This window comes from Micromonospora sp. B9E7, from assembly GCF_039871815.1.
Classification (GTDB): domain Bacteria; phylum Actinomycetota; class Actinomycetes; order Mycobacteriales; family Micromonosporaceae; genus Micromonospora.
This window is the reverse complement of record NZ_JBDPLX010000027.1, coordinates 57,672-98,616: the sequence shown is the minus strand read 5'-3', so window position 1 is coordinate 98,616 and position 40,945 is coordinate 57,672. Positions and strand designations below refer to the sequence as shown.

General features: G+C 72.6%; 37 protein-coding genes (1 of these 37 running past the window's edge). 17 read left to right on the top strand and 20 right to left on the bottom strand.

Annotation, left to right across the window (positions count from 1 at the left end):
• Positions 1-366 precede the first annotated feature (366 nt).
• From ABGB10_RS30080 to ABGB10_RS30035, 10 genes are all read left to right on the top strand, one after another.
• Positions 367-561: a hypothetical protein gene (locus tag ABGB10_RS30080; protein ID WP_347664365.1), complete on the top strand. Its 195-nt coding sequence runs from the start codon at positions 367-369 to the stop codon at positions 559-561.
• Complete coding sequence (locus tag ABGB10_RS30075; protein WP_347664364.1) at positions 561-1,448, top strand: hypothetical protein; 888 nt, start codon at positions 561-563, stop codon at positions 1,446-1,448. The genes ABGB10_RS30080 and ABGB10_RS30075 overlap by 1 nt, the downstream gene beginning before the upstream one ends.
• The gene (locus ABGB10_RS30070; protein WP_347664363.1) at positions 1,445-3,037 is read left to right on the top strand and encodes a contractile injection system protein, VgrG/Pvc8 family; all 1,593 of its coding nucleotides are present in this window, start codon (positions 1,445-1,447) and stop codon (positions 3,035-3,037) included. Before ABGB10_RS30075 ends, ABGB10_RS30070 begins: the two co-directional genes overlap by 4 nt.
• The gene (locus ABGB10_RS30065) at positions 3,037-3,375 is read left to right on the top strand and encodes a hypothetical protein (RefSeq protein WP_347664362.1); all 339 of its coding nucleotides are present in this window, start codon (positions 3,037-3,039) and stop codon (positions 3,373-3,375) included. Before ABGB10_RS30070 ends, ABGB10_RS30065 begins: the two co-directional genes overlap by 1 nt.
• On the top strand, positions 3,372-3,806 hold the full coding sequence (locus ABGB10_RS30060) for a GPW/gp25 family protein (RefSeq protein ID WP_347664361.1): 435 nt from the start codon (positions 3,372-3,374) through the stop codon (positions 3,804-3,806). Before ABGB10_RS30065 ends, ABGB10_RS30060 begins: the two co-directional genes overlap by 4 nt.
• Positions 3,803-6,454 carry a putative baseplate assembly protein gene (locus tag ABGB10_RS30055; protein ID WP_347664360.1) on the top strand — a complete coding sequence of 884 codons (2,652 nt, stop codon included), beginning with the start codon at positions 3,803-3,805 and terminating at the stop codon, positions 6,452-6,454. Before ABGB10_RS30060 ends, ABGB10_RS30055 begins: the two co-directional genes overlap by 4 nt.
• Positions 6,435-6,950 (top strand): phage tail protein, encoded by a 516-nt coding sequence (locus tag ABGB10_RS30050; protein WP_347664359.1) that lies wholly within the window; start codon positions 6,435-6,437, stop codon positions 6,948-6,950. The genes ABGB10_RS30055 and ABGB10_RS30050 overlap by 20 nt, the downstream gene beginning before the upstream one ends.
• Positions 6,947-7,870 carry a hypothetical protein gene (locus ABGB10_RS30045; RefSeq protein ID WP_347664358.1) on the top strand — a complete coding sequence of 308 codons (924 nt, stop codon included), beginning with the start codon at positions 6,947-6,949 and terminating at the stop codon, positions 7,868-7,870. Before ABGB10_RS30050 ends, ABGB10_RS30045 begins: the two co-directional genes overlap by 4 nt.
• The gene (locus tag ABGB10_RS30040) at positions 7,867-8,328 is read left to right on the top strand and encodes a hypothetical protein (RefSeq protein ID WP_347664357.1); all 462 of its coding nucleotides are present in this window, start codon (positions 7,867-7,869) and stop codon (positions 8,326-8,328) included. The genes ABGB10_RS30045 and ABGB10_RS30040 overlap by 4 nt, the downstream gene beginning before the upstream one ends.
• Before the next feature lie 99 nt (positions 8,329-8,427).
• Positions 8,428-9,195, top strand: coding sequence for a hypothetical protein (locus tag ABGB10_RS30035; RefSeq protein ID WP_347664356.1), 768 nt, complete (start codon positions 8,428-8,430; stop codon positions 9,193-9,195).
• A 51-nt stretch (positions 9,196-9,246) separates the two neighbouring features.
• Here ABGB10_RS30035 and ABGB10_RS30030 read toward each other — a convergent pair whose 3' ends face one another.
• From ABGB10_RS30030 to ABGB10_RS30005, 6 genes are read right to left on the bottom strand one after another with little or no spacing between them, the layout of a single operon-like run.
• Entirely contained in the window at positions 9,247-10,095 is an 849-nt protein-coding gene (locus tag ABGB10_RS30030; protein ID WP_347664355.1) for a PmoA family protein, read from the bottom strand.
• Positions 10,092-10,811, bottom strand: coding sequence for a hypothetical protein (locus ABGB10_RS30025; protein WP_347664354.1), 720 nt, complete (start codon positions 10,809-10,811; stop codon positions 10,092-10,094). Before ABGB10_RS30025 ends, ABGB10_RS30030 begins: the two co-directional genes overlap by 4 nt.
• On the bottom strand, positions 10,795-11,694 hold the full coding sequence (locus ABGB10_RS30020; protein WP_347664353.1) for a carbohydrate ABC transporter permease: 900 nt from the start codon (positions 11,692-11,694) through the stop codon (positions 10,795-10,797). Before ABGB10_RS30020 ends, ABGB10_RS30025 begins: the two co-directional genes overlap by 17 nt.
• Positions 11,694-12,677 carry a sugar ABC transporter permease gene (locus ABGB10_RS30015; RefSeq protein WP_347664352.1) on the bottom strand — a complete coding sequence of 328 codons (984 nt, stop codon included), beginning with the start codon at positions 12,675-12,677 and terminating at the stop codon, positions 11,694-11,696. Before ABGB10_RS30015 ends, ABGB10_RS30020 begins: the two co-directional genes overlap by 1 nt.
• 31 nt (positions 12,678-12,708) lie before the next feature.
• Positions 12,709-14,058, bottom strand: coding sequence for an extracellular solute-binding protein (locus tag ABGB10_RS30010; protein WP_347664351.1), 1,350 nt, complete (start codon positions 14,056-14,058; stop codon positions 12,709-12,711).
• A gap of 19 nt (positions 14,059-14,077) precedes the next feature.
• On the bottom strand, positions 14,078-15,208 hold the full coding sequence (locus ABGB10_RS30005; protein WP_347664350.1) for a LacI family DNA-binding transcriptional regulator: 1,131 nt from the start codon (positions 15,206-15,208) through the stop codon (positions 14,078-14,080).
• Positions 15,209-15,446: 238 nt separating this feature from the next.
• Between ABGB10_RS30005 and ABGB10_RS30000 the strand changes: the two genes are divergently transcribed.
• The 7 genes from ABGB10_RS30000 to ABGB10_RS29970 all read left to right on the top strand — a co-directional run bounded on the left by ABGB10_RS30000 (position 15,447) and on the right by ABGB10_RS29970 (position 24,746).
• A complete protein-coding gene (locus ABGB10_RS30000; RefSeq protein ID WP_347664349.1) occupies positions 15,447-16,775 on the top strand; it encodes a Gfo/Idh/MocA family oxidoreductase in 1,329 nt (442 codons plus the stop codon).
• A gap of 24 nt (positions 16,776-16,799) precedes the next feature.
• A complete protein-coding gene (gene uxaC, locus ABGB10_RS29995) occupies positions 16,800-18,236 on the top strand; it encodes a glucuronate isomerase (RefSeq protein WP_347664348.1) in 1,437 nt (478 codons plus the stop codon).
• A gap of 55 nt (positions 18,237-18,291) precedes the next feature.
• Positions 18,292-19,596, top strand: a complete 1,305-nt coding sequence (locus tag ABGB10_RS29990; RefSeq protein WP_347664347.1) for an enolase C-terminal domain-like protein — start codon at positions 18,292-18,294, stop codon at positions 19,594-19,596.
• Positions 19,587-21,080: a mannitol dehydrogenase family protein gene (locus ABGB10_RS29985; RefSeq protein ID WP_347664346.1), complete on the top strand. Its 1,494-nt coding sequence runs from the start codon at positions 19,587-19,589 to the stop codon at positions 21,078-21,080. Before ABGB10_RS29990 ends, ABGB10_RS29985 begins: the two co-directional genes overlap by 10 nt.
• Positions 21,070-22,284 carry a Gfo/Idh/MocA family oxidoreductase gene (locus ABGB10_RS29980; protein ID WP_347664345.1) on the top strand — a complete coding sequence of 405 codons (1,215 nt, stop codon included), beginning with the start codon at positions 21,070-21,072 and terminating at the stop codon, positions 22,282-22,284. The genes ABGB10_RS29985 and ABGB10_RS29980 overlap by 11 nt, the downstream gene beginning before the upstream one ends.
• Before the next feature lie 92 nt (positions 22,285-22,376).
• Positions 22,377-23,102, top strand: a complete 726-nt coding sequence (locus ABGB10_RS29975; protein ID WP_347664344.1) for an HD domain-containing protein — start codon at positions 22,377-22,379, stop codon at positions 23,100-23,102.
• A 150-nt stretch (positions 23,103-23,252) separates the two neighbouring features.
• Positions 23,253-24,746 carry an FAD-binding oxidoreductase gene (locus tag ABGB10_RS29970; RefSeq protein WP_347664343.1) on the top strand — a complete coding sequence of 498 codons (1,494 nt, stop codon included), beginning with the start codon at positions 23,253-23,255 and terminating at the stop codon, positions 24,744-24,746.
• 248 nt (positions 24,747-24,994) lie between these two features.
• On the opposite strand, the gene ABGB10_RS29965 is transcribed toward ABGB10_RS29970, so the two are convergent.
• The 14 genes from ABGB10_RS29965 to ABGB10_RS29900 all read right to left on the bottom strand — a co-directional run.
• On the bottom strand, positions 24,995-25,774 hold the full coding sequence (locus tag ABGB10_RS29965; RefSeq protein WP_347664342.1) for a BTAD domain-containing putative transcriptional regulator: 780 nt from the start codon (positions 25,772-25,774) through the stop codon (positions 24,995-24,997).
• A gap of 137 nt (positions 25,775-25,911) precedes the next feature.
• Positions 25,912-27,039, bottom strand: a complete 1,128-nt coding sequence (locus ABGB10_RS29960) for a hypothetical protein (protein ID WP_347664341.1) — start codon at positions 27,037-27,039, stop codon at positions 25,912-25,914.
• A 13-nt stretch (positions 27,040-27,052) separates the two neighbouring features.
• The gene (locus tag ABGB10_RS29955; protein ID WP_347664340.1) at positions 27,053-29,398 is read right to left on the bottom strand and encodes a hypothetical protein; all 2,346 of its coding nucleotides are present in this window, start codon (positions 29,396-29,398) and stop codon (positions 27,053-27,055) included.
• Positions 29,399-29,410: 12 nt separating this feature from the next.
• Complete coding sequence (locus ABGB10_RS29950) at positions 29,411-30,847, bottom strand: baseplate J/gp47 family protein (protein WP_347664339.1); 1,437 nt, start codon at positions 30,845-30,847, stop codon at positions 29,411-29,413.
• Entirely contained in the window at positions 30,840-31,343 is a 504-nt protein-coding gene (locus ABGB10_RS29945; RefSeq protein ID WP_347664338.1) for a hypothetical protein, read from the bottom strand. The genes ABGB10_RS29950 and ABGB10_RS29945 overlap by 8 nt, the downstream gene beginning before the upstream one ends.
• A 1-nt stretch (position 31,344) precedes the next feature.
• Complete coding sequence (locus ABGB10_RS29940) at positions 31,345-31,668, bottom strand: hypothetical protein (RefSeq protein WP_347664337.1); 324 nt, start codon at positions 31,666-31,668, stop codon at positions 31,345-31,347.
• A 10-nt stretch (positions 31,669-31,678) separates the two neighbouring features.
• Entirely contained in the window at positions 31,679-33,706 is a 2,028-nt protein-coding gene (locus tag ABGB10_RS29935) for a hypothetical protein (protein WP_347664336.1), read from the bottom strand.
• On the bottom strand, positions 33,703-34,353 hold the full coding sequence (locus ABGB10_RS29930; protein WP_347664335.1) for a hypothetical protein: 651 nt from the start codon (positions 34,351-34,353) through the stop codon (positions 33,703-33,705). The genes ABGB10_RS29935 and ABGB10_RS29930 overlap by 4 nt, the downstream gene beginning before the upstream one ends.
• Entirely contained in the window at positions 34,353-34,853 is a 501-nt protein-coding gene (locus tag ABGB10_RS29925) for a hypothetical protein (RefSeq protein ID WP_053659787.1), read from the bottom strand. The genes ABGB10_RS29930 and ABGB10_RS29925 overlap by 1 nt, the downstream gene beginning before the upstream one ends.
• A 2-nt stretch (positions 34,854-34,855) precedes the next feature.
• Complete coding sequence (locus ABGB10_RS29920) at positions 34,856-36,334, bottom strand: hypothetical protein (RefSeq protein ID WP_347664334.1); 1,479 nt, start codon at positions 36,332-36,334, stop codon at positions 34,856-34,858.
• Complete coding sequence (locus tag ABGB10_RS29915; protein WP_347664333.1) at positions 36,331-39,567, bottom strand: hypothetical protein; 3,237 nt, start codon at positions 39,565-39,567, stop codon at positions 36,331-36,333. The genes ABGB10_RS29920 and ABGB10_RS29915 overlap by 4 nt, the downstream gene beginning before the upstream one ends.
• A 2-nt stretch (positions 39,568-39,569) precedes the next feature.
• Complete coding sequence (locus ABGB10_RS29910; protein WP_347664332.1) at positions 39,570-39,824, bottom strand: hypothetical protein; 255 nt, start codon at positions 39,822-39,824, stop codon at positions 39,570-39,572.
• Between the two features lie 27 nt (positions 39,825-39,851).
• Positions 39,852-40,280: a hypothetical protein gene (locus ABGB10_RS29905; protein WP_088948444.1), complete on the bottom strand. Its 429-nt coding sequence runs from the start codon at positions 40,278-40,280 to the stop codon at positions 39,852-39,854.
• Between the two features lie 17 nt (positions 40,281-40,297).
• Positions 40,298-40,945, bottom strand: the 3' portion of a protein-coding gene (locus tag ABGB10_RS29900; RefSeq protein WP_347664331.1) for a hypothetical protein. It continues 522 nt past the right edge of the window; 648 of the gene's 1,170 nt are visible here — the last part of the coding sequence; the start codon falls outside the window, past its right edge — the gene reads right to left on this strand; its stop codon occupies positions 40,298-40,300.

The following is a 40,945-nucleotide window of genomic DNA, read 5'->3' as shown; positions in this document are numbered from 1 at the left end:
ACCCCCACCACCCCCACCCCGGCCGCCCCGGCCGCCCCGACCGAGATCTTGGAAGATTTCGGCCCCTCCAGGGGCACTTACCTTCCAAGGTCCATGACTCGCTCCGCCGACGGCGGCGGGGCGGGGCCGGACCGGACGGCGGGTCGGGACGGGCGGTCAACTGTTCGCGGGGCTGGCACGGGCTGGGGGTCAACCGACGGCTGGGGGTCAACCGAGGGCCGGGGGCCAACCGAAGGCGGGGTGGCGGCTGGCGGCGGCCGGTGGCCGGCCCTTCCGGACGAGCGGGCACGGTCGGGGCACCCGGTTGGCGAGCGAGTTGGACGGCCCACCGAGCACCGGAACGGTCCGGCCGCGAGGGCCGCAGGTGTGGCCTGGATCGGCTCGGCGCACCACGATCCGGGCGGCGGACGAGGGCCGGATCGCACAGCGACCCAGGCCGACGCGACGGCGTTCGACCCGTGGCCGGCGCTACCGGACGACGGCGCGCTGTGGACGGTGCCGGGTGACGTGCTGGACGCCGCCCACCTGGGTCGACTGGACCGGGAACAGGCGGGCGACTGATGGAACGTGTCGCCTTCCTCATCGACTCCTCCGGGGAACGGGTGGACTGCCTGCTCAACCCGGAGACCGTGCAGGTGACCCGGCTGGCTGGCGTACGCCATCGGGGTGCCGCCGGCGGGCAGCTCACCGGGTCCGGGCTGGCGGACGACCCACTGGTCTTCACCGGCGGCGGCCGGACCGAGCTTGTGCTCGACCTGCTCTTCGACGTCGACTTCGTGGAGGCGCAGGTCCGTCCGGCCGACGTCCGGGTGCTCACCCGTCCGCTGTGGATGCTGGCGGAGAACTCCGCCGTCGAGCATGGTTGGCTGCGACCTCCGCTGGTGCGGTTGGTCTGGGGCAAGACCTGGAACGTGCCCGGTGTGATCGTCGCGGTGGCGGAGCGGTTCGACGCGTTCACCGGCACCGGGTCGCCCCGACGATCCTGGCTCCGCCTGAAGTTGGTCCGGGCCGCCGAGACGGCCGACCAGGCGGAGGCCGGCTTCGAAGAGGAGTTGGCCGCGGCGAGCACCCCGACCGCCGCACCGGGCAGCGCGGTGATCGCCGCCGGCGACGGCGCGGCCGAGCCCGGCCGTTCCGGGGTGCGCTTCGACCTGCTGGCCAACGACGCGCTCGGCTCACCGTTGCGCTGGCGTCTGCTGGCCGAACACAACCGGATCACCGACCCCCTCGCCGTGCCGGCCGGCACCACCCTCGCGGTCCCACCACCCGCCCCGACCGGCGGCACGGCGACGGGTGCGGTGACCGCAGCCGCGCGGGCGCTGGCCGGCGCGGTGGGTGCCGGCGCGGCGTTCGTCGGAGCGTCGATCGCCACGGCGCCCGCCGCCTGGGGCACGGCGACCGGCCCCGCGCCGACCAGCACCCCCACCGGCCCCGGAGGTACGCCGTGACGAGCGTCGCGCCCCGGGCGATGACCGTCCTGCTCGACGGCGTCGAGTTGGCCGGCGCGGCCCGTCAACGGATCCGCTCACTGCGCGTGGCGGCACGCCTCGACCAGCCCACCCAGGCCGAATTGGTGCTCGCCACCACCGCCGGGGTCGGCGCGTTCGACCCGGCGGTCCGCCCCGGCACGACCCTCGACGTACGGCTGGCCGATCATGCCGACGCCCTGTTCGCTGGTGAGGTCACCGCGGTGGAGGTTGACTACGCCGCCGACGGTGCCGCGCTGCTGCGGCTGCGCGCGTACGACCCGTTGCACCGGCTGCGTAAGCGGCAGGGGTTGCGGGTGTTCACCTCGGTGACCGCGGTGGAGCTGGCCCGGGAGCTGTGCGGCGAGGTCGGGTTGACGGTGACCGCCGACGTCGACGGGCCACGGGTGGAACGGTTGTCGCAGCACCGGCACACCGACCTGGAGTTGCTGCGGGAGGTGGCCGGGCGGGCCGGGCTGCACCTGGCTGCCGACGGTGACGGGGTCCGGTTGGTCACCCTCGCCGGCTACGGGGAGCCGGTCGCGTTGGCCCTCGGCGCGGGTGTGCACACCCTGCGACTGTCCACCAACGCCGACCAGGCCAGCGATGCGAGCGTGGCCCTGGGCTGGCATCCGCAGCGGGCCGAGGTGATCAGCCAACAGGCCGACGAGGCGCGCTGCGGCCGACCCTCCGGCGACCGCCCTGATCCGGCCGACGTGGGTGCCGGTGGGGTACGTACCGCCGTGGACCAGCCCGGCCGCAGCGACGACGAGTTGGCGGCGTTGGCCCAGGCCCGACTGGACACCCGGGCGGCGACGCTGGTCACCGCCGAGGGGGTCACCGAGGGCGATCCGGCGCTGCGGCCGGGCCGGCGGATCGACCTGGGTGGTGTGCCCGACCCGGTGGCCGGGGCGTACGTGCTGACCGAGGTGGTGCACACAGTGGACGGCAACGGGCACCTGACGCGGTTCTCCACGGTGCCGCCGGTAACCCCACCTCCCCCCACCGGCGGCGCGGTGGTCACCCTGGGATCGGTCACCGACGTCGCCGACCCGGACGGGCTGGGCCGGGTCCGGCTGACCCTGCCGGCGTACGGGGACCTGGACGCCGGCTGGCTGGCCGTGCTCTGCCCGGGCGCGGGTCGGGGCAAGGGGCTGGTGGCGCTCCCCGACCCGGACGACACCGTGCTGGTGGTGCTGCCCGGCGGGGAGCCGGCGTCGGGCATCGTGCTCGGTTCGCTGTTCGGCACCGTCGAGCCGTACGACGCGGGCATCGACGACGGGCGGGCACGGCGCTGGACGATGCGTACCGCCGGCGGGCAGTCGATCGTCGTCGACGACGTGACCCGCAGCCTGCGACTGGCCACCGAGGGCGGCAGCTTCCTGGAACTGACCCCCGATCTGGCCACCCTGCACGCGGCGTCCGACCTGGTGATCTCCGCACCCGGCCGGGCGATGGTGGTACGCGCCCGCAGCGTGGACTTCCTGCACGCCGAGTCGACCGAGGACCCGACGACAGCGGCGGAGCAGGCACGTTCCCTCGCCCGAGCCCACCACGAAGGAGGCGGCTGATGCGCTGGATCCACCGTGACTCCGTGATCACCTGTGACCACGACGGCCGGGTCGAGAACCGGCCGTCGCGGGAGTGGGTGACCGTCACCGGCGTGCCCGTGCTGGTGGACGACGACCCGGAAGGGCGCTCCATCGTCGCCTGCCCGAACTACGGCCCGACCATCAAGCCGTGCACGACGACCCTGACCGTCCGGGTCGGCTACAGCGACTGGGTCCGCGTCGACGGGCACCGGGTGGTGCTCTCCCACCTGTCGGGGTTCACCAACGGCACACCGCCGGGGCTGGTCAAGCACACTATGCGGGACCCGCGCCAGCGGTTCCTGGGAGCGGACCGGTGAGGGCCTTCCGCTTCGTCGGCGCCGGCTTCGACGCCGGCCGCACCGGCGGCCTGGCGCTCACCGCCGCCGGCGGCCTGGCGATGACCGAAGGCGACGAGAGCGTACGGCAGGCGCTGTTCCTGCTCCTGTCGACCACGCCTGGCGAACGGCTGATGCGGCCCGGGTACGGGTCCCGGCTGCACCGGTTGGTCTTCGCACCCAACGACGACACCACGGCCGGCCTGGCCATCCACTACGTCCGGCAGGCCATCGCCCGGTGGGAGCCCCGGGTCGAGGTGATCGACGTGGACGCCGGGCCGGACCCGGACGACGCGTGGCAGCTGGTGATCCGGTTGGACTACCGGGTGCGGGCCAGCCTGACACCCGGGCAGTTGGTCTTCTCCGTGGACCTGCTCCCGGCCGACGAGCCCGTGCAGGGAGGACCCTCATGACACTGCCCGTGCCGCACCTGGACGATCGCGGCTTCCTCGACCTGGTCACCGAGGCCCGGGAACGGATCCGGCAGTCCTGCCCGGCGTGGACCGACCTGTCGGCGCACGACCCCGGCATGGCGCTGGTGGAGGCGTTCGCGCACCTGACCGAGGTGATGATCTACCGGCTGAACCAGTTGCCGGACAAGGCGTACGTCTCGTTCCTGAACCTGCTCGGGGTCGCCCGGCACGCACCCACCGCCGCCTGGGCGGACGTCCGGTTCACCCGTACCGGCACGGACCGCGCGGCGGTCCGGATCCCGGCCGGCCTGCGGGTCGCGGCGGCTCGCGGCGCGGACCCCCGGCCGGTCGTGTTCGTCACCACCGAACCGGCGTCGCTGCCCGCCGACGAGACGTCGGTGACGGTACGGATGCACCACTGCGAGACGGTCGAGGCGGAGCTGCTCGGTGTGGGCACCGGCCAGCCGGGTCAGGTGCTGCGAGCCGCCCACGCGCCGCTGGCGCACACCGCCGAAACGCTCGACCTGCTGCTCGGCGTGGAGGTGCCGGCCGGCACTGTGGAGTTGGGCGCGGCGGCCCGCGAGCACGACGGCCGCACGTTCGAGATCTGGCAACCGGTGGCCAGCTTCGCCGGGCTCGGCCCGCAGTCGAAGGCGTACCTGGTCGACCGTTGCTCAGGCACCGTCACCTTCGCCCCGGCCCTGGACCTTCGACCTCCCGCCGCGCCGCCCGCCGCCGCGCCGGCACCGGCGGGCGCCGCGACGCCGGTGACCGTGGCGGCCGTGCCGCCGGCCGGGCGGCAGGTCCGGCTCTGGTACCGCTGCGGTGGCGGTCCCGCCGGCAACGTGGCGGCAGGCGCCCTGACCAGCCTGCGCGACCCCCTGCCCGGGGTGAAGGTGGACAACCCCGCGCCGGCCGCAGGTGGCCGCGAGATGGAGGCGCTGGAGTCGGTGCTGCTGCGCGGCCCGTACGAGTTCTTCGCGCAGCAACGGGCGGTGACCGCCCGCGACTTCGAGGTGCTCGCCACCAGCTCAGGCGCGGTGGCGAGGGCCCGGGCGTTCACCCGCGCGGCGGTGTACAGCTTCGCCCGGCCGGGCGAGGTCGAGGTGGTGCTGGTCCCGTACGTGCCGCCGACGGCGCGCCCTAACGGCCGGCTTCCGGTGGCGGTGCTCCGCGAGCACGAGGTGCCCGAGGCGCGGCACCGGGTCGAGGCGGACCTGGAGGAACGCCGGATGCTGGGCATCCGGTCCCGGGCGACCTGGGCCCGGTTCAAGGCGGTGTCGGTGCGGGCCCGGGTGGTGGTCCGCCGGGAGGAGGACGTGGACGCCGTCCGGAGCCGTATCCACAACCGGCTGCACCAGACGTTGAGTCCGCTGCCGACCGCGCTCAACCCGACCGGTTGGCCGTTCGGGGAGCCACTGCGGGCGTCCAACGTGTATCGGTTGCTGGAGCACGCCGAGCCGGGTGTGCGTTACGTCGAGTCGGTCCGGTTCGTGGTCGACGAGGCGCCCGACGCGGAGGTCCGCGCCCTGGCCGTGGACCAGTACCAGCCGCGCACCTGGTACGCCGGGCGCGGCCCGGTGGTGTTCCGCTCCAGCAACGCCGGCGCGGGGTGGGAGCCGGCCGGCCGCTTCGAGGGCGAGACGGTGCTGCGGGTGGCGCCCGCTCCCGCGCCGGTGCGGCCGGGCATCGTGGCGCGTCCCGGCTCGGTGGCCGTGGTGACCCTGCGCGCCTCCGGCGGCTCCCGGGTGCACCTGAGCACCGACCTGGGCGAGACCTGGTCGCTGCTCACCGACCTGGACTCGCGGATCTCCGACGTGGCCTGGCTGGACCGCGACGGCGCGGGCGCGCTGCTGGTGGCCACCGACACCGGCCTGTACGAGGTGTCGCTGCTGCCCGGCGCGGTGCCGTTGCAGATCCTGGTCGACCCGTCCGACGCCGACCGGGGGTTCTACGCGGTGCGCGCGTTCGTCTCGGAGCGGGGCGCGCCCGGCGTCGCGGTGGCCGCGCAGGCGAGCTTCGGGGTGTATCTGTCGACCGCCGGTGGTCGGCCCGGCAGCTTCACCCACGTCGGGTTGTCGAACGTGGACAACCGGGTCCTCGCCGTGCAGTACGACGGTCCCGCCACGTTGCTGTGGAGCGGGGCCGGTGAGCCGGACCCGAAGAAGCCCGGCCAGGGCTGTCATCGCACCCGGCTGTTCGAGTCCGACGTGAAGTGGCAGTCGACGCAGTCCGGGTGGATCGGTGGCACCTGCCGGGACCTGGCGTTCGCCGGGTCGCTGGCGGTGGCGGCCACGCAGAGCGGCGGGGTGCTGCGGCTGGACACCCTGGCCACGCAGCCGCAGTGGCAGTCGGTGTCGGTCAACTGCGGATTGCCGCTGCGGGACCGGACCCGGTTCGTGCCGGTCGACGCCATCGCCGTGAGCGGCCCGACGACCGGCGGGAACGCCGGTGGTTCCGGTGCGGCGGAGCGGCTGATCCTGGCCGGCGGCGACCGCGGCGTCCACCGCAGCGCCACCGCGGTCGACTGGACGCCCAGCGCCAACCAGGCCACCGCCGACGTGGTGACCGTCCCGGATACCTGGCTGCTCTGCTCCGGCGAGCACGACATCGAGGTGGTGCGCCAGGATGCGACGCTCGGCGATTGAACGGCTGCTGCCCGCCGCCTACCAGCGGGCCTGCGTGCCCGGCAGCGTGCTCTGGACGCTGCTGGACGTCATGGAGGCGCTGCACGCCCCGGACGAGGCGATCCTCGCGGAGGTGGACGCCCTGTTCGACCCGTACCGGGCGCCGGACGGGCTGGTCGTGCGCTTGACCCGCTGGGTGGCGATGGACCACGTGGTGGCGTCGCCCCGGCCGGACACCCCGCTGCCGCTGCCGGTGGGCCGGCTACGTGACCTTGTCGCCAACGCCGCGCTGCTAGCCCGGTGGCGCGGCACCCCGTACGGGATTCGCCGGGCTCTTGAACTGGCCACCGGAATGCCCGGCTTCACGATCGACGAACCCGCCGAGCAGCCGTTCCACGTGGTGGTGCGGGTGCCGGTGGCCGCCGCCGCCCAGCTCGCCGTGATCACCCGCATCGTCGAGGCGGAGAAGCCCGCCTCGACCACCGTCGAGATCGTCCTGGAAGAGGAGTCGTCATGACCACCGAGTGGGCGGTCGTCGCCGCCGCCGAACAGTTCACCCTCGACCCCCGCAACAGCGGCGAGCTGACGTTCACCGTCTCCAACCCGGGCAACGCGCCGGACACCGTCGTGTTCGACGTGGCCCCCGGTGACGGCTCCCAGCGAGCGTGGTTCACCGTCGCCGAGCCGCAACGGGTGGTACCCGGGCAGGGCTCGGTGTCGTTCCTGGTCAAACTCGCCGTGCCGGCCGGCACCGCACCCCGGCGCTACGACATGACCGGGTTCGCGTACTCGGCGAACACCGCCCCGGAGGAGAGTTCCCGTTCCAGCGGTCGGGTCACCTACGAGGTGCGGGCGGTCGCGCCGCCCCGGCGTACCCCCTGGTTGTGGATCGCCGCCGCGGCGGCGTTGGTGTTGGTGGTGGTGACCGTGGGGGTCGTCCTGCTGACCCGCGACTCGGGCCCGGGCGAGCCGCGCGTGGTCACCGTCGAAGCGGAGAGCCTGGTCGACGGCGCGACCGTGGAGTCGCCGAAGAAGAGCAAAGCGACAGTGGAGGCGCAGCCGAACTGCTGTGAGGTGACCTGGTCCGGTGACGAGCAACTGTTCTTCCAGGGCCTGGCCATCGGCGACAAGGTGACGATGACGGTGCAGATCCCGGCCGACGGCACCTGGCGGTTCGCCACGGTGCGCACCACCTCCTTCGACTACGCCAACACGGTCTTCGCCATCGACGGCAACCAGGTCGGCGGCACGTTCCTCGGCTTCACGCCGACGGTGCAGAAGACGGAGTTCCTGGACGTCGGCACGGTCCAGCTCACCAGGGGCGCGCACCAGGTCACCCTGCTGGTGGTCGGTAAGACGCAGGGCACCAACCGCTACTTCGCCGGTGTCGACGTGCTCCGGTTCAGCGAGGTCGTGTCACCGGCCGCCGCGCGATGAGCGGCCGGCAGAAGGCGCTGCTGGGCGTGCTGGTCGTCCTGCTGGTGGCGCTGTTCGTGGTCGCGATCGGGGCGGGGCGCGACGACCGGGGTGACCCGGGCGCGCGGCACGGCCTGGTCGACCGGTTGGGGGCGCTTGGCGGCGAGCAAGCCGCGGTGGACCCGGCCACGGTCAGCGCCGACTGCTTCGAGGATCCCGGCCGGCTGGTCTTCTCGGGCAGTTGTGAGCTGCGGGTCGCCGATCCCGGTGGGTTACGCACCCTGGTGCTGCGCAGCGCGGCGCGGTTCACGGTCACCGCGCCAGCGCCGGGCGACGCCGACCTGACCATCCGCGACGAGGTCGAACCGGCGGCGGACGGCACCGGGGCGGTGGCGAAGATCGCCGTCGACGAGGCCACCGAGGTCGGCGTGCGCTGTCCCGGCCTCGGTTCCTGCACGGTCGTCGTGGTGACGTCCTGACCTGCCGTCGTGCGTGCTGACCTGCCGTCGTGCGTGCTGACCTGCCGTCGTGCGTGCTGACCTGCCGTCGTGCGTGCTGAATTGAGAGGAGGCGCTGCCGTGGGTGAGCTGCGTAAACCGTTCCTGCTGCTGGCCATGCTCGCCATCGTCCTGGCGATCGGGGTGGAGCTGGGCGCCGGGCTGCTGATCGGCGGCGGCGACGCCGGGGCGGCGCTCGCGGACAGCGCCGGAGCGTTGGACGTGGAGATCGACGACGTGTCCGGGGTCAGCGAGCCGTCCGGCCGGGGCACCGGCTACCTGGCGTTGATCGACGCGGTGGCGGTCTGGAGCACCGGGCTGTTCTGCCTGGGTCTGCTGCTGCCCGAACGGGTCCAGGGTCGGGTGCAGGGCGTCGCCAGCCTGATCTTCTCGATCATCCTGATCATCGTGGGGCTGATCGCGCTGCTCATCGCGTTCGTGGAACTAATGATCATGGTGTCGCTGTTCCTGGCCGTCCCGTTCGGCACCCTGGCGTACCTGGCCCTGTGGGGGTTCTTCCCGGTCGGCGACGCGGCGGTGCTGCTCGGGCTGGTGCTGCTGCTCAAGCTGGTGTGGGCCGGGCTGCTGGTGCTGGCCCAGCCCCGGTTCCTGCAGAACAAGGGTCTCGTCCTGCTGATCCTCACCACCCTGCTGTGCACTGTCGTGCTGGAGTTCCTGCACAACCTGGTGCCGGTGATCCTGGTCAGCATCGTCGACGACGTGGCGGCGCTGGTCTTCGCGATCATCGCGATCATCTGGGGGTTGGTGCTGCTGATCGGCTCGATCCCGGCGATCGTCAAGGCCGTCCGGGTCACCGCCGCGCTACCCACCCGCTCCCCGCCCCGTTGATCATGAAGTTGTCGCCACCTCGGTCGGCGCGTCGTGGCGACAACTTCATGGTCAACCCGAGCGAGCCAGGGCGGCGACGGCGGCCCGGTCGAGAGTTCCGTCGGCCACCCACACCTGGTACCGGCCGTGCCGGCTCCCACCGACCGGCAGCACCGCCGGACGGTCGAACGCGAACGCCACACAGACCCCCGGATACATCCCGGTCCGCACGAACCACCTGTCGCCCCGGCCAAGACCCGCAAAGACCAGGGTGTACGCCCCACCGCCCGACCCGACGCCGGTCAGCGCGAGCCACGGTGCCGCGCTGCCGTTGACGGTCTCCTCCCCGGCGGCGTCGGCGGTGAACACCTCCGGTTCGCCGTCGGCGACGGCCCGCCAGAAGAATCCGCCGTAGCCGGCCCCGCCCGGGCGTCCGTTGGTGGCCGGGCTGCCCAGACGCACCTCCCGGTCGTCCGGTGCGACGAGGACGGACTCCAGGTCGAGCCGCCAGACGTCCGGCGCGAGCACCGAAGCGGCGAGCCAGCGACGCTCGGTCAGCAGGACCTCCCCGGCCCGGTCGCGCCACTGGAGATCGTGGACGTACCGGCCCGGGGACCGCTCGACCTCGCCGGTGTGCGTGATGACGCCGTGGTCGTCGCGCCAGGTGTAGCCGACGTCGCGCACGTAGGTGCGCCCGCCCCAGAGGTTGCTGCCGTTGACGTCCTGCACCGCCAGGGAGGCGCCGAGGTGCCAGACGTGGTCGGCGGGCAGCGCGTCGGTGACCACCGTGCCGCCGAGGGTGCGTACCGGGTGCAGGTACGGCCGGGGACCGTGCCGCGCGTCAAGCGCCGGGTCGATGACGTACCGGGCCACCTCGGTGCCGCCGACCAGCAGCCGCGCCGGCTCCTGCGCCCCACTCACGGCAACTCCGGGTGGGCGGAGACCGACCGGTGGCCGGCGAGGCCGGCCGAGACCGACCGGTGGCCGGTGAGGTCGGTCGTCTCCCGCCGACCGGGGGTGACGGCAGCGGCGACCGGCCGGCGGTTGGTGACGGCGTGCAGGGCGGCCAGGGTGTATCCGGCGAGGATCGGCACCGCGACCGGGGTGACCAGGACGGCGAGCAGTCCGGCCAGCGCGACGACCCCGGTGAGCGCGGCCCACCGGGTGGGTGCGTCGAGGCAGGCGCAGGCGGCGGACCGGGCCGAAGCCCGCCACCGCCCGCCCCCGTTGCCGCCCACCTCGACGACGACCAGCCCGGCGTACCCGGCCAGGCCGGCCACGACCAGTGCCGTCACCAGCAGCGCCACCGTGCCACCCGGCACCCGACCGGTGGCCAGGGCCGCCAGGTCCGCGGCGAGCAGCCCGGCCACGGCGAGCGCGAGCAGGCTGACCGGCGCACCGGGCAGCACCGAGCGGCCGAAGCGGCGCACTGTGGTCCGCGCGGACGGCCAACTGCCGGTACGCGTCCAGTCGTGCAGGGCCGCGCTGGCCGTACCCGCCGCAGAAGCGGCGGTGAGCACTGGCATGGCGGCGAGGGTCAGCAGGATGCCGAGCAACGCGAGGTCGGCGGCGTCGCGGACGACGTCGCGCCAGTCCCGCCGCCCGCCACCGTCGGCAGGTTCAGCCCTTGATGCCACTGGTGTTGATCCCCTCGACGAGCATCCGCTGGAACGCGACGAAGAACAGGAAGACCGGCAGCAACGACAGCACCGACATGGCGAACATCGGCCCGACCGCGCTCTGGCTGGTCGAGTCGATGAAGAGGGTCAGCGCGACAGGCACGGTGTAGTCCTCCAGTTGGGACAGGAAGACCAGTTGGCGGAAGAAGTCGTTCCAGGTCCAGATGAACGAGAAGATCGCCGTGGTGACCAGCGCCGGGCGGCTCAGCGGCAGGATGATGTGTCGGAAGATGCCGAACGGGCCGGCGCCGTCGATCCGGGCCGCCTCGTCCAGCTCACGCGGAACACCCCGCATGAACTGCACCATCAGGAAGACGAAGAACGCCTCGGTGGCCAGGAACTGCGGGATGAGCAGCGGCATGTACGGCCACTCGCCGCCGACCAGCCCCAGCGTCCGGAACAGGATGTACTGCGGCACGATCAGGACGTGCTGGGGCAGCAGCAGCGTGCCGATCATCACGGCGAACCACATGCCGCGCAGCCGGAACCGCAGCCGGGCGAAGGCGTACGCGGCCAGCAGGCAGGAGAGCCCGTTGCCGACGACGGTGAGCAGGCTGACCATGGCGCTGTTGAGGAAGAACCGACCGAAGCTGACGTCGAAGTTGGACCATCCGGCGGTGTAGTTGCCCGGGGTGAACCGCTCGGGCAGCAGCCCGAGGTTGTTGACGATCTCCTCCTGGGACTTCACCGAGGTCCCGATCATCCAGATCAGTGGGTAGAGCACCACGGCGACGATCGCCACCAGGATCAGCAGCCGCAGCACCGGCCGGCCGCCGGGCCGTCGGCGCGCGTTCGGGGGCGCTGTGGTCGGCGCTGCGTTCGTCGGGGCCACCGCCACCATCACCGGTCCTCCCCGTCGGAGTAGTGCACCCAGAACCGTCCGGTGCTGAAGAAGATCGCGGTGATCAGCGCGATGGCGAGCAGGAAGACCCAGGCCATCGCCGAGGCGTAGCCCATGTCGAGTTCGGTGAAGCCGGTGATGTAGAGGTTCAGCGTGTACATCAGGGTGGAGTCGACCGGGCCGCCGGTGCCGTTGCTGAGCACGAACGCGGCGGTGAAGCCCTGGAACCCGTTGATGGTCTCCAGCACCAGGTTGAAGAAGATGACCGGGGAGAGCATCGGCAGGGTGACGTTGCGGAACTGGCGGAACCGGCCGGCCCCGTCGACCGAGGCGGCCTCGTAGAGTTCGGTGGGCACCTGCTTGAGCCCGGCCAGGAAGATCACCATCGGCGCGCCGAACTGCCAGATGGCCAGCACCATCAGCGTCTCCAGGGCCCAGTCGGGGTCGTTGACCCACGGTTTGCCGGTGATGCCGAAGAGGCTCAGCAGCGAGTTGAACGCGCCGTCGCGGTTGAACATGTTGACCCAGACGATGGCCAGCGCGACGCTGCCACCGAGCAGCGACGGCAGGTAGAACAGGCCCCGGAACAGCCCGACCCCGCGCCAGGCGCGGTTGAGCAGCAGGGCCACACCGAGGGCGGCGGCGAGCTTCAGGGGTACGGCGACCAGCGCGAAGGTCAGGGTGACCCGCACCGCGTGCCAGTACGACGGGTCGGCGGTGAACATCCGCTCGTAGTTGGCCAGCCCCACCCACTCCACCTCGGAGAACGGGGTGAGGATGTCGTAGTTGGTGAAGCTCAGGTAGAGCGACAACAGCATGGGGATCGCCGTGACACCCATCAGCCCGATGAGCCACGGCGACAGGAAGACGTACCCCGCCAGACCTTCGCTGTGCCGGAGGCGGCCGGGCCCACGCCTGTCGGTGTGGGCCCGGTCGGTTCCGGAGCCGCGTCGGGTCGGGTCGGGCGCCGTGGTCAACGCCACGAACAGCTCCTCTCCGCGCCTGGTGCGGCGGTCAGGCGATGGCGGACTTGCACGCCTCGACGAATTGGCCGGCGGCCTCGGCGGGGGTGGCCCGGCCGTACTGCGCGTTCTCGGCGGCCTTGATCAGCTCCGACTTGACCTTGCTGTGCCCCTTGATCGGCACCTGCGGGGACTTGCCGAACTTCTGGGTCAGCTCCGCCTCGACGGCGATGGACTGCCTCATGGCCGGGTCGGTGGTGTCGTCGCTGACCACCCGGCGCAGGTCCAGGTTGGACGGTAGGCCGCGGTCGGTGCCGAGCAGCTTGACCGCTTCCTGGTCGTTGTTCAGGAAGTTGATCACGTCGACCGCGACGTCCTTGTTCTTGCTGCCCTTGAACACCGACCAGTACATCGAGGCCCGGGCCCACTGCGCGCTGGGGTCACCGGGGTAGGCGATCACGCCCAGCTCGTCCTTGGTGTTCTTCTTCAGGTCCGGCATCTGGTTGGCCCAGACCCAGGAGGTCGCCGACTTGCCGGTGACCACCAGCTGCTTGGTGACGTCGCTGGAGTTGCCCTCGTGGATGACGTCGGCGGTCGGGGTGGCCCTGCGGTCTCGGGCACCCTTCCACAGGTCGAACCACCTGGTCACGTCCTCGGCGGTGAAGCCCAGCTCGGAGCCCTTGTAGAGGTCCTTGCCCTGCTGGCGCAGCCACACCCAGAACGCCTTGTAGTCGGCGCTCGGGTCCTGCGTGCCGGGCACGCCGGTCTTCTTCGACACCTCCTCGGCCCAGGCAATGTGCTGCTCCCAGGTCATCCCGGTGGTCGGCTCGGGCAGGTTGTTCTTGGTCAACAGCGTCTTGTTGTAGACCAGGCCCTGGGTGTTCTCCCCGGCGGCGAGGCCGGCCAGCTTGCCGTCGACCACGCCGTACTGCCAGAGGCTCTCGGGGAACTTGGAGGTGTCCAGCTTGCCGGACTTCTGGTACGAGGTCAGGTCCAGCGTGGTGTTGCGGGCCGCGTACTCGGCGAGGTAGTTGTCGTCGATCTGGAACAGGTCCGGCGGGTTGCCGCCGGCGGTGAGCGTGGCCAGCTTGTCGAAGTAGCCCTGGTTGGCCTGCCAGGTCTTCTCGAAGGTCACGTTCGGGTGCTTGGCGGTGTAGAGAGCCAACGCGTCCTCGGTCAGCTTGGCCCGGGCGTCGCCGCCCCACCAGAAGACGGAGAGCTTGACCGGGGCGTTCGGATCGGCGGAGGGCTCGTCGTCTCCGCCACAGGCGGCAGCCCCGAACATCAGCGGTGCGGCGACCGTCACGGCCAGCAGGCCACGCAGCAGGCGCCGCCGAGGCAGCGCGGTACGGTGAGCGCGCCCGACGGGCGCGTCAGTGGTGGGGGGCGTTGCGGGGTGCATGTGCGCTCACTCCTCGGCATTAGGAGGCGACGGCGTCACCGGTGGCCGCGGTCGGGATGCCCGGGCCCGCAGGGCAATGCGGGTCCGGGCCCTGCGGCGCGGCCAGGGGACGTGCCGGTCGGGCGTGCGGGCCCGGGCCGGTCGAGTCGCGGATGACCAGGTCGGTCTGGAGCATTACCTGTGCGGTGGTACGACGGACGCCGAGCGCCGTGCCGGCACCCAGCCCTCGCGCGCCGCGCGGTGACTCGGTGTCCTGTTGCAGCAGCATGTCGACGGCCGTCCGGCCGGCGGCCCCGGTGGGTGTGGCCACCGTCGTCAGTTTGGGTCGGGTGAGCCGGCTCAGGGTGATGTCGTCGACCCCGACGACACTCACCTCCTGCGGCACCCGGACCCCGAGCGCGTCCAGCCCTTCGATGAGGCCGATCGCCATCAGGTCGTTGTAGGCGAGCACGGCCGACACACCGCTGCGCCGCACCTGCTCGGCGACGGCGGAGCCGCCGGTCTCGGTGGGCGCGTTCGGGCCGAGCACGGTCAGTTCCGCGCCGCCCGCTCGGGCGGCTGCGCCGGCGGCTCGGCGCATTTCCCGGTTGGTCCACGAACTGCGCGGGCCACCGAGCAACGCGATGCTGCGGTGCCCCAGGCCGACCAGGTGCTCGATCGCCGTCCGGGCACCCTGCCCGACGTCCATCAGTACGCAGGGCAGGCCGGTCACCTGGCGGTTCACCACCACCAGCGGCACCTCACGGCTGAGCTGCTCGATCAGGCTGTTGCTCATCCGTGGACTGCACAGCAGCACCCCGTCCACCTGCTTGGCCAGCGCGTGGACCAGCTCTTCCTCCGCGGTCGGGTCCTCGTTGGTGTCCGCCACGAACACGTGGTAGTCGCGGTGCCGGGCCTGACTCTCCGCCGCCTTGATCAGCGGCGGAAAGAACGGGTTCGCGATGTCCGCGATGATCAGCCCGATGTTGTGCGTACGCCCGGTGATCAGCGCCCGCGCGGCCCGGTTCGGCCGGTAGCCCAGATCCTCCGCGCAGGCCAGCACCCGGACCCGGGTCTCCGGGTTGACCAGGTGCGGGGCCGAGAAGGTGCGGGACACGGTGGAGATGTGCACACCGGACGCCCGGGCGACGTCCCGGATGGTGACTGGCACGGCGGCCCCTTCGTCCGATGTGGTGGCGGTCACGTGGGTGTGGCCCATTAATGCAAACGGTTGCGCCAGTGTCAACGGTGAATGGCTACAGCTTTGTTGCATCCAGACTCCCCTTGGTGACCTACTGCCTCGCAAACACGGATATTCACCGCCGTTTGCATCGTCGCCGTTGACGCGCTCGCATCGATCGTGATTACTTCACTGCAAACCTTTGCAGGATCACCGGAGAGGCGACCGCATGTCACCGAGAGCCGACGGCCGGGTCCGGTACGCCGTCGTGGGCACCGGCGCGCGAGCGGAGATGTTCGTCCGCGCCCTGGTGCTCGACCACGCCGACACCAGCGAGCTGGTCGCCTTCGCCGACGTCAACCAGGCCCGGATGGACGCGCACAACCGCTGGTTGGTCGAGCTGGGTCACCGTCCGATGCCCACGTACCCGGCCGGTGACTTCACCGCCATGCTGGACTCCGAACGCGTCGACGTCGTCCTGGTCACCAGCGTCGACGTCACCCACGACGAGTACGTGGTGGCCGCGTTGCGCGCCGGCCGGCAGGTCGTCACCGAGAAGCCGATGACCGTGGACGTGCCGCGCTGCCGGCGCATCCTCGACACGGTGACCGAGACCGGTGGTCGGGTGACTGTCGCGTTCAACTACCGCTACAACCCGCTGCACGAACAGGTCCGCCGGCTGCTGGCCGAGGGCGCGGTCGGCGAGATCGGGTCGGTGCACTTCGAGTGGCTGCTCGACGTGCGCCACGGCGCCGACTACTTCCGCCGCTGGCACCGCGACAAGGCAACCTCCGGTGGGTTGATGGTGCACAAGGCCAGCCACCACTTCGACCTGGTCAACTGGTGGCTGGCCGCCACCCCCGTCGAGGTGTACGCGGCCGGGCGGCTCTTCTTCTACGGCGAGGACGGTCGTCGGCACGGCTACGCCCGCGACTACGAGCGGGCGTACGGCTCCCCGGCCGCCGCCGACGACCCGTTCGCGCTGCGACTCGACGCGCACCCCCGGCTACGCGAGTTGTACCTCGACGCGGAGGCCGAGGACGGCTACCAGCGCGACCGCAACGTCTTCGCCCCCGGGGTCAGCATCGAGGACGACATGGCCGTGCTCGCCCGCTACTCCACCGGCGCCACGATGACCTACCACCTCACCGCGTACGCCCCCTGGGAGGGTTACCGGGTGATGGTCAACGGCAGTCGGGGCCGGCTGGAGCTGGAGGTCACCGAGAACGACTTCGTCGACCGGGGCACCGCCGGCGCGGTCAAGGGCGCCGCCCTGCACGGCGCCGAAGCCCCGGCCGAGGGCGGTGGTGCGACCCTCACCCTGCGCCCGTTCTGGCAACCGCCCCGGCAGATCCCCGTCGAGGGTCGCAGCCGACACGGCCACGGCGGCGCGGACGCCCGGATGACCGGGGTGCTCTTCGGGGGTCGACCCGACCCTCTCGACCGCGCCGCCACCGCCGACGACGGCGCGTTGGCCCTGCTCACCGGCCTGGCCGCCAACCGGTCCTTCGAGACCGGCCGACCCGTCCGGGTCGCCGACCTGCTCAATCCCCGCTGACCAGGAGACGAGAGGCCCATCCCCGTGCCGACGTTCGACCACACCGACCTGCTCCTGCCGCCCGAACCGGGCCAGCGCGCGCTGGCCCGGGAGCTGTACGCCCTCGCGGCGGAGCAACCCATCATCTCGCCGCACGGGCACGTCGACCCGGCGCTGCTGGCCGAGGACCGACCCTTCCCCGACCCGGCGCAGCTGCTCATCGTGCCCGACCACTACCTGACCCGGATGCTGCTCAGTCAGGGCGTACCCCCGGCGGACCTCGGTGTGCCCACCCGGGACGGGAGCCCGGTGGAGACCGACGGACGGGTGATCTGGCGACGTTTCGCCGCGCACTGGCACCTGTTCCGGGGCACTCCGTCGCGGCTCTGGCTGGAGCAGACCTTCCGGACCGTGTTCGGCGTGCACACCCCGCTCAACCCGGCCACCGCCGACACCCTCTACGACGAGATCTCGGCCCGGCTCGCCGAGCCGGACTTCCGGCCCCGAGCGCTGTTCGAACGGTTCGACATCGAGGTCCTCGCGACCACCGAGTCCCCGCTGGACGACCTCGGCCAGCACGCCAAGCTCGCCGCCGACGGCTGGGGCGGTCCGGGTGGACGGGTGGTCACCACCTTCCGTCCGGACGACGTGGTGGACATGGAGTTCGAGGGGTGGTCGACCAACGTGGACCGGCTCGGCGAACGGTCCGGCGAGGACACCGGCACGTACGCCGGCTACCTGGCCGCGCTGCGGGCCCGGCGCGCCGCGTTCATCGCCGCCGGCGCGACGTCCTCCGACCACGGACACCCCACCGCGCGCACCCTGGACCTGGCACCGGAGGAGGCCGAGCGGCTGTACGACCGGGGCCGACGCGGCCAGGCCGACGCCGCCGACGCGGAGGCGTTCCGCGCGCACATGCTGGTGGAGTTCGCCCGGATGTCACTCGACGACGGCCTGGTCATGCAGCTGCACCCCGGCGCGGTACGCAACCACAACCGCTGGCTGCACGCCCGGCACGGCCGTGACGTCGGCGGCGACGTCCCGCAGGCCACCGAGTACGTGCACGCGCTCGCCCCACTGCTGGAGCGCTACGGCAACGACCCCCGGCTGCGGGTGGTGCTGTACACCCTCGACGAGGACACCTTCACCCGCGAGCTGGCGCCCCTCGCGGGCGGGTACGCCGCGCTGCTGCTCGGCGCGCCCTGGTGGTTCCTGGACTCCCCGGAGGTGCTGCGGCGGTTCCGGGAGACGGTCACCGAGAGCGCCGGTTTCTACAACACCGCCGGGTTCGTCGACGACACCCGGGCGTTCTGCTCCATCCCGGTACGCCACGACGTGGCCCGCCGGGTCGACGCCGGCTTCCTGGCCCGGCTGGTCGCCGAGCACCGGCTACCGATGGACGAAGCGGCCGAGACCATCGTCGACCTGGCGTACCGGCTGCCCAAGCGGGTCTTCAACTTCGGAGGGGACCACCACCTGTGAGCGCGGGGAGCGCGGCGCAGCGGAGCCCCGCAGTCGCGAACGAAAGGCAGGCTCAGTGACCGTCACCATCACCTCCGTCGAGGTGCACGACGTGCGGTTCCCGACCGCCGCGCGGGGCGACGGCTCCGACGCGATCAACCGGGGCGACTACTCGGCGACGTACGTGGAGCTGGGCACCGACGCCGGGGCGACCGGCGCGGGGTTCACCTTCACCAACGGCCGGGGCAACGAGATCACCTGCGCGGCGGTCCGCGCGCTCGCCCACCACGTACGGGGGCGCACGGTCGAGGAGATCGTGGCCGAGCCGGTGGCGTTCTGGCGCTCGCTCAGCGCCGACGTGCAGCTGCGCTGGCTGGGCCCGGAGAAGGGCGTCATCCACATGGCGACCGGGGCGCTGGTCAACGCGGTGTGGGACCTGCGGGCCACTTTGGCCGGCAAGCCGATGTGGCGCTTCCTCGCCGAGCTGCCCACCGACGAGCTCGTCGCCAGCGTCGACTTCAAGCACATCAGCGACGCGCTCACCCCGGACGACGCGGCGGCGATCCTCGACAAGGGACGCGACGGCCTGACCGACCGGTTGGCGACGCTCGACCGGGACGGTTTCGCTTCGTACACCACCTCGGTCGGCTGGCTCGGCTACCCGGACGACAAGGTGCGCGCGCTCACCCGGCAGGCGTACGACGACGGCTGGCGTGCGATGAAGATGAAGGTCGGCGGCCCGCTCGCCGACGACCTGCGGCGGGCCCGGATCATCCGGGAGGAGATCGGCCCGGACGCGCTGCTGATGATGGACGCCAACCAGGTCTGGGACGTCGACGAGGCGATCACCGCGATGGCCACACTGGCCGAGGTCGACCCGTACTGGATCGAGGAACCGACCCACGCCGACGACATCCTGGGCCACGCCCGGATCGCCCGCGCGGTGACCGAGCTGACCGGCGGTCGGTGCCGGGTCGCCACCGGTGAGGTCGCCGCCAACCGGGTGATCTTCAAGCAGTTGTTGCAGGCCGAGGCGATCGGCGTGATGCAGGTCGACGCGTGCCGCGTCGGCGGCGTCAACGAGGTCCTGGCCGAGCTGCTGCTGGCGGCAAAGTTCGGGGTGCCGGTCTGCCCGCACGCCGGTGGAGTCGGCCTCTGCGAGTACGTCCAACACCTGGCGATCTTCGACTACCTGCGGGTGGGTGCCGCGCTCGATGGGCGGATGATCGAGTACGTCGACCACCTGCACGAGCACTTCGTCGACCCGGTTCGTACCCGCGGTGGCCGTTACCTCCTGCCCGAGCGGGCCGGTTACAGCGCCACCATGAAGCCGGCGTCGATCGCCGAGTTCCGCTTCCCGGACGGCCCGGCGTGGCGGTGACCGTCGGCGCGTCCCGGCTCGGCCTGGGCAGGTTGCGCCACCTTCCCGTCGAGGCCCGCCCCCTGATCCGGCCGGGGACGGTGCCGACCGGCGTCGTACACCTGGGGTTGGGCGCGTTCCACCGGGCCCACCAGGCGGTCTTCACCGAGGCGGCGGTCGGCGCGGCCGGCGGCGACTGGGGCATCATGGCCGTCGCGCCGCGCAGCACCGCCGTGGTCGAGGCGCTCGCCGCCCAGGACAACCTGTTCACCGTCAGCGCCCTCTCCGCCACCGGCAGCGCCACCCGGGTGGTGGGCGCGCTGAGCGGCGTACGGCATGCGGCCAGCGACCCGGACGCCGTGGTGGCGCTGCTCGCCGATCCGGCGGTGCGCGTGGTGACCCTGACGGTCACCGAGAAGGCGTACCAGCTCGACCCGGTGACCGGCCAGCTGTCCCCCGATTCGGCGCTCGCCGCGGACCTGGCCGGCGGCCGTCCGCCGAGCACGGTGCCGGGGCTGCTGCTGCGCGGGCTGGCCGCGCGGGCCGCCGCGGACGCCGGGCCGGTGGCCCTGGTCAGCTGCGACAACCTCCCGGCCAACGGCCGTCGGCTGCGGGGCATGCTCGACCAGACGGTCGGTCGTGCCGCCGGGGTGCCCAGCCAGCTGGTCGACTGGGTGGCCGCCAACGTCTCCTGCCCGGGCACCATGGTGGACCGCATCGTCCCGGCCAGCACCCCGGAGACGATCGAGGCGGTACGCCGGGCGCTCGGCGTGACCGACCTGGCGGCGGTCGCCGCCGAACCGTACGCGCAGTGGGTGATCGAGGACGACTTCCCCGGCGGCCGGCCGGGCTGGGAGCACGCCGGGGCGGTGCTCACCGACGACGCCGGCCCGTGGGAGCGGTTGAAGCTGCGCGCCCTCAACGGCGTGCACTCGGCGACGGCGTACCTGGGCGCGCTGGCCGGTCGGGAGACCGTCGCCGACGCACTGGAGATCCCGCACCTGGGCGACGTGCTGCGCCGGCTGATCGCCGAGGACGTCGCGGCGAGCTTCACCCCACCGGACGGGGTCCGGGTGGTCGACTACGGCGAGGAGGTCCTCGCCCGGTTCGGCAACCCGGCGATCCGCCACCGCACCCTGCAGGTGGCGATGGACGGCTCGCAGAAGCTGCCGCAGCGCGTCCTGCACACCATCGTCGACCTGCGCGCGACCGGCCGGTCCGCGCGCTGGGGCGCGCTGGTCGTGGCGTCCTGGTTGCGCTTCGCGCTGGGGTACGCCGACGACGGGCAGCCGTTGCCGTTGCAGGATCCCCTCGCCGGGCCGATCCGCGCGGCGCTGGACGCCGGCAGGCAGAGCCCGGCGGGCGCGGTCGACGCGCTCTTCGCGCTGCGTGAGGTCATCCCGGTGGAGGTCGCCGAGGACGACGAGGTCCGCGCCGACGTGGTCGCCTGGTTGACGGCACTGGAACGACACGGCGTCGAGGCCACCCTGGCCGGTGCCCGATGACCGGGCCGACCCTGGCCGGTTGGTGGTGAACGGGACGACGACGCCGCCCCGGGTGGCGGTGATCGGGGCGAACGGGCACGGCCGCTGGCATCGGCGGGTGCTCGCGCCGCTGCACGCCGACCGCCGGCTGCGGCTGGTCGCCCTGGTCGACGTCCGGCCGGTGGAGGACGATCCGGCGGCACCGGTGCCTCCTGGCGTCCAGGTGTTCACCGACCACCGGGCGATGCTCGCCGCCACCCGGCCGGAGGTGGTGGTGATCTGCACGCCGCCGCACACCCACCTGGCGATCGCCCGCGACGCGCTGGCCACCGGCGCGGACCTGCTGTTGGAGAAGCCTCCGGTGCTGTCGCTCGCGGAGCACGAGGAGCTGACCTGGGCGCTCGCCGCCGCCGGACGGGTGGCCCAGGTCGGCTTCCAGGCGCTCGGTTCGGCGGCCCTCACCGCGCTGACCGACGCGCTGGCCGCGGGCCGACTGGGCACCGTCACCGGTATCTCCACCGTGGCCGCGTGGCAACGGCCGGATGCCTACTACGCCCGCTCCCCCTGGGCCGGTCGTCGGACCCTGGACGGCCGACCGGTGCTGGACGGCGCGCTGGCCAACCCGCTCGCGCACGCGGTGATGCAGTGCCTGGCCGTCGCCGAGGCGCTCGGCGGGGCGACACCCTGGCCGGTGGCCATCGAGGTGGAGCGTTACCGGGTCCGCCCGATCGAGGTGGAGGACACCGCGGTGCTGCGGGTCCTGTTCCGCGCCGGCCCGCCGATGCTGGCGGCGGTGTCGCTGGCCGCCGAGGAGTTCGTGGCCGGCGAGGTCGTGGTGACCGGTACGGCCGGTCAGGCGGTGCTGGAATACCCGACGGACCGGTTGCGGCTGCCCGGGGACGTGGTGACCCGCCGGGTGCCGGGGCGGTCGGGACTGCTGGAGAACCTGCTCGCGCACCGGGCCGACCCGGCCGGGGTGCCGTTGATCGCACCGCTGGCCCGTACCGCGCCGTTCACCGCGCTGCTGGACGCGTTGCGGGCCGCCCCCGAGCCCCGGCTGCTCGACGGTGACCTGGTGACAGTTGTCGGCGAGGGCGGGGAACGGGTCCGTCACCTGCGGGGCGTGGTCGACGTGCTGCGTCGGGCAGCCGAGCGGGGGGCGCTCCCGAGTGAGCTGGCGGTGCCGTGGGCGGTCGCCGCGTACCGCGCCGAGTTGACGGGATAGCAGACGGCGACAACCGGGATCGCCGCCGACTCACCGTCGGGTCGGCGACGTAGGGGCTCATCGATGTGGTGATGATCGGCTATAAGTGACGCATGGACTTCCCGCCGCACCTGGGCAGCATGCCGATGCACGCGATCACCGAGATCCACGGCGAACCGGGCCTGCTGGAGCGTTTCCGGTTGGAGGTCCAGCAGTTCGACGACGCCGCCCGGGCGCGGTTGACCGCCGCGCTCGATCTCGCCGCCGACCTGCACCGCGACGACCGACGGGTCCGTGAGCCGTACCTGAACCACCTGTTGCGGGTGGCGATCCGGTTGATGCACCACTACCAGGTGCGGGACGTGGACGTGATCGTCGCCGGTCTGCTGCACGACGCGGTCGAGGACCACCCGACGGAGCTGGCCGACGGCGACCCGGGGGCCGACCCGACCGGGGCCGCGTTGCGCGCGCTCGCCGCGCGGTTCGGGCCGCGGGTGGCCACCCTGGTCGCCGCCGTCACCAACCCGGTGTACGACCCCGAGCGGGACCGCAACGCGCAGTACCGGGAGCACCTGGCGGTCAGCCTGGACCGGGAGCCCTGGGCTCGGGTGATCAAGGTGTCGGACTTCACCGACAACGGGGTGGGCGTGATCCACACGGTCGGGCCGAAGGTCGTCTCGTCGGCCCGGAAGTACCGGCCGTTGGTGCCGCTGTTCCGGGACCTGATCGGCCGGCCGGACACCCCGTTGTCGCCGGCCGTGAAGCGGCACATCTTCGCCCAGCTCGACCTTGCCGAGGAGCGGTTCAGCGCCATCCTGGACCAGCCCGCCCCGAACTGACGGCGGTCGCATCACCCGACTGGGTTCCGTGACAAGTTCTCGGATCTGCCAGGAAGCCTCGGGCCTTACGGTTGGTTTGCGCCAGATGAGAGGGAAATGCCCCTCTCGGTTCATCTTTCGGGCGTGTCACCAATCGAGAGGATTCGGACCATGCGCGACCTTTCCCGTCGCGATCTGCTCAGGGCGACGGCCGTCGGCGCCGGAGCGGTCGCCATCCCGAGCGTGATCGCCGGCAGCTCGGCAATCGCCGCCGACGGTCCCGGGTGGCCCTCCGACGCGAAGTTCCCACCGGCCGAGCTGACCGGCCGGATCGTCCGCCCGCAGAGCCCCGACTACGCGGAGGCCAGCCTCGGTTGGGACGAGTTGTTCGTGCACTATCCGCTGGTCATCGTCTTCGCTCAGGAGACCCGGGACGTGGTCAACGCGCTCACCTGGGCGCGGCAGCACGACGTCGCGCTGCGGGTACGCAGTGGCCGACACAACCTGGAAGGCTGGTCGAACGTCGACAACGGCATCGTGATCGACGTCAGCGAGCTGAAGGACGTCCACATCGACACCGCCACCCGCACGGCGAAGGTCGGCGCGGGGCTCAACCAGTCGGAGGCGGTGACCGCCCTCGGCGAGCACGATCTCGCGGCGACGACCGGCACGGAGGGGACGGTGGGCCTCTCCGGGGCGACCCTCGGCGGCGGCTTCGGCTTCCTCACCCGCTACCTCGGGATGGCCTGCGACAACCTGATCGGCGCGGAGATCGTCGTGGCGGCGGGCGTCGACGGGGCGAAGGTGCTCGAGGTGGACCCGTGGAACCACCCGGACCTGCTCTGGGCGCTGCGCGGAGCGGGCAACGGCAACTTCGGGATCGTCACCTCGCTGACCTACCAGGTCGCTCCGCTGAAGAGCGTCGCCTACCTGCAGGTGACCTGGCCCGGTCTCGGCGACCTGCACGAGGTCTTCGACGCCTGGCAGCGTGTCGGACCGTTCACCGACCCCCGCCTCGGCACCCAGGTCGAGGTGCACCCGAATGAGATCCTGCTGTTCGCGGTGCTCGCGGAGGGGTCGGAGGCAGAGGCCAGGAAACTGCTGGCACCGATCCTGTCGATCGGCAACCCCACGGTCACGACGCAGATCGGTGGCTGGGGCGACGTCTACGCCGGCTTCCAGATCCCGAACGAGGACGAGCCGGCGAAGTGGAAGTTCTTCTCCCAGTTCACCCGTGAGCCGTTCCCGGCGAAGGCGGTCAGCGTGATCCAGGCGTTCATGGAGAAGTCGCCCTCGCCGGACAGCAACTTCTTCACCCAGGCCTTCGGCAGGGGGGCGCAGCGGCAGGAGCCGTTCGGTGGTGCGGCCTTCCCGCACCGCGACGCGCTCTTCTACTCCGAGCCCGGCGTCGGCTGGGGCACCCGCGGCGAACCCGACAGCGACGACGCCGTCACCCCGATCGCCCAGACCTGGATCGCCGAGTTCAGCCAGGCGCTGCGGCCCTACGTCGACGGCGCCTACGTCAACGTGCCGAACATCGGCATGGCCGAGTGGGAGAAGGCCTACTGGGGGCGCAACTTCCCCCGGCTGCGCAAGATCAAGGCGAAGTACGACCCGCACAACGTCTTCCAGTACGAGCAGAGCATCCCGCCCGCGACGCACTGACCCGGATGACCGACGTGCGGGGTGCCGCCCCCCGCACGTCGGTCACCGCCAACCCCACCCCAGCCCCACCTTTGCTCTGCACCCGCGGAGGCGACAGCTACCGTGCGCGACCGGTGCCTATCGGGGTGCAGAGCAAAGGACCCGCAGGTGCAGCGCAAAGGAGCGCGCGCGCCCCGTGGGCACGTCGAGGTCTCGCGCGGGCAGGCACGAGGGTGCGACGCGCCGGCCGGGATGGGCGGTGCGGCCGCTCACGGATGCGGGAGCGCGGCCCCGGACCTGCCGGCCTGCATCAGGCGTTCGAGCCAGGGTGTCGGGGCGACACCCAACTCCCGGCCCAGGTCGGCGCGGAACAGCTCGAACCGCCGTACCGCCTCGTTGATGTTGCGCTCCGCCAGGTGCACCGCGATCAACGTGCGGGTGGCGCTCTCCCGCAGCGGCTCCAACTGCACAGCGGTCAACGCCACCTGCACCGCCTCGCTGAACCGGCCCTGCGTGGTGAGCCGCTCGGCGAGCGCCTCCAACGCGTACAGCTGCGTCTGGCGCAGGCGTTCCCGCTCGGTCAGCACCCAGTCGTCGTACCAGCCGGGCAGCAGCTCACCGGTCGCCAGCGCCGGCACACCGGGGCCGACGTCGACCGGTGACCCGCCGGCCAGCAGGGCGGTGGCCGCCGCGCCCAGCGTGGCCACGTCGCTGGTCACCCCGGTGGCCAGGACCAGCCCGTCGTCCTCGTCCACCAAGGGCTCGGGAGTCACCCGGTGCAGCCGCCACAGCATGGTGCGCAGGTTGGCCCGAGCCCGCTCCTCGTGCGAGCCGGGCCAGAGCGTGCCGGCGGCCTCCGAGCGGCCACACCGCTGGCGTACGCCGAGGTAGGCCAGCAGTCGGCGAGCGCCCTGCGGCACCGTCACCACCCGCCCGTCGCGCTCCAATCCGAACCCCCCGAGCAGCCGCAACGCGTACCGGGGAGGCTGCCCCGCCTCGATCTCCGATGCCGCGGTGCGAAGGTCGTGCGATACCTCGTGAACAGCCATGCCTGCGCCTCTCGCACCGGATCGCCCCGTGGGAGTTCCACGGTCGGGTGTGGACGATCGCCGCGCCAGCGCAGTGTCGTCACACCGACCCGGCGAGCGGCGTGGATCAACCGTTCGCCGGATCCGGCACCGACCGTTCAGCGCAGCTTGCTCAGCGTCCGGGCGTACCCGGTCCACTCGGCGGCGTCGCCGACGTTCGCGCGCACCTGGGCTTCCTTCATGATGGCGAGCACCTGCTCAGCCGGCGCCTCGGCCAACTTGCCGAGCGTGCTGATCCCGGCGCGGGCCAGCGCCGCCCGGGCCTTGGTCGGCACCCCGCTGAGCATGGCGATGTCGGCGTCCCCGACGTTCTCCAACTCGCTCTCGATGCCGAGCGCGGCGGCGACCGCCGACTGGGCCCCGACGGTGGTCCGGACGATCACCGCCTCCCGCTCGCTCACCTCGCCGAGCATCGCGTCCACGCTCGGGTAGCTGGTGTCCGCCGGCAGCACCTTGAGCACGTCGCGGATCAGCCGACCGTCGGCCACCTCCTCCTCGCCGAAGACGCGGATGAACTCCGACAGCTTCACCTCGCGCGGGAAGCGCTGCCGGACGTCGTCGTGCTCGGCGGCGTACCGCTCCAGGTAGGCCGCGCCCCGGACCTTCGGCCCGACGACCACGTCCACGCCGAGGGTCTCCACGGCGGGCAGCACGATGGTGCCGGCCTTGGTCTGCCAGATGCTGACCTTCTTGTCCATGAACATCGTGGTGCCCATGTACTTGCCGAAGTCCAGCGTGCCGATGTAGTTGGGGATCTGTTCGATCGTGTACGGGCCGGGGACGATCTTGTTCTCGTGCACCGTCGAGTGCAGCCGGTTGATCTCCGCGCGGATCTCGTCGAGCAGCCGGCGCAGGCTGACCCGCATCGCCGCCATGCAGGAGAACGCCTTGGCCAGGTCGGTGCCGAGGTGGTCCAGGTCGTGTTCGATGCGGTGGAACCGCTCGTTGAAGCCCTGCTCCCCCGGGGTCTGCCCGGCCTGCACCACGTCCTCGCCGTCGACCCAGTCGCTGTGGGCGAAGGTGCGGGCGAACGGTGGCGGCGCGCAGCCCGGCTCCACCGCGGGGAACGACTCGGCGTAGCTGAACACCCGCTTCGCGGTGCCCACGTTCTCGTAGATCCAGGATGAGACCAGCACGCTGGCGTCCGAGGCCGGAATGCCGTGCTGGGTGAACGCCTCGTACAGCTCGGTGACGGTCACCCCGTCGTAGTTGATCTCGCTCGCCATGGTGGTGTCCCTCTCAGAGCTGGTCGTACACGCCGCGGTGCCGGCGCTGCTGGAAGGTGCGGAAGGTCCGGGCCACCGACGGGCGCAGCGGCTCGGCGGTGCCGTCGTCGTCGAGGTCGACGTGGTCGCGACGAATGCCGAACGTGTTGACCTCCACGCCGAGCGGGCAGACCCGGGTCAGCGCGTTCATCAGCCGCTCGTACTGCGCCAGGGTCAACGTCACCCCGTCGGGCAGCTCCACCCGGAACTCGTACGGGTCGGTCAGGCCGGTCCGCACGTAGGAGAGCGCCACCACGGCGACCAGGCCGGCGTGGGTGGGCCGCAGCGTGGTCCGCGCACCGACCGCCTTGATCTCCGCGGTGCCGCCGCCGAGCCCCACGGTGTACCAGCGGAACCCGGTGGCCCGGCGCTCGGCCAGGTTCAGCCCGGCCTGCGGCAGGCCGATCACGCTGCACACCAGCAGCACCCGGTTGCCCGTCTCGACGAGTGGCAGCGCGGCGGCGAGGTGCTGGTCGCGCAGCAGCCCGACCAGGCGGGCCAGCCGATCACCGGCGGCCGGCTGGCCGGCGATCAGCGCGGAGGCCAACGCCGCCGGCAGTTCGATGGTCTCCACCAGCTCGTCGGGGAGCCGGTTCAGCGCGGCCACCACCGGCGCCGGGTCCCGCACCGCCGGCAGACCGGCGGCGGCCAGGACCTGGTCGACCGGCTGCCCGGCCGGCCGGGTCGGTACCGCCGCCCACCGGGTGCGGGCCACCGCGTCGGTCAACGGGTTCCAGGCCGGCTCACCGGCGCTGGTCCAGGCCGCCCCGGCCGCGGTCAACCCGGCCAGCAACAGCGCGTTGCCGCCCGGGTCACCGGGCGCGTGGAACTGCGCCTCGACGTTCGTGTTCGCGCCGACCGTCGCGCTCAACGGCGCGGTCACCGCCAGCCCCCGGGTGGGCAGGTGCGACAGGTACATCCTGGTGGTGCTGATCCGGTGCGTGGTCGGCAGCCCGCACACCCGCCACAGCCACGCCACCTCGCCGTCGGCCGCCACGGTGGGCACACCGCGCGCCCGAGCGGCGGCGATCAGCGCCTCGGCGGTCCGGTCCGCGGTGACCGCGCGCCCGGTGTCCAACACCCGGTTGCGCAGGTCGGTCGCCTGCGCGGGGGTCGGCCAGCTCACGTCCACGCCGAGACCCAACTCGTAGCGGCTGCCACCGGCGTCGTCCTGGGCCCGGGTCACCTGCCACACGATCGACGAGCCGAGCGCCCGGCAGACCCGTCCCGCCCGGTCCAGGGCGGCGGCCAGCGGCGGCGCGATGCCGTGGGTGCTGTCGAAGGTGTACGACTGGCGCAGGCTGGCCCGCAGCGCGGTGATCTCGGCCAGCCGGTTGGTCGGCAGCGCCCGGCCGGCGTGCACGGTGTTGTTCGGCGGGGTGTTCGCGGGTAGGACGAGACGGTCGCGGCGCAGTTGGCCGAGGAAGTTCGTGCGGTGCTGCGGATCGCCGGCGGCGACCAGCCGGATGGCCACCGCGAACCGGTCGTCGTCCTCGCGCAGGGTGAACCGTGCACCGCCGGGCAGGTCGGCGAAGAGCCCGGTGTTCGGGTCGGTGTCCGCGCCGGGGCCGTTGAGCAGCCGCCGTACCGCACCCGGGGTGGGCAGCAGGAACCGCCGGTAGAGCCCGAGCCGGTGGGCGTACGAGGCGTCCTGTTCGCGGGCCGGCGGGGCCAGCCGCCGGGCGTACACCTCGCCGTTGGTCGGCTCGTGCACCAGCTCGTCGACGAAGCGGGCCACCCCGACGTCCGCGCCGATCCGGTCCAGCGCGTCACGCCGGGCGTGCGCCAGGGTGCGGTACGCGTGCACCTCCCGGGCCGCGCGGCGCAGCCGGTGCTTCTCGTACGACACCAGGTAGAGCAGCCGACCGAGGTTGCCCTCCAGCACGGCCAGCTCGAGCAGCCCGGTGAGCGCCGCACCGGTGACCGCCGTGGCGGCGGCTCCGTCGACGGCCCGCTCGGCCGTGACGGCGACGGCGAACGAGGCGACCAGCGGCTCGTCGGCGGTGTCCGGGACGTACGCGGGCACCGACGCCCCGGCGGCCGACCAGGGCGCGAAGACCACCGGTGGCAGCACCCGCTCCCCCGCACCACCCGGGTCCACCGTGACGGTCACCCGCACGGTCTCCTCGGCCAGGTCGCGGCGCAGCACGACGGTGAGCAGCGGATGCCGGCTGGTCCAGTCCACCACCGCGGCGCCGGTGCCGGCGAGCGGCACCACCACCCGCCGGACGGTGCCCGGGTACGGGCCTTCCAGCTGGTCGACGAGGTTACGTTCGACGGACGGGTCGGCGCCGTCCACCGGTACCCGGATGTCGGTCATCGGGGCCCCCGCTCAGACGATCCGGAACGGCCGGGGGTCGTCCCGGTCGACGTAGACGGGCACCTGGTTGGTGGCGAGCACCGCGTTGTCGCCGACCGGCAGTCGCTGTACACCGTCGCCGGTGGGCGCGCTGCCGGTCACCACCACCGCCGAGTCGGCCGGGAAGCGCACCAACCGCAGCTCGCGGACGTCCGCGACGCCCGGCTCGTTCATCAGCGTCCAGATCACCTCGGCGGCCCGGACCGGCTCGCCGAAGGGCAACTCGTCGACGTAGCGGCGCAACCGGGCGTGCAGCCGTGCGCGTAGCTCGGTGGCTGCGGTGGAGGCGTTCACCGTCTCCGTCGAGCCGGTGGGCAGTGGCAGGCCCCGGATCACCAGATCGGCCTCCACGCCGATGCCCACCTCGTCGGCCCGGTCCACGGAGGCGAAGATGCCCACCGGGCGCAGGTCCTCGATGACCGACTCGACGGCGGCGTGCAGCCCGTCCGGGCCGTCCCAGATGGCTGCGGCGGTCGGCGCGACAAGCACCGTGACGTAGTACGGGTTGCCCAGGTCACGTTCGGTGCTGAAGACCCGCTCGATGAAGTTGAAGTTACCGAAGATGGACTGGTTGAGGTCCAGCCCGCCCCGGCCGTCGAAGACCTGCACCTGACGTACGCCGGGCACGGTGGCGACGGCCAGTCCGATCGCCTCGGCCGTCCAGATGGAGCGGGGCGCGGCCAGCAGCAGTTGCCGGTAGCGGGCGTCGGGGACCTGCTGTTCGCCCCCGGTCAGCGCGACGGTGTGGGTGATCTCCACCAGCTCGGCCCCGGCGGCCTGCTCGGCGTCGTCCAGGTCGGCCAGCAGGGTGTCGGCCCGGTTCCACCTGTCGATCTTCTGGTTGGGTTGGGTGGGGTCGAGGTTGTGCGCGGGGCCGGGGTAGAACGCGGCGACGGCCGGCACCCGTTCACCGACGGCGGCGGAGAGCACCACCGTCTCGTCCAGGGCTACGTGGTGCCCCCCGGGCGTGGACAGCCGCGCGCCCCTGGGCAGCGTGAGCTGGGTGCGCCCGGTGGGCAGGGCGGCCTTCAGTTTCAACTTCACCGTGCCCCGGGCCGGCAGGTACGGCCGGGGTATGCCGAGTTCCTCGCCGAGGCGGGTCAGCGCGTCGGCGGTCGCCGACACCACGTACGAGTTGTCGTAGACGGCACCGAGCGCCGCCCACAGCCGGGCGTCCTCCAGCGCGGCCAGTTCGAGGACCTTGCGCAGCACCGCGCCGCTGGTCAGGTCGATGTCGTCGCCGAAGAGCAGCCGGGCGGTGGCCAACTTCTCGGCGAGCAGCCGGGCGAAGGACTTCGGCACGAAGCCGCTCTCGACGATGCCGAAGCCGGTCGAGCCGGTGGCCCGCAGCGCGGCGGCGTCGACGGCCAGGACGTCGGCCAGCTCGGCCGGGAGGGTGGGATCAGACACTGGGCAGCTCCCCGAGATGCACCGAGAGCCGGTCGTCGGTGATGGTTTCGAACTGGACCTGGACCTGCAGGGTGCGGGACGCGCGCAGCGCGGCCTTCGCCGCGTCGTCGGTGCCGGTCGCACCGAGGCGGCCGTCGTCGAGGTTGACGTCGACGATCCTGCGGACGCGCGGGTCGCGGTCGAGCAGGGTGATGATGCCGATGCGTACCTGTTCGCGGATCAGGTTCGGCTCGATCTGCTCGGCGAGGGCGTTGAGGCCGTCGAAGCCGAAGGTGGCGTCGAAGACGTTGGAGCCGCGCAGCGTGGTCAGCGCCACCGCGAGGCTCTGGGCCACGTTGTCGGTGCCGGCGACGAGGGCCAGCACCCGGCCGTTCGGGCTGTCGTCGAAGACGACGTCGCGGGCCAGGTCCACGCCGGGCATGGTGGGTTCGAAGGCGAGGCCCCAGCCGAGGTAGCGACGTTGGGCGGCCTGCCGTTCCCGCTCGGTCCGGTCCATCTCAGACCGCCTTCAGCTTGGTCTGCCCGGCGCTGGCGGACAGGGCGGGGGTGCTGCCGTTGGTGGCGCCGCTGAGGGTGCTCAGCGCCACGCCGGCCCCGCCGACGTGCAGCTTCGCAGCGGCGCCGGTCGCCGACACCACCGTCTTGCACTGCACGGTGGAGCTGCTGTCGGTGATCGTGCAGCCGGTCACCGACTTTCCCGTGATCCCGTCGAGACGGGTCACCTGGGCGCCGGCCACGACCAGCTTCGCCTGCCCGGCCGGGGAGACCTTGCCCTGGCTGGGGCAGTGCACGTCGCTCGACGTGGTGAGCACGAAGGCCATCTCGTTCTCCTCAGTGGACGTTCATCGCGTTGTCGACCTGGACGTCGACGTCGTCGGCGGCGATGTTGACGGTGCCGCCGCTGATGTTCACCGCGCCGTTGCCCGCGTCCAGGTCGATCCGGGTGGCGGTGATGGTGATCGAGCCGTCCTGCTTCATCACGATCGACGACCCGCCGGCGGCGTGCTCGATGGTGATGCTGTCGGCCTCGTCGGCGCGGGCCGGGCGCTGACCTCGACCCTGTAACTGGGCCCGGCCCACCCGCACGGTCAGCTCACCCAGCTCGATGACCCGGTTGCCGTCGCCGTCGGTGAGGTCGTGCGCGACCTTGCCGTCGTGGTCGGCGGGCACCACCGTGTCGGCGACCGACGAACGACTGTTGGTGGCCACGCCGACCGGCAGCGACAACCACCAGTCCCCAGGCTGCGAGACCGGGGCGTGCCCGGTGGGCCAGAGCGCGCCCACCTCCACCGGGTCGTCCGGCGCGCCGTTGCGGTAGGCCAGCGCCACCCGGGTGCCCGGATAGCGGGGCAGGATGAGCCCACAGCCACCCCAGGCGAACGGGGTCAGGTAGGTCACCCCTGGCAGCGGCGCGGGCTGCTCCCGGCGGACCGGCAGGCGGCGGGCGCCGTTGGGTCGACCGTCCGCGCGGACCAGCCCCTCCCACACCGTCTCGGTCTGCGCCGGCGGCTCCACCGCGCCGCTGGCGTTGGTGGCCGCCGCGCGTACCTCGCCGATCTCCAGGCCGCGCGTCTCGCCCCGGGCCGCCCGGGCCGCCCGGCGCACCGCCTCCGCGGCGGCCACACCGGGCGACGACGTCGGACCGGCCGGCTCAGCCGCGGCCGCACCGGAGGCGTCGCTCCAGCTGTCCCAGGCCTGGGCGCCCGAGGTGACCTCGACGCCCTGCACCACAGTGACGAAACCGGCGGTACGCGACAGGGTGTGCCGGGCGGCGCTGAGGTAGAGCAGTTTCGCCCCCGCGCCCAACTCCCCGGTCGACGGGGCGAACGGCGCGGCGAACGAGCCGAGCAGCGCCGCGCCGACGCTGCCCAGCGTGGTGGCCTCGTCCACCGCCGGCGGGTCGAAGCACACCAGGTCACCGGGCTTCAGATCGGGGCGACCCTTCAGGGTCAGCGTCCACGCCCGACGGCGCGGCGCGGCCGTGCCACCGGCCTCGGTGGCCGCGTACGGGTCGGTGTCCTGGCTGCCGTTCTCGGTGCAGGCCAGCAGGCCGGTGGCGAGCGTGAGCGGCTTGGGTTCCCCCTCCGGGTAGGGGACCGGCCGCTTGCCGACGTGCACGGTGCCGTCGCGGATCAGCAGCATCCCCCGCCCGTACGCGTTGAGCGACTGCTGCAACGCGCCGCCGATCCGCTCCAGCGCGGCACGGTAGAGCAGCCCGGCGCCGAAGGCGGCCCGTTCGTCGCCGGCCGCCTCGGTGGCGCCCCGGGTCATCGTGCCGTCCCCGTTGGCGCCCCAGGTCGCGATGTCCACCCTGGTCCGCTCGGCGATGGCGCGGATGGCGGCGCTGAAGGTGGCCGCCTCGAACCGTTCGGCGACCCGCTGCCCGAGCCGGGCGTACGCCTGCTCGACGAGGGTCAGCTCGGTGTCGTACGTCCGTTCGCCGGTGAGCCGGCGTACCTTGGTCACCCGCAGCACGGCGACCAGTGCCTGGGTCAGCTCGGCCGGGGTGGGGCCGGCGTTGACGCCGACCAGGTTGGTGAAGAACGCGCCGACCGAGGTGTTGGCGTCGCGCCAGTACAGGTGCAGCTTCGCCACCAGCGGTGGTTGCCCCTCGGCGGTGCGCAGTGCGGCGAAGTGCTCGTCGATCAGCCCCTGCACGGTGACCGTGTACGCGCCGGGGCCGAGCCCGTCGGGCAGCGCGGCGTCGATGGCCGCGTAGTAGTCCGCGCTGGACAGGGTGAGCGCCGCGTCCTGGCTCAGCCCGGTCGGGGTCTCCCGGTGGAAGGTGATCGTCCAGCCGGCGTCGTTGCCGACCGCGCCCTGGCGGACCTGACCGGTCTGGAACGGCGTGAGCGTCATCGCAGCACCCTCCGCAGCTTCTTGTCGAGCAGGTAGCGGTAACGCAGTCGGCCGGGGCCCAGCTCGGATTCGACCCGTTGGGCGGGTGGGCGGCGACGCCACACGAACTCGTTGATCGGCGGCGGTCCGAACTGGTCCGCCGCGCGGTCGGCGCGCCGCCAGGCCAGGGTCAGCGACGAGCCGTAGTCGCCGGAGCCGCGTACCGTCCCGGCGTGCAGCAGCCAGCCGAGCACCACCACCTCGACGGCGACCGGGGCGGACCCGGTGGTGTCGGCGGACGTGCCGGCGTCGGGGCAGACCCGACGGAGGCCGGCGGCGAGCGGCACCGAGCCGAGGATCCGGGTGCCCTGGCGGACCACCAGTCGCAGCGGCACCCGGCCGACCAACGCCGGTGGCGCGGGTACGGTCGGCGGCGCGGGCCGGGGCGCCAGGTCGTCGGCGGAGCTGCTCACCACGGCGAGCGGGTCGGTGTTCAGCCACTGCCGGGCCAGCCCGGTGGGCAGGATCAGCACCGCGTGCACACCGGCGCCCAACTCGACGCGGTGCGGGAGGCCGGCGGTGAGGCTCTGCCGCACCTCGGTGAACCCGTCGGGCACCTCGACGGGCGTCTCCGGCAGCAGGTAGCGGTCGATCGGGAACGGTGGCATCAGTTGCCCAACCCGTCGGCGAGCGCGCCGACTCCGATGCTGGCCACGTCGAGCAGCTTGCCGAGCAGGCTGGGACGGGGCACGTGGACGAGGGTGATGGTGGTGTCCAGGACGTCGCGGCGGGCGGCGGAGGCGTTGAAGGTCAACGACTGCACCTGCATGTCGGTGCGGATGGTCATCGAGGTGACCAGGATCAGCCCGCCGAACTTCCCCCCGGAGTACGCCGCGAGGGCGGTGCCGCGTTTGCTCGCCTCGGCCATCGTCTCCAGGGCGAACTTCCACGCGTAGCGTTCCGCGCCGACGAGCACCCCGGTCAACGTGATGGTGTCGTCGTGGGTGGCCACGATGGCCTTGTGCGCGGTGGAGCCGATCGGCGGCAGGTGGTACGTCTGCGCGAGGGAGATGGCGGTCACCGCCCACAGTGGGATGGGCAGCACCCCGTCACTGATGATCGCCGACGGCACCGTGCCGTACCGCATGAAGCTGCTGGTGATGGCCATGCTCAGCGCCCTCCGGTGGGTGGCAGCGGCACCGGCGTACCGGTGGATTCGACGGCCAGGCCAAGGTCGCGCAGTGCCTGGGTGATCTCGCGGACCTCGCCGGCGGCGCTGGTGACGCGCAGCCGTAGCCGGCGCTCCGCCAGCGCGGCGCTGATCCGCGCGGGCCGGGTGGACGCGGAGCCACGCCGGTTGATCCGGTCGATCTCGGCGGCGGCGTCCTCCATCCGGGAGATCGCGTCGAGGATCCGCGGGTCGGGTGTGAAGCCGGGGTCGTCGCGTTGCAGCCGGGCGATGCCCTCGCGGAAGTCGGCGGCGTCGCGGCGCAGGTTGGTGACGAGGTTGTCGGTGAGGGCGCTGACGCCGCTGACGCTGGTGGCCCGGTGCGACTTGTCGTCGACCAACCACACCCAGCCGTCGTGGCCGATGCCGACCAGGTCGGTGCCGGCGACCTTGACGTTGGCGTCCGGGCCCTTGAGGAACAGCTCGATGCTGCTCAGCGAGAACGCGGCGGTGTACTCGCCGAGCACGCCCCGGCCGTAGGTGACCATGTCGTGGCGCAGGTAGGCCCGGAACCCGGGGCCGTCGTCGGCACGTCCGCCCCGGTCCCGGAAGCGTCGCCAGAGGGTCGCCAGGGCCTCCGGGTTGTGCACGGCGAGCTGCTGGGTGAGCCAGACGTCGCCGCCCTCGACCACCGCCCGCAGGTCCGGATCGCCGATCCGGGCAAGGGCCTCGGCGAGGCGGGCCTCGGTCATCTGCAGGCCGCGGGAGCGGGCGCGACCGAGGTCGTCGACGGCGGTACGCATCCGGGCCAGTTCGTCGGGGGTGAGCCGGCCACCGAGGCGGGTCTCCAGATCCGCGACGGCGGCCCGTTTGCCGCTCTCGGTCTCGGCGGCCACCGCGCGCCACAGCGCCGTCGGTTCCAGCTCGGCGGCGCGGCGTAGCGCGGCCTGCCGGTCCGCCGGCATGGCCCGGAACGCGTCGCCGACGATCGCGGCGGGCTCGGTGTGCCGGCCGGCCGCGCCGCTGCCGGCGTCGAACTCGCGCAGCAGCGAGTCGGCGTACGCGGCGGCGTCGTCGGCCAACCGCAGCGGCGCGTCGCCCACGATGCCGTCGCGGGGTCGGCTCAGCTCGCGCATCTCGGTGTTGAGCTGGTCGAAGTACTCGCCGAGGGTGGCCACTCGCACCCCCTCGGGCAGGGTGCCGCCCTCCAGCACGTGGTCGAGGATCGCGGCGATGTTGTCCCGCAACACGGCGATGCGTTCCAGCCGGTTGACCGCGTTGTTCAGGTGCAGGTCGGCGACGTCGTCGATCATGCGGCGGACGAGGTGCTCCAGCAGTCGCCGGGAGCGCACCTCGCCCGCCTCGCTGTGCGCGGCGATGGTTCGCATGAAGCGTTGCAGTCGTGGGTTGGCGTCGGCGGCGGCGTGCACGGCGGCGGCGTCGAGGAACCGGCCGGCGCGGAACCTGCGTGGCCCGGTCACGGCCGCACCACCGGGACGCGCGGCCCGGCGGTGGCACCACCGGGTTGGGAGTCGAGCACCATGAGGATGAATCGGGCGCCCTCCGGGCCGCCGACCGCGCCGCTGAGCATCGCCTCGCGTTCCACGTAGGCGAGCACCGGCTCCATCAGCTTCTGCACCACCCGTTCCAGCACCTCGTTGAGCAGGATCTCGGTGAGGAACGCCTGGAGCAGGTCACGGGACGCGGCCTCGACGATCTGCCGGGTGACCCGGCGCACCACGTACCCCCGGGCGGCGCGCAGCCCCGCGCGGACGCCGAAGCGCATGGCGACCCGGCCGCCGCGTACGGCCGCGCCGCCGATGGTGCCGGCCTCCGGGATCAGCGACAGGGCCAGACCGAGGTACGCGGCGAACAGCTCGACCTCGACCTCGGTGCGGGTGAGCACCAGCTCCGGGTCGAGCATCGATTCGTACAGGCGCTCGCGCTGGTGGGCGTGCGCCACGTCGACGGCGGCGACGGCCACCCCGACCACGAAACCCAACGGTGGGCAGAGCACCGACAGCGCGATGATCCCGACCATGGTGGCGAACGCGCTCAGCGCCTCCCGGCCCAGTTCGGTGCCGAACAACTCGTCGACGCCTGTGGCGTAGTAGAGGTTGCCGCCGAAGAACTCGCCGATCTGCTGGTGGGTGACCAGGTGGATGCCCTGCAGGGCGAACCGTCCCCGGGGGATCGTCGCCGACGGGATGTGCTCGCTGATCCGGCTGGACTTGAACGCGAACCGGGCGTCGGTGCGGGCACGGCCGAGCATCTCGGTGTTGTTGCGCCGCATGTCCTGTAGCACCCGCCACAGCTCGTCGCGGATCGCGGAGCGGTCGCCGGCGAAGCGGGCCAGCACGTCGGGCAGGTCGGTGATCTGCTTGACCAGCGGGTCGATGCCCTCGGCCTCGCCGCGTTGGATGACCAGCGCCTGTTCGATCTCGGCGAGGGTCCAGAGCACCGCGTGCGAGTCGCGGATCCGGGTGGTGCCGTCGCGTTCGACGATCTCGCCGGCCGCTCCGGGGCTGCTCAGGGCGCCCTCGGTGGCGAGGAACGCGCTGGAGATGGCACGGGCGGCCCCGTACCAGGCGGTGGACGGGTTGGCCATGCTCACCGTGGCGACCGTGCCGCCGCCCAGGTCGGTGTGCGCCTGCGTCCACCGGGCGGCCTCGTGCCGGCGCAGCCGCTCCCGCAACCCCTGAAGCTCGGCGTAGTCGGTGAGCTGGGAGACGATCAACCGCTCGAAGATCGGCGCGTACCTGTCGAAGTTGGCGATCCGCGCGTCGATGCCGGTACGCGAGCTGAGCAGCAGTTGTACGAGCATGGCCTGGCTGCCGACGACGAAGAGCTGCCCGACCGCGCCTTTCACGGCCGGGCTGAACGCCTGGAGGAAGTGCAGGTTCCAGGAGGCGGACGTGTCGATCCAGCCGCCCTGGATCCGGGCGAAGTGCTCGGGCTGGCTGTAGCGGCCCATCACGAGTTGGGCGAGGCGGTCCAGGCGGGGCACGACCCCGGCCAGGTGGCGCAGGAACTGCACGGCCGGCGAGGCGACCGGCCGGAAGTCCAGCGGACCGAGCCGCCCGCTGCCCTCCGGTACGGGTCGGGTGAACGCCTCCCGCTCGGCGGAGCCGACCAGCAGGCTGATCGCTGCGGCCCGGCCGCGCAGCATGGCGGCGGCCTGGAGGCAGAAGTTCGCCGGATAACGGCACGGCTCGCCCATCTGCAGCCGGAACGCGATGTCGTCCATCAGCCGGTGCAGCTCGTCGCCGTCCGGGCCGAGGGCGGCCAGCTCCGGTTCGCCGTTGAAGGGGGCGCAGGCCCGCATCTCGGAGTGTTCGCCGGTGACGGCGGGGAACCGCCGACCCTCGGTGCCGGGTGGGGCGCTGGGGCTGCTCGGGTCGAAGACGAACCCACCCCGGCGGGCGCCGCCGGTGCCGTCCCCGCCGCTGCCACCGGCACCGCCGCCGGGCCCGGTGCCGGTGCCCAACCCGGCCGGTCCGCTGCCGCCCGGTCCGCTGCCCGTGCCACCGGGTCCGCTGCCGGTGCCGGATCCGCCGCCCGCGCCGGAGCCACTGTCGGTGCCCGTGCCGTCGCCGATGCCTCCACCGGGCGGCGCGTTCGGGTCCGGTGGCGCCGCCGGTCGCTGCTCGACGCTGATCGGCAACAGGTTCGCCGTGCCGGTCCAGTGCAGCGTCCTGTCGGTCTCCTCGGTGCCCACCAGCAGCAGGGAGACCCCACCGATGCTGATCACCACGAGGCAGGTCGGCACCGCACCGCCCACCGAGGCGAGGATCGAGTCGACCCGCCGGGTCACCTCGGCGTCGACGGCCCGCTCGATCTGCGCCTGGTACTCGTCCACACTGGTGGTCTCGCCACGCGGCTGGGCGGTCCGCAACCGCTGCCGGATGTCAGCGCTGAGCTCCTCGTCCACCATCGCCACCAGGGCGCTCCGGTCGGCGACCAGCCGCCGCTGCACCGTGCCGGGCTGCGGGCTGGGCACCCGCTCCTCCACCTCGAAGTGCGGCTGCGGGGCGGCCCGGAACACCGTCTCGCCGAACCGTTCGAACGTGAGGACCGACCACGGCGTGGTGTTCACCAGGACGGCCCAGACCGGGCGACCGTCGGAGCCGATCACCCGGGCGATCATCCCCTGCGGGGTCCCCGACGGCAGGCCGCCGTGCTGGCGTACCGCCTCCCGGCCCAGCTCGCCGAGGTGACCGGCCAGGTAGGCGGCCGGGCGTAGCAGCCACTGGTAGGTCACCGGCGGCGGCTCGTCGCCGTCCACCGGCACCTCGGCGGCGTCCCCACCGTCGTCGTAGGACGGCACCCGGTAGACGGCCAGCAGGTGACGCATCCGCTGCGGGTCGAACACCTCGGCCGCCGGCCGGCTCAGCGGCGCGGCCACCCCGGCGGGCAGCCCCGGGTCCAGCCGCGCCGCCGTGACCACCTCGTCGATGCGCCGGCGCAGCCGGGCCTCGAAGGCCCGCCGGTCGTCCGGGGACACCCGCGCACCGCCCGCGCCGGTCCAGCGGAACTCCGGCGCGCCAGCGCGTACCTCCAGATAGCCGCCGCGGGGCGCGACCACCTCGCGGCGGGAGCGTTCCAACGCGCGGGCCAGGGCCGCGCCGAGCGCGTCGGTCACCGCCTCCGGCCGCTCGGTCACCGACCGGGCGTCCAGCCGGATCCGCACCGGCACGTGCACCGAGATGGCCACCGTCAGACCTGCCCGTCCAGGTGCTCGGCGAGGCGGGCCAGCGCGAGGTCGGCGAGCGCGTCGGTGTCGACCGCGCCGCCGGCCACGACCACCTCGATCTCCACCGGGAAGTGGTACGCGATGACCGCGCGATCGTCCTCGGCGACCTGCTCGGCCTCCGCCTCGCTACCGGCCGCCGGCAGCACCAACTCACCCGCGTGCACCAGGGCCAGCCCGGTACGGGTGACCCGGGCGGCACGGCCAGCACCGGTCGCCATTCGCTACCTCCGGTTGATCCTCGTGGGTTACGGCAGGACGGACTGGTCGCCGGTCTTCGGGTCGACTGTGGCGGCGAGGCTGAAGCCGCTGAAGGTCGCCGCTGGGGCGCCGGAGATGGTGGCGGTGGTCGGGGTGGCGCTGGTGATCATGCAGTCCCGCAGGACGAAGGACGAGAACGCCCAGTCGTCGCCGGTGTGCTCCAGCAGCGCGATGTCGAACAGCTCACCGTCGAGGGCCAGCTTGGTGAGCCGGCCGGCGACGTCCCCGATCGCCTTGACGGTCATGGTGAAGTTCATCGACACCGGCGCGTGGATGACACCCAGGTGGGTGACCTCGCACGAGTGCAACGCCTCGACGTTGAGCGAGAAGGACGGGCTGAACGAGTCGATGGGGCTGATCAGCACCGTCTCGGTGCCCTTGGTGTACTGCACCGCGAGGCGGGTCTTCCACTCCATGGTCTGGTTCCTCCGGGTCAGAACTTGGCCACGAGCGTGACCAGCAGGCGGCTCACGGCCGGGCCGTACGTGACGGTGACGACCAGGTCGACGGTGCGGTCGGCCCGGGCGGCGGTGACGATCGAGGTGTCGGTGGCGGTACGTGCGACCTCGGGGATGCCGAGGATGTCCAGCACCGGGATCTCGATGCGGTAGTCGTCGATCACCGCCTGCCGCTTGAGTGGGCCGAGGATGCCGTCGACCTGGGTCTTCAGCAGCGTCATGCCCGGCTTGGTGATCCGCGCGTCGCCGACCAGACCGATCAGGCCGGCACGCAGCATGAACTCGATCTGGTCGAGGGTGCGCACCAGGTCGACGTGCAGCAGGCTCGCGTCGGAGGTGAACAGCCGCCCGTCGGCGAAGTGCAGGCTCTCCCCGGTGATCAGGGTCGGGTCGATGATCGGCGTCAGGTTGGCCTCGGACAGACCCTTGATCTCGGCCGGGCTGTACTGCTTGGCCACCGGGATGGCGACCCCGCGGATCTTCTTGAGCACGATGCTGTGGTGCACTGGCAGGCCGGCCACGGCGGCCATCGCGGCGGTGGCAGCGTCGCCGTCCGCCCCTCGGGCTGCGATCATCACCATCCGGCTGGTGCTGCTCTTGAGCGGGTTCGCGGTGGCGGTGAT

Bases quoted from the DNA above. Each gene is read 5' to 3' on its own strand.
- ABGB10_RS29960 (WP_347664341.1), bottom strand. From the start codon at position 27,039: ATGGCGAGCGAGATCAACTACGACGGGGTGACCGTCACCGAGCTGTAC.
- ABGB10_RS30045 (WP_347664358.1), top strand. From the start codon at position 6,947: ATGACCACCGAGTGGGCGGTCGTCGCCGCCGCCGAACAGTTCACCCTC.
- ABGB10_RS30075 (WP_347664364.1), top strand. From the start codon at position 561: ATGGAACGTGTCGCCTTCCTCATCGACTCCTCCGGGGAACGGGTGGAC.
- ABGB10_RS29940 (WP_347664337.1), bottom strand. From the start codon at position 31,668: ATGGCCTTCGTGCTCACCACGTCGAGCGACGTGCACTGCCCCAGCCAG.
- ABGB10_RS30000 (WP_347664349.1), top strand. From the start codon at position 15,447: ATGTCACCGAGAGCCGACGGCCGGGTCCGGTACGCCGTCGTGGGCACC.
- ABGB10_RS29905 (WP_088948444.1), bottom strand. From the start codon at position 40,280: ATGGAGTGGAAGACCCGCCTCGCGGTGCAGTACACCAAGGGCACCGAG.
- ABGB10_RS30055 (WP_347664360.1), top strand. From the start codon at position 3,803: ATGACACTGCCCGTGCCGCACCTGGACGATCGCGGCTTCCTCGACCTG.
- ABGB10_RS30010 (WP_347664351.1), bottom strand. From the start codon at position 14,058: ATGCACCCCGCAACGCCCCCCACCACTGACGCGCCCGTCGGGCGCGCT.
- ABGB10_RS29965 (WP_347664342.1), bottom strand. From the start codon at position 25,774: ATGGCTGTTCACGAGGTATCGCACGACCTTCGCACCGCGGCATCGGAG.
- ABGB10_RS30050 (WP_347664359.1), top strand. From the start codon at position 6,435: ATGCGACGCTCGGCGATTGAACGGCTGCTGCCCGCCGCCTACCAGCGG.
- ABGB10_RS29970 (WP_347664343.1), top strand. From the start codon at position 23,253: ATGCGCGACCTTTCCCGTCGCGATCTGCTCAGGGCGACGGCCGTCGGC.
- ABGB10_RS30065 (WP_347664362.1), top strand. From the start codon at position 3,037: ATGCGCTGGATCCACCGTGACTCCGTGATCACCTGTGACCACGACGGC.
- ABGB10_RS29945 (WP_347664338.1), bottom strand. From the start codon at position 31,343: ATGGACCGGACCGAGCGGGAACGGCAGGCCGCCCAACGTCGCTACCTC.
- ABGB10_RS29935 (WP_347664336.1), bottom strand. From the start codon at position 33,706: ATGACGCTCACGCCGTTCCAGACCGGTCAGGTCCGCCAGGGCGCGGTC.
- ABGB10_RS29910 (WP_347664332.1), bottom strand. From the start codon at position 39,824: ATGGCGACCGGTGCTGGCCGTGCCGCCCGGGTCACCCGTACCGGGCTG.
- ABGB10_RS29955 (WP_347664340.1), bottom strand. From the start codon at position 29,398: ATGACCGACATCCGGGTACCGGTGGACGGCGCCGACCCGTCCGTCGAA.
- ABGB10_RS30040 (WP_347664357.1), top strand. From the start codon at position 7,867: ATGAGCGGCCGGCAGAAGGCGCTGCTGGGCGTGCTGGTCGTCCTGCTG.
- ABGB10_RS29975 (WP_347664344.1), top strand. From the start codon at position 22,377: ATGGACTTCCCGCCGCACCTGGGCAGCATGCCGATGCACGCGATCACC.
- ABGB10_RS30020 (WP_347664353.1), bottom strand. From the start codon at position 11,694: ATGGTGGCGGTGGCCCCGACGAACGCAGCGCCGACCACAGCGCCCCCG.
- ABGB10_RS29930 (WP_347664335.1), bottom strand. From the start codon at position 34,353: ATGCCACCGTTCCCGATCGACCGCTACCTGCTGCCGGAGACGCCCGTC.
- ABGB10_RS29925 (WP_053659787.1), bottom strand. From the start codon at position 34,853: ATGGCCATCACCAGCAGCTTCATGCGGTACGGCACGGTGCCGTCGGCG.